Origin of the sequence: Acinetobacter stercoris (assembly GCF_900323515.1) — a bacterium.
In the GTDB taxonomy this organism is placed as follows: Bacteria; Pseudomonadota; Gammaproteobacteria; order Pseudomonadales; family Moraxellaceae; genus Acinetobacter; species Acinetobacter stercoris.
Genome location: NZ_OOGT01000006.1, coordinates 1 through 41374 on the forward strand (window position 1 = coordinate 1; position 41374 = coordinate 41374).

Below are 41374 nucleotides of genomic sequence, written 5' to 3' on the forward strand. Positions count from 1 at the left end.
GAATAGCTCTTTTGAGCTTTCATTTCATATTTTATTTGTTAGAATAATGCAAATGATAATATTTTTCATTTAAAGCATGACAGATCCCATACATCATCTATATCGAGAACATCACTCCTGGTTATACCAATGGTTAAAGCGTCGTCTAAGTAACTCAGAAGATGCAGCCGATTTGGCACAGGATACTTTCTTACGTATTTTAAAACGTAAGGAGCATTTGCACTTTGAACAGCCTCGAGCCATATTAACTACTGTTGCTAGAGGAGTTCTGGTCAATTGGTATCAGCGCCGTGAAATTGAGAAAGCTTATCTGGAAACTTTACAGATACATGCTGGTCGCTATGAGATTACCCCAGAACAAAAATTACAGGCGATAGAGTCGTTATGCTTGATCAGTCAATTGTTAAACCAGCTTTCAGACCGACAAAGACAAACGTTTATTTGGTCTCAACTGGAGGGGTTGACGCAACAGCAAATTGCTGAGCGTTTAGGTGTTTCTACACGGACTGTAATGCGAGATTTAGTCAGTGTATTGTCGCGATGTTTGAGTGTAATTGAATAAGGAATGTTGACATTGAATAAATCGGATATCTTGTCAGCAAAATAAATGAGTATATGAAAAATAATCAAATTTTTGACGAGGCAGCTGAATGGATCGTCAAAATGCAAAGTGCGCCATTGACAGATAAAGAAAGACAACATTTTGATGAGTGGCGAAAAAAAAGTGTATTACATGCTCAGGCATGGCATAAAGCTGAGTTATTTTTACAACATCTCGGCCATTTCCCAGAACAAGGCTATCATATTCTGCAAAAGAGTCATTCAGCTGCCCGAATCAATATGGCAAGCAAATTTATTTTGGCTTTTTTTATGTGCTTTGCAATGGGAGCATTATGGACATCAGACTGGAAAGACTATTATTTTTCTGATTATTCAACAAAAGTTGGAGAGTCAAAGCATATTGAGTTAGAAGATGGAACTCATATCGATATAAATACCCAAACAGCATTTGATCAAAAATATTCCGCTACACAACGTCAGCTCATTTTACATTATGGTGAAATTCAGGTGAAAACTGGTCATGAGTTTCAGCATCTTTATCGACCATTTACAGTTTCTACCTCAGATGCAGACATGCTGGCATTAGGGACAGTATTTAACGTACAGCATTTAAAAAACAAACAGAATCATACCTGTGTTGCAGTAATTGAAAGTGCAGTTAAAATTACATTAAAACAGAATCAAAAATATACAATGCTTAATCAAGGCGAACAAATTTGTTTTGATGCAGATCATTTTGAGCCCAAACAGCCATTAAACAGTAATACATATACCTGGAAAAATGGTGTCATTATGGCTGATGAACTGACACTTGAATCATTGCTGACTGAAGTTGGACGTTATCATCATGGACACGTTCACATACAATCAGAGCTAAGACAGCTTAAAGTATCAGGTTCGTACCCTGTAAATGATTTACATGCTTTAGGAAAGGCATTGGCATTGAGTTATCCTATTCAATTCGATTCTTATCTTTCCGATCGGATCGTTCATATTAAAAAAGATGAAAAGTCTGAAAGAAAAAATTAAAAAAAATGTCAGTTTTTAGGTTTTCTACTGGTAATTAAATTAAACAGTTGAAATGAGAAGACAAATGACATCCTTTGAAAACAGCTTGGCAATGCGTTTAAAGCAGGAAACAGCGGCAGATCATGAGCATATGCATCAACTGATGGCAAGAGCACAGGTTTTTGATAGCCGTCAGCAGTATGCAAAATTTATTTTGGCACAGTATCATTTTCAAAAGGATATAGAATACTTATTTGAAAATGATGACATTATCAAATTAATCTCTGATCTGGATATTCGTGGTCGTTCTGCTGCCGCAGCATTAGATTTACAAGATTTGAATGTGTGTGCTGAACATCAGGATTTAGCTACACGGCATGTAAGTTATCCGGAAGCGATTGGATGGATCTATGTTTCTGAAGGCGCAACTTTAGGTGCTGCATTTTTATTTAAGCAAGCTCAAAATGAATTAGGACTTTCCGCAGAATTTGCAGCACGAAATTTGGCAGCTTATCCTGAAGGGCGAGCAAAAGTATGGAAACGTTTTATTTCCGAAATTGATCAGGCAGATTTAAACAAAGAACAACGAGACTTAGTGATTCAAGGTGCAAAACAAGGATTCAAGCGTTTTGCTGAATTGCTTGATAAATTTGCTGCATCGGTCTGATGCGACTTAAATGAAAATCAAAGATTCAGAACAAGGCCATACAAGGGATGTCTCAGCATCCCTTTTATTTAGTCAAACTAAGTTACATACATCAGTATGGATGCGTGTTTTATTTATTACTCTTGCAATCATTTTTATTATTTTGGCTATTATCGGCATTATTTTACCAGGGATACCAACCGTTGATTTTCTGGTCTTGGCAGCATTTTGTGCCTCAAAAGGTTCCTTTAGATTACATCACTGGTTGTATTCACATCGTTTATTTTCTCCTTTATTAAAAGGATGGAGAAATATCGGGGGAGTGTCTAAATCCAGAAAAATATTCATGAGCTTGAGTATGCTGATGGCGTCATTATTCATTTATTTATCGGCATTACACCCACACTTTAAAATAGCTTTGGTTATTGTTTTATTCATCGTATTCATCTGGATTTGGACACGTTCCAAATAATTTTGCTTTTTTTGTCAGCTAATAGAAAGTAAACTGGTAATAGTAATTGAAAATGAAAATCATTTACTATTATGAGTTGCAGCTATGAATTTCAAGAAACAAACACTTACCTTTATGATCCAGGCATTATGCGTGGGAAGTGTTTTTGCAAATGTTTCTCAAACTTTTGAACGAAACAATACACACGATGAGTCAAAGTATTATCAGATCGCTGAAAGTCGGTTGGGGTATGTACTTTCAACATTTGCCGCTCAGTCAGGTGTAGTTTTAAGTTATGACCCCGTTATATTGAAAAATTTAAATAGTCAGGGGTTAAAAGGTCGTTATAGTGTTGAACAGGGTTTTAAACAGATCTTGAGAGATACCCCTTTTAATATCGGAAAAAGGGGAGAGACTTATATTCTTGTTCCAAAGGAAGTTCAGCTAAAACAATCAGACTTATCCGGGGCTAAGGACTTGATGTTACCTCCTGAATCTGAAGAAGTACCCCGACTGCAAAAAATTGTTGTAACTGCTCAGAAGAACCGGTTACAGCCCAACACCATTCAGCTGGATTCTGAACATATTCAACGTTTTCGAGGAACTGGAAATGGCGATGTTTTTTCAGATGTCACTGGTGTGCAATTAAACAGTATCCGGAATGAAGCTGGAGCTATAGATATTGGTATTCGGGGCGTACAAGGAGAGGGACGGGTACCTGTAGTGATTGATGGGAGCTTGCAATCTACTCATACTTTTCGAGGGTATCAGGGGGAAAGTGACCGTACTTATATTGACATGGATCTGGTTAGTAAAATTAGCATTGAAAAGGGTGCTTCGACCGACAAATTTGCTGTAGGTGGAATAGGGGGATTGGTAAAGGTCAGAACTATTGGTGTGGATGATGTTCTGTTGCCTGACAAACAGGCAGGTATGCTTATAAAAGGCAGTATTTATAACAACAATAAAACGCCAAAAATATCGACCCGTGCAGAAGAGCAGGAACATTATCTTCTGACTGATCGGTTAAGCCAGAGCCATTTTAATAATGGTTCAGGAACAGTTGCATTTGCCTACAAGACAGATTTATTTGATATTGTTACAGCATATAGTAAACGTTCAGTAGGCAATTATTTCGCAGGGAAAAATGGCTATGAAAGGTATAAAAAACTAGATGCTGATGTTGCTGTCGTAAATACAGGGCAAGAAGTTGTAAATACCAGTTATGAGTCTGACTCAGGAATTGTTAAATTCGGTATAAACTTGACTGATGAGCAAAGAATAGAAGCCAATTTTCGCAGACATATACAACATGCAGGCGAGGTCATGGCCGCATATTGGTATAAGCACTATCCTGATGATGGAACAGGGAGTGCTGCATGGTATGCTCCAGATGGTCGTGAAGCAATGCCTCAATGGGGGGGGGCAAAGCTGCTGTTAATTCGTATAGTACCAGTTATCATTATCATCCTAAAAATAATGCATGGGTTAATTTAGATCTGGGGTTTTGGAAGACGGATGCAAAGCTCAATCAGCGTAATGGTTTAGCAAGTGGAATGGGGAAATTTGCTGATCAATATCTGATTAGTTACCAAGATGACCGGATAGGATTTAATGTTGAAAATACCAGCAAATTCAGTATGCTGCCATTAAGTTTGCATTATGGTGCTACATATGATGAGCAGCGTGTAAAACCACAAAATTATTATAAAAATGAAGTTTCTAGAAATGGTGAACGCTCAGAAGCATCCGTGTTTTTAAACAGCTCACTTGAGTTTGCAAAATGGAACTTTAATTTAGGTGGAAAATGGCATCAAGCCAAAGTTAAAGACTATTCAGACGATTCGACCCGAAAGTTTGACGCAAAACTGGATTGGATTGCAGGTTTAAAATATAAAATCCATCCTAATATTGATGCTTACACCAAAATCTCAAATACATACCGTACCCCAAGTTTGTTTGAATCCACTATTTCAGGACAGACTTTTAGTTATGATCCTGATTTTCCTGTAAATCCAGAGAAAGCCGAAAACAAGGAGATTGGGTTTGTAGGGAACTTTGAGCATCTATTTTCTGCACAGGATCAATTCAAATTCAATTTGAATTATTTCCATAACAATACTCAAGATTATGTATCACAGGTCATGCTATATAAACCAGATCCTGAAGCTTGGTACCCTTATTCATTTACATTTGCAAACTATAATCGAGTGTTGTTAAAAGGGTTAGAACTTGATTTCTTGTATAACCATCCTTCATTTTTTGTGACTGCCGGTGGAATGTTGTATGAAAAACCAGAGATTTGCCCAGTCAAGTCTTCATCGTGTAATACAGTTGGTGACGCATGGAGTCTGATATCGACCCGTATTCCTCCACGTAAGACCTTTAATTTTACCGTCGGTAAGTATTTATTTGACCAGAATCTGACCGTAGGTGCACGCGTTAAATACCATTCATATAAGGAAAAGCCAAAAGGATGGTTAGAGGGAACAGGTGTAAGTGGTCGGGCAGTGATTAATGTGCCTTCAGAAACTTTGCTAGATATCTTTGCTAAATATAAACTTAACTCTCATGTGGATGTTTCATTGAATCTGGACAATCTTACCAATCGCTATGCTTTTGATACGGGCTCGGTTATTGCCATGCCAATTCCGGGAAGGACAATTCGGGCAGGATTTGAAATGCGCTTTTAACGCAGTTAAATTCAAAAGCCCAGGTCTTAAATAAGATTTGGGCTTTTTTACAAATCGGCATTTTTCAATTCCCTGAAAATAGCCTATATATTTTTAACCTGTGGTTGCTTATACTGTGCGGAAGTTTTCGGAACATTCTTTTTACACGTCATTCGTACTTTAATTTTTGAGAGTACATGATTGTGTACATATTTTTAGAGTAGTTTATGGCAGTTGCTAAAAAGTCTGTAAATATCAATAACATTCGTAACTTTTCGATCATTGCTCACATTGACCATGGAAAGTCGACTCTGGCTGACCGTTTTATCCAGATGTGTGGGGGCTTGCAAGACCGTGAAATGCAGGCACAAGTACTTGATTCCATGGAACTGGAGCGTGAACGTGGTATTACCATTAAGGCGGCTTCGGTAACATTGTACTACACCCATCCAAATGGGCAGGAATATCAACTGAATTTTATTGATACACCTGGGCACGTAGACTTTTCTTATGAGGTTTCCCGTTCTCTTGCTGCGTGTGAGGGTGCGTTGCTTGTGGTTGATGCTGCACAGGGTGTAGAGGCACAATCTGTAGCAAACTGTTATACAGCGATTGAGCAAGGTCTAGAAGTATTACCAGTTCTTAACAAAATTGATTTACCTCAGGCAGAACCTGAACGTGTCATTCATGAAATTGAAGAAATCATTGGAATTGAAGCCACGCACGCACCAACGTGTTCTGCAAAAACAGGATTAGGCGTTGATGGTGTACTGGAAACACTGGTAAATGTGATTCCACCACCAGAGGGTGACCGTGAGGCACCACTGCAAGCGCTTATTGTAGATTCCTGGTTTGATAACTATCTCGGTGTTGTTTCACTTGTGCGTATCAAACAAGGTCGTGTGCGCAAAGGCGATAAAATGCTTGTGAAATCTACAGGGCAAACTCACATTATCACATCGGTTGGTATCTTTAATCCAAAACATACAGAAACTGATATGTTAGAAGCTGGTGAAGTTGGTTTTGTGATCGCAGGAATTAAAGACATTTTCGGTGCGCCTGTAGGGGATACGATTACACTTGCATCAACACCAGAAGTGGCAACTTTACCAGGGTTCAAAAAGGTAAAACCTCAAGTATATGCAGGATTATTCCCGATCGATGCAAGTGACTTTGAACCATTTCGTGAAGCACTGCACAAACTACAGATTAATGATTCAGCATTATTTTTTGAACCTGAAAGCTCTGATGCTCTCGGTTTCGGTTTCCGCTGTGGCTTCTTGGGAATGCTACATATGGAAATCGTACAAGAGCGTTTAGAGCGTGAGTATGATCTCGATCTGATCAGTTCTGCACCAACTGTGATTTATGAAGCATTGATGAAAAATGGTGAAACCAAATACATCGATAGCCCATCAAAAATGCCAGATGGTTCAACGGTTGAAGATTTGCGAGAGCCAATTGCCGAGTGTCATATTCTTGTTCCTCAGGAATATCTGGGCAACGTCATGACACTTTGTATTGAGCGCCGTGGCGTACAAAAGGATATGAAATTTTTAGGTAATCAGGTTTCTTTAACCTTTGAAATTCCAATGGCTGAGGTCGTGATGGATTTCTTTGATAAGTTGAAATCATGTTCACGTGGTTTTGCATCACTTGATTATAACTTTGTACGCTTTGAAAGTTCATCATTGGTTAAAGTTGATGTGTTAATTAATGGAGAAAAGGTTGATGCGCTGGCAATGATCTGTCACCGTAATGACGCACGTCATCGAGGTATCGCACTGGTTGAAAAAATGAAAGACCTGATTCCACGTCAAATGTTTGATGTAGCAATTCAGGCAGCGATTGGTGCCCAGATTATTGCGCGTTCAACAGTGAAAGCCATGCGTAAAAATGTATTGGCAAAATGTTATGGTGGTGATGTTTCACGTAAGAAGAAATTGCTTGCGAAACAAAAAGAAGGTAAGAAACGTATGAAACAAGTGGGAAGTGTTGAGATCCCGCAAGAAGCGTTCTTGGCTGTATTGAAAGTAGAAAGATAATAAGGTAGAGGTTTCCTAGCTCATGGATTTTGATTTTAATTTGATTCTGGTACCTGTCACACTGATATTTTTTATTGTGTGGCTACTTGATAAGTTAGTGTTTAAACAACGTGTGACGAAGGGACGGAATAATGAAAATTTCTTAATCACATGGGCTTATGATTTCTGGCCAGTTTTAGCTGTTGTACTGTTCTTGCGTTCTTTCTTATTTGAACCATTTAATATCCCATCAGAGTCAATGGTGCCGACACTCAAAACAGGTGATTATATTTTGGTTAATAAATACCAGTATGGTGTTCGTTTACCAATTACCAATACCAAGTTTATTAATGTAGGTGACCCACAGCGTGGGGAAGTTGCTGTATTTCGTTATCCTGAAAATCCCAAAATCAGTTATATCAAACGTATAATTGGATTACCTGGTGATGAAATTAAATTCGAAAATGGGGTCTTGTTTATCAATGGTCAAAAACAGGAACGTACATTTGCTTCAAATACAATGATTGCTGCGAAAGCGAACTTAAATGGTCAAGAGCAGGAAATTGACTTGGCTGGTAAAAAATATAACTCTGCTTTAGGAGAGCATAAGTTTAATACTCAGGAAATCGATTCCGAGCAGTCTGATCCAGCTGCTAAAGCACTGGTACAGGGTATTGAGCGTATGTATCCACTTTCTCATAATCAAAATTGGGAAGTAAAAGTGCCGGCAGGACATTACTTTGCAATGGGCGATAACCGGGATCAGAGTTCAGATAGTCGTTTCTGGGGATTCGTTCCTGAAGAAAATTTAACAGGTCATGCAGTCTATATCTGGATGCATAAAGAACCTGGTTTGCACTTACCTTCTTTTGACCGTAATGGTAAAATTAATTAATAAAAAATTATAAACCACCTTTGGGTGATAAAAATGTGGAAGTTTCAGCAAGGCGCATCGCGCCTTACTCTTTTATTGGGGATGGTAGCCTTTATTTTAATTGTCAAATTTTTATTGGCAATATGGCCTGCCTATTGGGATGATCGTGTGATAAATACCAAGATTCAGGAGCTTTTAAAAGAAGCCCCGGAAGATATCACACCATCAACCTTTATGACTCAAATGAGTCAAGGTTTGGAAATGAACAATATCAGAGACTTAAAAGTCAATGATATTGTGAAAGTTTCAAAGGAAAAAGGTCTTAAAGTGACTAAAAACTATGAAGTAAGAAAGTATTTCTTATTTAATATAGATTTAGTCCTCACATTCGAGAAAAGTTTTGATCAAAGGTCAGTCAAAAGTAAGTGATCCTCGCTTACCTAGTCGCATCGGTTATCAGTTTAAACAACCTGAGTTATTGCAACTTGCGCTGACACACCGATCGGTGAGCCATAAATACAACTATGAGCGGCTAGAGTTCTTAGGTGACTCATTGTTGGGGATGATCATTGCAAATTATTTATATCATGCTTATCCTCATGAAAATGAAGGTCGCTTGACGCGTATGCGTGCGACCCTGGTTCGTCAGGAAGCTTTAGGCAAAATTGCAAATGATTTAAAACTCAGTCAAAGTTTAATTTTGAGTACGGGTGAACTGAAATCAGGTGGTCATCATCGTGAATCAATATTGGCAGATACTGTAGAAGCCATTATTGGTGCAGTTTATGTTGATTGTTCTGATTTGACCATTTTGCAAAAAATTGTTCTAAAATGGTATGAACCTTATTTAGAAAATATAGAACCTACTGATCAACTTAAAGATCCGAAATCCAGGTTACAGGAATATCTACAAGCTCGTAAAAAACCCTTACCACATTATGAGGTTGTAGATATTCAGGGTGATGCACCAAACCAGCATTTCAAAGTAGAATGTATAGTAGAAGACTTACCGAAAATGATGGGTGAGGGATCTAGTCGCCGTTTTGCCGAGCAGGCAGTTGCGGCGGAAATTTTAAAGTTATTGGAGCAATAACCTTCATGTCGATTCAAAATGATCAAAACAATGTTGATCAAAACACTGAAACTCATGATTCTGAAACACAAAATAATGAGCAACAGGGGAATGATCTCATTGATCAGTTTTTTAGTTCACAAGGTGTAACTATTCCTGCTGATTATAAAAGCGGGTTTGTTGCTATTGTTGGACGCCCAAATGTAGGTAAATCTACGTTAATGAATCACTTGTTGGGGCAAAAGCTATCGATTACTTCACGTAAGCCTCAAACAACCCGTCATAAAATTATTGGAATTGATACGCGTGAGAAATCTCAGGCAGTATTTGTAGATACACCTGGAATGCACAAAAAAGAAGTACGTGCGATCAATAAAATGATGAATCGTGCAGCTCATTCTGCACTTCGTGATGTCAATTTGGTGCTCTTCGTTGTTGATGGTCAGAAATGGACTCAAAACGATGATTTAGTGCTTGAAAAGCTTAAAAATGCTGAAATGCCTGTGGTTTTGGTGATCAATAAGATTGATACGCTGGAAGATAAAAAGACATTATTGCCTTTGATCAAAGAGCGTACCAAGCTTATGAATTTTGTTGAAATTGTTCCTGTTTCAGCACTTCGCGGCGCAAATCTGGATCATCTTCGTGAATCGATTGAAAAATATTTACCATTTCAACCGCCACTGTATTCAATGGATCAAATCACAGACCGCTCAGAGCGTTTTCTTGCAAGTGAAATTATTCGCGAGAAAATTATGCGTCAGTTGGGTGAAGAGTTGCCATATGATCTGACAGTACAAATTGAATCATTCAAAACCGAAGAAGAAACCATCAATGAAAAAACAGGTAAACTAAAGCCTGCATGTACTTACATTGATGCAACCATCTTTGTAGAAAGAACTGGACAAAAAGCCATTGTGATTGGTGAAAAGGGTGCCAAGCTTAAACGTATCGGTATGGATGCCCGTACGGATATGGAAAAAATGTTTGAACAGAAAATCATGTTAACACTCTGGGTGAAAGTGAAAGGTGGTTGGTCAGATGATGAACGTGCCCTGAAAAGCCTCGGATATAGTGATATTTAACCTTTAAAAAAGTGAGCTGTGATGATTAAAGTTTTAACCGTTCTTGCATGTGTCTTTATGCTACAAGGCTGTATTACGAAAATTGTTACAGTTCCAGTAAAGGCTGCCTATGGTGTGACTAAAGGTGTGGTAAAAGGAACTGCTGCAGTTGTAGATGCCGTTATCCCGGATGGTGATGATGATAAAGATAAGAATAAAGAAGATAAGGACAAAGATCAGGAATAATTTTGAAATAACATGCGTAATGAAGTCCTGCATGGTTATTTGATCCATCATCGAAAATACCGTGAACGTAGCCATATTGTGCACTTATTTACACAAGAGCATGGTCGTGTTGACGGTATCTTGAGACAAACCCCACCCCCTCAATATCAGCCTATCTGTTTGCAAGCTTCTGGTAAGGGAGAATTAAAAAACTTCTCCAAACTGGAAATTGTGAATCAGCCTATTTTTTTCTATGGAGATGCTTTTTTTTCAGGATTTTATCTGAATGAAATCATTTTAAGACTGTGTCCACTAGAAGAAAGCATGCCTGAGACCTTTGAGCAATATCATATTACGCTTGAACATTTACAGAAACTGGCTGACCACCCCGAACCCAATATTTTTTTAAGGCAGATTTTGCGACAGTTTGAGCACGCCTTAATCGAAGAGCTGGGATATCCATTGGATTATGAATATGATTCAATGCAAAATTTGATTCAACCCCAACAAAGATACCAATTTCAACTTTCAGATGGGTTTATTCCTGTTTCGCATACATCATCAGCGACACTTGTTGGCTCACAGATTCAAAGCATGCGAAATTATGAAAAGGGTAGGGATTTTAATCCGGAACAGTTACAATTGTTGGGGAAACTCTATCGTCAGATGATTTCAGCACTTTTAGGGGATCGCCCTCTAAAAAGTCGTCAACTGTGGATTCAAAATTTTCAATCAAAATCTTAATTTAGGACATCATTATGGCTGCTTTGTTGGGTGTAAATATTGACCATGTGGCGACTTTGAGACAAGCTCGTGGTACAACTTATCCTGATCCTGTAAATGCTGCGTTGATTTGTGAAGCAGCTGGTGCACAGGGGATTACATTACACTTACGCGAAGATCGCCGTCATATTCAAGATGATGATGTACGTCGTATGCGCCCAGTATTGAAAACAAAAATGAATCTGGAAATGGCTGTAACTGATGAAATGGTTGCTATTGCAAAAGAAGTAAAACCACATCATGTTTGTTTCGTACCTGAAAATCGTCAGGAGCTTACTACAGAAGGTGGTCTGGATGTTGTAGGTCATTTTGAACATGTCAAAGCCGCAACACAGGAATTGAATGCGATTGGTGTGGATGTTTCTTTATTTATTGATGCTGATTTTGCACAGATTGATGCCGCAATTGCGTGTGGTGCTCCAACAATTGAATTGCATACTGGGCGTTATGCTGACGCAACAAATGAATTAGAACAACAACAAGAATTAGAGCGCATTGTAAAAGGCGCTGAATATGCTGCAAGCAAAGGACTTGTAGTGAATGCTGGACATGGTTTAAACCTTGATAATGTTCAAGTAATCGCAGCTATTCCTCAAATTAATGAACTTAACATTGGTCATTCTATTATTGCGGATAGTATTTTTGTGGGATTGGCACAAGCTGTACGTGAAATGAAGGCCGCTATAAAAGCTGCGAGATAGTTTATGTCAAATATTGATTATGATGCTTTAATGAAGCCCGTTATAGCATTTTTGGGGTGTGAGACACCGAAAGCATGGCTTGATGAGGCTGTGAATAATCTTGAAATTTTAATGCAAGACCATGCCAACTGTGAAAAAAAAGCCGCTGGTACAGCCATGAACCTGATGTTCCGTTATAGTTTTTTTACGGATTTACAGGTCAAGCTTGCACAATTGGTACGTGAAGAAATGTTGCACTATGAGCAAGTCCTTGAGTTTATGGCAAAGCGTGGTCAGGCATGGCAAGGTCTAAGCGCGGGACGCTATGCAGGAGGATTACGTAAAGAAATACGTACCTATGAACCTGAGGCATTGATTGATGTATTGGTGATTGGTGCATTTGTAGAGGCACGTTCATGTGAGCGTTTTTACTCGCTTGCACCATTGGTAGATGATGAGCTAGGGCGTTATTATCGGTATCTGTTAAAATCTGAATCACGCCATTATGAGGATTATCTGGCACTTGCTTTAGATGTGGCTAAAACTGCGAAACTCAAAGACCCGGAAGAAGATATACAAAGTCGCATTGAGCATATCCGTGAGGTTGAAAAAAATCTGATTTTAACGCCTGACAAGACTTTCCGTTTTCATAGTGGGATACCAGAGACTGTTGCTGCTTAAATTTTAAAATCCTCTAATATAGAGGATTTTTATTTTTGGATAAGCATGGCAAGGATGGTGGGATTAAGACATTAGATGTATAAAATGGAAAATTATTCAATAACTTGAGAAAAACGGGTTATTCAGAACGGGTATGTTTTTTGATCATAAATGGATGAGTTATTGATTTGGATCATACAAAAAAACGCAGCCCCAAAATGAGAAAAAGGGCTGCGCGGTAACGATCATCCATCTGGAGATATAGATGACCGCTTGAAATAAAACATACAGCGATAATCTTATACTTATATAGGGATTATTGATGGATTTTCAATCAGTTTTCAAAACATTTTTCCATTGAAAATACTAAGCCATAGAGTGAATTCCGAAGATATTCCCTTCAGTATCAATACCTAAAACAATGTTGCCATATTCTCCAATAGAGGTTTTAGGCATGTGGATTTTTCCATTAGCCTGTTCGATTCTGGCAGCTTCAATTGCACAGTCATCACTCGTAAAATAAACAACTGTACTATTGCCACCGGCTTGTATGCCTTGCATCTGAACCAGAGTCCCTGTTGCACCATACCTTTGCATATCTGAAGAGAATACCCACATTTGCATAGATGAATCTGGTGTATCGAGCCGAGTTAATGTTGTATTAAAAACTGTTTGATAAAACTTTTTAGCTCTATCTATATCATTGACATAGATTTCAAACCAACATGCTGGATTAATCATTTTTGAGCCTTTTAAAAGCTTAAATTTTTATATTTATATATTAAATCTGAATGATGAAATTGTTTGTTATTTAATCGTTTCAATATAAAAAAAGAGAACCGAAGTCCTCTTTTTTTACTTTTTAATTAATGGCGTGCAGCTTTTCCTTCATCAACTGCTTTGACGATTGGCGCTTTAACCAATGGCTTAGGTGCTTCAACCAAAGCAAGTGGTAAAATATCATCAATACTTTTCACTGCTTTAATTTCCAGACCATCCTTCACATTTTGAGGGATTTCAGTCAAGTCACGTACGTTTTCTTGTGGAATAAATACCAGTTTTACACCACCACGATGCGCTGCTAACAGTTTTTCTTTCAAACCGCCGATACGCATTGCACGACCACTCAGACTGGTTTCACCTGTCATGGCAATGTCAGGGCGAATCGCAATGCCAGTGAAAGCGGATACAAGTGCAGTAGTCAAGGCAAGACCAGCAGATGGACCATCTTTTGGTGTTGCACCTTCTGGCAAGTGAACGTGTACATCAGTTTCTTCAAAACGAGAAGCTTCTATACCCAGTTCATCTGCACGCGTACGAACTACAGTCATGGCAGTAGTAATAGACTCTTTCATTACATCACCAAGCGAACCTGTGGTAATGAATTTGCCTTTACCTTTTACAGCCGCAACTTCAATGGTTAGCAATTCGCCACCAACTGAAGTCCAAGCCAAGCCATTGACACGACCTACTTGCGCTTCTGTTTCAGCCATACCATAGTCAAACTTATGTACGCCTAGATATTCTGGTAGGTTTTCAGCCGTTACATCCACATGCAGATTTTTAGCTTTCTTACTTACAGATTCTTTTACAACCTTACGTGCAATTTTAGAAACCTCACGTTCAAGGCTACGTACACCAGCTTCACGAGTATAACGACGAACAATGTCGCGAATCGCTTCTTCATGAACAGTCAATTCTTTGGCACGTAAACCATTGTTCTTGATTGCTTTAGGAACAAGGTAACGCTCTGCAATATTGACTTTTTCATCTTCGGTATAACCTGGTAGACGAATCACTTCCATACGGTCAAGCAAGGCTTCTGGAATGTTCATGCTGTTCGCGGTACAGATAAACATCACTTCAGACAAGTCAAGATCAAGATCAAGATAGTGATCGTTAAACTTGTTGTTTTGTGATGGATCAAGTACTTCAAGTAAAGCGGAAGCTGGATCACCACGGTAATCTTGTGCCATCTTGTCAATTTCATCGAGTAGGAACAATGGGTTCTTCACACCGACTTTTGTTAATGACTGCACAATTTTACCTGGCATCGCACCGATATACGTACGACGGTGTCCACGGATTTCTGCTTCATCACGTACACCACCTAAAGCCATGCGAACAAATTCACGACCTGTAGCTTTGGCAATGGATTCACCTAAAGAGGTTTTACCTACACCCGGAGGTCCAACCAGGCAGAGGATAGGGCCTTTAAGTTTTTTCACACGAGATTGAACAGCCAGATATTCAACAATACGTTCTTTGACCTCATCTAAACCATAATGGTCAGAATCAAGGATTTCCTGAGCTTTTGCCAAATTGATGCTGACTTTGCTCGCTTTGTTCCAAGGTGTATCTAAAATCACCTCTAAATAGTTACGAACCACAGCCGCTTCACTAGATGCAGGTTGCATCGCTTTGAGCTTACGGAATTCAGCTTCAGCTTTTTTACGTACATGTTCTGGTAAATCAGCTTCTGAAAGACGTTTTTCAATCTCAGCAACGTCGTCTTCAGCACCGCCATTCATGTCGGAAAGTTCACGCTGAATAACCTTCATTTTTTCATTCAAGAAGTATTCGCGTTGATTTTTTTCCATTTGACGTTTTACAGAATCATGTAAGGTCTGTTCAATTTGTTGCTCTTCTGACTGTTGCAACAAATAGGTCATGAGTTCTTGTAAATGTGCTTCAAACTCATCATGTTCCAGGAACTTTTGTTTAATATCAATATTTAATGGAACCCGGGTCGCAACAAAGAAAACTAATTGTAATAAATCATCAATTTTATTTGCTGCTGCGATCAATTCACGGGCATTACGTAGTTTTGCTTCTGCATATTGAGAGAACAAGGCACGTAATTCTTGCACACGTGTGTCTTTAGTATCCTTGTCTAAAGATACAGTCATAGGGCTAAGCTTGTGTTCAGCCGTCAAATATTCACCATTATCGATGATTTTTTCGAGTTTCGAACGGTGCAAGCCTTCGATAAGGACTTTTATACAGTTTTCATCATTTTCGTGATTCACAACTTGCACAATCTTCGCGACAGTACCGTATTGATAAAGGTTGTCGTGATCAATTTCTTCTGTAAGAGAATCTTTTTGTGCAACTACAAATACTAAATTGTCACTGTTACGAGCCACATCAACTGCATTGATCGATTTTTCACGACCCACAAATAACGCAATTTGCATGTGTGGATAAACCACAACATCACGTAGCGCTAATAGTGGTAATACACTTGGAACCTGAGGCTCTAAGGTTTTTTCATTCATAATAATTTCAGACATGGGCACTCCTAATGAGTGACAACGGTGTTGCCATGAAAATTATAGTGATGGGTATTTGGAAAATTACAAGGGCTTCACATCATAAAATGTTTAATTTTTCGTAAGTGTATGATTGTTAAATGTTCAAATTTTCCATTATTGACTCATTTGACGCTTAAAAATGTAGAAATGATGAGGAATCAGTAAAGCATCCAAAGCTTGATCCCATTTATTTCGAATTAAATTTTCATGCAATAACTGAAAATCATGTGCCAGCCCTAAACGGAATGGTTTAGTTAAAGCCGTTGCCAAAGTACGATCATAAAAACCGCCACCCATTCCCATTCGGGTGCCAGAGGTGTCACATGCCAGTAATGGCATGATTAATAAGTCAAGATGATTGACATTAAAGCCACGACTTGCCATAGGTTCGAGCATCCCCAATCGATGATAGGAGAAACGTTTACTACGATACTGATGTTGCGTGATTTTTACCCACACCAGTTTGTTATTCATGTTACAAATCATGGGTAAATAGACTTGTTTGTGATGGCTAAAACAATATTCAATGATTTTGTTTGTCTGTACCTCTCCAAAAGCATCGAGATATATGCCAATTTTATGAGAATGAATAAATTTTGAAGAATGGATCAGTTTTGACCAGATGATTTGTTCTGTTTGTTTTTGTTGAAAACGAGAAATATTCCTACGCTTTTTTCTGAGTTGTTTACGTAATTCATGACTTTGTTTGGAAATTTTCATATCAAAGCTTTCTATAAATGGATGTTAAATACAGATTGTTCCTATTTTATTGTTTGAGTGCTTTTAAAATCGGGCAGCAGGTATCTGTAGTGGTTTTGCATTCATCAATCCATGTACTTAAACGAACTTTTAAAGATTGTAATTCACGAATACGTTGATCAATTTTTTCCAGACGTTGTTCGATGACATGACGTACTTTTTCACGATCATCCAGCTCTAAATGAAGCAGTTCCTGAATTTCGCTGAGTTGTAATCCGGCATCTTTGGCTTTTTGGATAAAGCTCAATGTTTCAATATCTTGATCGTTGTAATAGCGGTAATTTGCTGTTGTTTCCGGAATTCGCATTAAGCCGATCCGTTGATAATAACGAATGGTTTCCACATTGAGATGGCATTGTTTGGCAAGTTTTCCAATGGTTAGCATATAAACCTCACAAAAAGACTTGACTCTGTACTCAGGTACAGACTTTATCCTATCATAATTGAATAAGAAAATAGGGGAATCTCATGAGTGGGCAACAAAAAACTTCTTGCTGTTCTGGGCATGGTTCTACATTAACATTGGTGAAAAATGATCCGGTGTGCGGTATGAGCGTGTCTGAAGATTCGACACATTTTTCAGAATATAAAGAAAAGAAATACCTTTTTTGCTGTCAGGGTTGTAAGCAGAAATTTGAACAAAATCCACAATCCTTCTTACAGGAAAAGACTCAAATTTCAGAGGGATGTGGCTGTTCCAAACATAAAGAAAGCCCAAAGGATTCCGGTTCAGCCCAGGATTTACATCATTTTAAAAAAGATGAGAAAGCGCATTGTTGCGGTGGGAAAAACACCGGTCATCATTCTCATAAATATTTAAATGATGCGGCTATATTTATGCCAGTGACCACCAATTCTAAAGCAAATACAGTGGAAACAGTGACTGATCCTGTTTGTGGTATGCAGGTTAAAACGGATTCCCAATATCACAGTGTTTATCAGGATAAAAACTATTATTTTTGTTCTGAAAATTGTCAAAATAAATTTAACACCAATCCAGCTCAATATATCAAAACAGAAGTTAAGTCTTCATGTTGTGGTAGTGACAAAAAAGTTGAAGTCAAAACTTCAGGTTGTTGTGGAGGACATGAACACAGCCACCATGACCATTCACAACATGCGCATCATCAGACACATACAGCAATAGACCCTGTTTGTGGGATGTCAGTTGATACCAGTACAGATTTAAAAACCGATTATGAGGGGAAAACCTATTATTTTTGTAATCCATCATGTTTGTACAAGTTTCAAAATGACCCAGAGCCATACCTGATTCCACATGATCAGCGGGCTGTACCTGAGGGGATGGATGATGTTTTGTTTACCTGTCCGATGGATCCCGAAATCGTGCAAAAAGGTCCAGGGACATGTCCGATCTGTGGTATGGCTTTAGAGCCGATGCAACCGAGTTTAGATGAGGGACCAAACCCGGAATTGGTCGATTTTTCAAATCGTTTTTGGAAAACCCTACCGCTGACTTTGATTGTTTTTGTTTTAGCTATGGGCTCTCATATTCATGCCTTTATTTCTCCACATATTCAACCATGGATTGAACTGGTCTTATCTATTCCTGTTGTACTTTGGGCGGGTCTGCCTTTTTTACAACGTTGCTGGATTTCGTATAAAACCTGGCATCTGAATATGTGGAGCCTGATTGGTGTCGGGATACTGGCTGCATTTATTTATAGTGTTGTTGCAACAGTATTTCCATCCCTAGTTCCTGTTCAAGCTAAAACAGGACATGGTGTTGCAGTGTATTTTGAAGCGGCATGTATGATCGTATCTTTGAGTTTGCTTGGTCAAATCATGGAATTGAAAGCACGCTCGAAAACGGCAGATTCATTACGTGCACTTTTAAAATTGCAACCAAACACGGCAAAACGAATTGAAGATGGTCAAGTTGTAGAAGTTGAAATTAGTGATGTTAAAGAGGGAGAGATATTACAGATTTCATCAGGTGAGCAAATCCCTTTAGATGGTATTGTCATTGAGGGGAAAACCTATGTCGATGAATCCATGATGACTGGAGAACCTGCAGCAGTTAAAAAAGAGGTGAATGATAAAGTCATCGGAGGAACAGTCAACCAGCAAGGTTCAATTCGTATCCAGACCACTGCTGTAGGCACAAATACAACTTTGGCAAAAATGATACAGGTCGTTGCTGATGCCCAACGTTCAAAAGCGCCTTTACAAAAAATGGCTGATGTCGTGGCTAAATACTTTGTCATGATTGTATTGGGGATTAGTGTAATCACTTTTATTGCCTGGATGTTCTTTGGAGCGAGTTTTGATTTGGCATTAATGTGTGCTGTTTCCGTCCTGATTATTGCCTGTCCATGTGCACTAGGTTTGGCGACACCTATGTCTGTTATGGCAACGACGGGTAGAGCAGCACAAAAAGGTGTGTTGTTTAAAGATGCAGAGGCGATAGAAGCATTAAGTAAGGTGGATGTGGTTGTCGTCGATAAAACGGGTACTTTGACAGAAGGTAAACCAGGTGTATCCAAAATCGAGGTCTTATCTTCAAATCTGGATCAAAGCCACGCTGAACTATGGATTGCATCTGTTGAGCAATATTCAACCCATCCGATTGCGGAAACATTAACAAGATTAGTATCTCCAGAACAATTATTGGCGGCTCAGGATTTTGAAGATGTAACTGGCTTTGGCGTTAAAGGACGTCTTCAAAATCAAATGCTTTATGTGGGGAGCCAAAAGTTATTGGATAATTTGGGACTGAAAATAGATGCAGATCACTCACACAAAATTGATCAGTTACGCTCACAGGGAAATGCGCTTAGTTTTCTGGCAAATGAGCATGAAGTCCTTGCTTATATTGCGATTAAAGATGCAATTAAAGCCAATGCCAGGCAAGTAATTGATCAGCTACATGCTGATGGTATAGAAGTCGTTATGGCAACAGGTGATCATGAGCAAAATGCTCAACTGGTTGCTGACGAGCTTGGAATTCAGCAGGTATATGGTAATTGTGATCCGACTGAAAAGCTAAGTATTGTTCAGAAATATCAAGCTCAGGGCAAAGTTGTAGCGATGGCAGGTGACGGGATCAATGATGCACCAGCACTCGCTCAGGCTAATGTGGGGATTGCTATGGGTACAGGTACAGATATTGCTAAACAGACAGCACAGGTTACTTTGGTCAAAGGTGATATTCGTGGTGTAGCTGATGCTTTACATATGGCAAGACAGGGTGTGAAAAACATGAAACAGAATTTAGGTTTTTCATTTATCTATAATGGATTAGGTGTACCAGTGGCAGCAGGTATTTTTTATCCTGTTTTAGGTATTCTGCTCACACCGATGTTTGCTGCGGTGGCGATGTCTTTAAGTTCATTATCCGTAGTACTTAATGCACTCCGTTTGAATCGTTCCTGATGTGGTAAATGCTTAATTGCTACTAATTCTCAGGCTATGGCAGATGTTTATTGATAAAATCTGCCATAGTTATAAGATTGACATTAAGTACATAGAGAGTGTCGAGAAAGATCAAACAGATGCAAAGAAAAATCTCATTAATAGAATCAAGATTCAGTTTATTTAAAAGTCTGGTTTTCATTATATCCTCTCTTCAAAAGACTGTTTATTACAAGCACCCTGAATCATCGATAGCTGTAGTTGTTGGCTTTATAAAAATCAAGATTTATTCAGATAAAAATAAGACGAATATTTAATTTATTGTTCCATTAAAATTAGTGTGGCACTTTGATTGTTTTTTGGTTATCTTTATTGCATGCAACATGCTATAACGTGAATGTAATATTTCATTGATGAATTGAATAGAAATAAAACTTATCTAAATAAGATATCGATTTAGGTATTTTCACCACCTGAATCATAGACAAGGAGCGACGAAGAGAAGATGGATTACTGTTTATCGCCTTTGGAACATTTTCAGAAAATCAATTTTCTGGTTCCTGAAGGAGCATGTGACACTCATGCGCATGTAGTTGCTGAAGATATTGAACAATATCCCATGGTCGATACGAGAAGTTATACCCCACGTCCTGCGACCGAACAAGATTATTTCAAAATGCTGAAACAGACAGGAATGTCACGTGGAGTGCTGGTTCAAATCAGTGTTTATGGCACGGATAACCGGTATATGCTTGAAGTGCTATCACGCCATCCAGACCAGCTTAGAGGTATAGCTGTAGTTGATGCCGATATTTCAGAAAATGAACTGGAACGGATGCACCAATTAGGGGTAAGAGGGCTTCGAATTAATGTGTTATTTGGTGGTGGCATTGGTTTTGCAGCGATGGAACGATTGGCAGATAAAATCAAAAGTTTTGGCTGGCATATGCAGTTTTTAATGGATGCGGCTGATATTCCAGAACTTATGCCCAGATTACAAAAATTACCTGTCATCGGGGTGGTTGATCATATGGGACATACCCCTGTCTCCTCAGGACTTGAAAGTCCTGCAATGAAAGGTTTGACACACTTGATGGAAGAGCATGGCTGGTGGGTCAAACTGTCAGGTGCTTATCGTATCGGTGATAATTTTCCAAATTTTATGGATGTCAATCAATGGGCAAGAAAGTTGTATCAGACAGCACCTGAACAATGTGTATGGGGGAGTGACTGGCCACATGTCGCACTTACTCAAATGCCGGATACGGGGGCTCTATTAAATCAGTTAGAACTTTGGCTACCAACGGAACAAGACCGTAAAAAGGTACTCGTTGATAATCCACAAAAGCTTTATGGATTTCCAGCAATGACCTAAGAATAGGGAGAAGGAAAATGCTTTGGTTTAGGGAATTGAACAAAACTGAAAAAAAAACATTTATTGGTGCATTTGGTGGATGGGCAATAGATGCTTTGGATTTCATGGTATTTACATTTGTTATTTCAACGTTGATCACACTGTGGGGCATAGATAAAAGTCAGGCAGGAATGCTTGGTACAGTAACGTTATTATTTTCTGCAATTGGTGGCTGGGGAGCAGGCATTCTGGCGGATAAATACGGCAGGGTAAAAATACTCCAATACACTATTTTATGGTTTTCGGTTTGTACAGTACTGATTGGTTTTGCACAGAATTTTGAACAGATTTTTATCTTGCGAGCATTACAGGGATTAGGTTTTGGTGGTGAATGGGCTGTTGGTTCAGTTCTGATGGGAGAAATTGTCCGTTCACAGCATCGTGGTAAAGCCGTGGGTACTGTACAAAGTGGTTGGGCTATAGGGTGGGGGGTAGCTGCCATTTTGTATACCATTGCTTTTACTGTTTTTCCACCTGAAATTGCATGGCGTACATTGTTCTGGATCGGTGTATTTCCTGCATTACTGATTTTATTTATACGTAAGCATGTTCCTGAACCAGAGGTTTTTAAACAGACTAAACAGGCAGCTGGCACTACAAAAGTCAGTTTTTGGGAAATCTTTTCACCTCGATTGGTAAAAAACACCCTGTTAACTGCTATTTTGTGTACAGGTGTCCAAGGTGGTTATTATGCAATCACGACATGGTTACCGACTTATCTCAAGACTGAAAGAGGTCTTTCTGTATTGAATACAGGAGGTTATCTTGGGGTAATTATTTTTGGGTCATTCGTTGGGTATATCACAGGCGCATATATGACCGATAAGTTCGGGCGCAAAGCAAATCTGCTTATCTTTTCTGTTTTATCCTGTTTAAGTGTTTATTTTTATACCCAGTTTCAACTGACCAATGAATTAATGTTGTTACTTGGATTTCCACTTGGTTTTGCGGCATCAGGAATATTTAGTGGTTTAGGTGCATACTTAACTGAATTATTTCCAAATGAGCTACGCGCAAATGGGCAGGGTTTTGCCTATAATTTTGGTCGTGGTATTGGTGCATTATTCCCGACACTTGTTGGATTTTTAGCACAAAATAATGGTTTGGGCTGGGCAATTGGTGTGTTTGCTGGTGGAGCATATTTTGTGGTGATTGTGATTACGCTGTTTTTACCTGAAACCAAAGGGCGTGATTTGTTCCAAAATCAATCGTAAAATATTAAGGGCTGCTGACATATTATAACTATATTGTGTTGCCTGCTAAATTGAACGGACTGGTTGCGAAATGTAGAGAATGGCGAGGTCATTTTTCAAGTTTCGTAACCAATTTGAAATATCAACAGATCCTGATAGATAAGTCGTATCAAGCTATGGACGTACAATTTCCATGATCGAACGACTATTTATTTTGAGTAATAATATCGGTAATTTTTTCAAAAAAAGATTCAACAATCATATTACGCTTTTTCCCTTTGCTGGTCACCAGACATATGCGTGTATCATAATGAAAAGACTCAATAAATAATGGTTTCATATCGCTGTTTTCAACCCATTTCTTTGCATAATGATCTGGTAAAAAACCGATAAAATTCCCTGTCAGAATTAAAAATGCAATGCCTTCACGGTCACTTGCAGTCGCAGTACAGTTTAAGTTTTGATAAAGCTGTAGTGCTTTGGGACTCAAGGTATAACTTGGCATAACAGCATTCCATTCATGCAGATCTGAATGCGATAACTCGAGTTCTTTTTCAAATAAAGGATGATCTTTACCACAATATAAAAATGATTGCTCCGCATATAAATCAAAATAGTCTAGACCGGAAAGAGGGGTCACTAAGGGGATTGCACCCAAATGTAAGCGACCATCCATGACTTTACATTCGATATCGGCAAGGGTGCTCATACTAATATTAACTTGTACCTCTGAGCTTTCCTGTGTGAGCTGTTTTAACGTATGTGTGATGTAAGATTTAGGCATAGTGACCAGATTATTGATGATGCCTATATTTAGATCACCTTTTAGTTTTTTATGAATCTGATTGACTTTTAAACGAAAATCTTCAATAGAAGCGATCAAGGTATCTGTATAGTTTAAAATTTCCTGCCCTTCATGCGTGAGTGAAAAACCTGCACGACCACGTTGACACAGACGTACACCTAGACGTTTTTCCAGATCGCTCATGTGTAGGCTGATTGCTGATCGGCTAATACCTAATAAACTCTCGGCAGCGGTGAAACTTCCTGTTTCAGATACTGTTTTGAATATTTTTAATAATTTAATATCAAAATCAGTCACTTGATTCAATTTTTTTGTTTTCATTTAGGTGAGTTTTTTTAAATCTAAAGATAAGTTAATTTGAATTTATCAAACCTAAAGTTGTTTTGTAAACTCCTGAACAGAATAAGGAGATCGGTATGATAAATACACAAGGAATAGATCATTTAAATTTGCAGGCACACTGGATGCCATTTTCCTCCAATCGGAATTTCCATAAAGATCCAAGAATGATTGTTTCTGCAAAAGATCAGTGGCTGGTCGATGCAGATGGGCGACAGGTGTATGATTCCTTATCAGGGTTATGGACCTGTGGGCTTGGGCATTGCCTACCTGAAATACAATCAAGTGTTGCAAAACAATTGGAAAAACTCGATTACTCTCCTGCTTTCCAGTTTGCCCATCCACTCTCTTTTCAACTGGCTGAAAAAATTATTCAACATATGCCAGCAGGATTGAATCATGTTTTTTTTACTGATTCCGGTTCGGAAGCTGCGGATACAGCTTTAAAAATGGCAAAGGCATATTGGCGCATTAAAGGTCAACCGACAAAAACAAAATTGATTGGTAGAGCACGTGCTTATCATGGCGTCAATATTGGTGGCACAAGTTTAGGCGGAATAGGTGGCAATCGTAAAATGTACGGCGACTTGATGAATGTTGATCATTTGCCACATACCTTACAAAAAGATCAAGTGTTTACTAAAGGGATGGCCGAGACAGGTGGCGTAGCGCTTGCTGATGAAATGTTAAAGCTGATCGAACTACATGATGCCTCTAATATTGCAGCGGTCATTGTAGAGCCTGTTTCTGGTTCGGCAGGGGCAATTGTACCGCCAAAAGGTTATCTCAAACGACTACGTGAAATCTGTGATCAACATAATATCCTGTTGATTTTTGATGAAGTGATTACGGCATTTGGCCGGATGGGGACATGGACAGCTTCAGAGTATTTTGATGTGAAACCAGACCTTTTAAATTTTGCAAAACAGGTCACCAATGGCGCTATTCCTCTGGGAGGGGTAGTTGCAAGCGAGGAAATTTACCAGACTTTTATGCAGCAGGATATTGCTGAACATCTGGTTGAATTTACGCACGGCTATACTTATTCGGCGCATCCTGTCGCATGCGCTGCAGGTCTGGCTACGCTGAATGTACTTGAACAGAGAGATGTTATGGGGCAAGTTCAGGCGTTGATTCCCCAGTTTGAAGACAAGATACACCAGTTGAAAGGAATACCTCATATTCTGGATATTCGCAATTGTGGCTTGATCGGAGCGATACAACTGGCTGCAAGAGATGGAGATACATCCATTCGTGCTTTTGAAACGGGGATGAAACTATGGAAAGCAGGTTTTTATGTACGTTTTGGTGCTGATACATTGCAGTTTGGGCCAATGTTTAATGCCAGTGCACAAGATCTGGATCGCTTAATGAACGCAGTAGGAGAACATTTATATCAACTGGATTAAGGTATTGATGCTGATTTATATCAATAGCCTCTATTGAAAATGAATGGCAAAACATAAAACAAGGCGAACTTCACTTCATATACATCAGTTGATATTTATAACTTAAAAAAGAATAGTGAATATCTGATGAACTATTCTTTTTATAGAACTGTTTTAAATGTTCAAATTTAAAACATCAATGAAGTAAGTACTGAACCATGAATGAATTCGTGTTGTAAAATTTCGGGCATTTTAATGTCTGGATTAAAAGCCAAGTTTTATGTTTACACATTTCAAAGCAAAATCTTTATTTGTTTTATAGTGAAATTATGAGTTTTATCATGATTTTATTTTATCTTGCTAAAAATTTTAGATACTAATGAGTCTAAGGATTAGATCTCTGTCTATGGGTTTATTTTTAGCATTTATAAATAATCGGTTAGGGATAGATCAATGAATAATCATAATAATGGTACACAAAAACTTGGTGAGGGACTCAGCAATCGCCAAATCATGATGATCAGCATTGGTGGTGTAATCGGTGCTGGACTATTTATCGGATCATCAGCAGCAATCGCAAAAGCAGGGCCAGCTGTCATTATTTCCTATGCATTAACCAGTTTACTGGTATTTCTGGTTATGCGAATGTTAGGTGAAATGGCGGTATTGCAGCCTGATACAGGTTCATTTTCTACATACGCTACTCGTGCAATTGGTCCTTGGGCAGGGTTTACCATTGGCTGGTTATATTGGTGGTTCTGGGTCTTGGTCATTCCTGTTGAAGCCATTGCAGGGGCAGAAATTTTGCATACATGGTTCCCCAGTGTACCTGGCTGGTTTTATGCATTTGCACTGGTTGTATTATTGACGATTTCAAATTTATTCAATGTCAAAAGCTTCGGTGAGTTCGAGTTTTGGTTTTCACTGATTAAAGTCATTGCGATTATTATCTTTATCGTGATTGCTTCACTGGCAGTATTTGGTTTCTGGCCATTAGCCAATGTCAGTGGTGTGGGGAATTTATTTTCTCACGGTGGGTTTATGCCAAATGGATTGGGTGGTGTATTAGGTGGTATCCTCATTACAGCATTTTCATTTTTTGGTGTTGAAATCTTATCTATCGCAGCAGCAGAAGCAAAAAATCCTCAGGAAAAAATCCGTAAAGCGACCAATATGGTGATTTATAGAATTGTCTTATTTTACGTACTTTCTATTTTCCTTGCTGTTTCGCTGGTGAACTGGAATTCCACGGGTTTTAAGGAAATGGGAACTTTTCAGTATGTACTGATGACATTGAATGTACCTTATACAAAGCTGATTATGGATGCAGTGGTTTTTGTTGCTGTTGCCAGTTGTCTTAATGCGGCATTGTATACATCTTCACGTATGTTATTTTCTCTGGGAACACGACAAGATGCACCTCAGGCAGTCACACGAATCAGTAAATCCAGCGTACCACAAGTGGCTGTTGTTGGTTCAAGTATTGTGGGCATCGGAGGGTGTATCGCCAATTATCTGTATCCAGGGCAAGTTTTAACTTTTTTACTTTCAACGACAGGTGCAATTGCTTTGCTGGTCTATCTGGTCATTGCAGTATCACAATTACGATTACGTAAAGATTTGGAGAAACAAGGAGTAAAAATTGATTTTAAAATGTGGTGTTTCCCGTGGTTAACATGGATTGTTATTTTTATCATTCTTGCTGTGCTCGGTTATATGTTTATATCTCCCGATTATAGCTATGAAACCAGTTTATCTTTATCTGTCACTTTCATTGTATTATTTTTTAGTGTGGTTGTAAGCTATCGCAAAAAACATGCGATACGCCGTAGTCGAGTATATGAAAGATAAATTGAGACTTGGTTGGTTATTTTAATTTACTCTGATCTTAAAATATATTCTTAATATCGGCCACCTTAGATAATATGTGAACTAAGGTGGCTTTTATATTGATTAAAATCCTATTTAAATGATGTAGATAATTTAAATAAAACCATTATTTACAATTATGACAGTGAGTTTTAAGAACCAGTCAATTTAATTTGCATATTTATAAATTAGCTTATTTATATTGCATGTTTTGTGCAAAAGCAAAATAAAAACTAAAGGATAACAAGATGATCAGGGAACATAAAAAGCGACCAATACCAGATTTGGCGTTTATTCATCATTCAATTTTAGCGATTACAACTTGTGCTTGCATGACATTTTCAGCAATGACCTATGCTGCACCTGCAAATACACCAAAGCTTGATTTAACGCTCTCCGCGTATTCGACAAATAAAATCAAAAAATTATTGAATGATCCCAAGACTTGGCAGAAAATTCCGCAAAAAGTCACTTTATGTGTGTATTCACCCAATGGTCCTAACGGTGAAGCATTTGAGCAAGCGACAAGTTATATTAGTGAATTACCTCGTATTTCACAGGTTGCCAAAGACTTTGGGGTCAATATGAATGTGATCCGTCCATCTAAATCACAAATCAATATTGATATTGATTATCCAAAACTTAAGCAAAAGGCATCCACCCAGGTCAGTTTAAAAGTTTATACAGATGAACGGGTATTGACTGAGGATTTTAGAGCACAAAAGTGTGATGGAGCGGGTATCAGTAATATTCGTGCACGTCAGTTCAACTCCTTTGTAGGCAGTATAGATGCTATTGGTGCAGTACAAAACTACAAACAGCTTTCGTCGGTTATTCAGTTGCTGGCTCGTCCAGAATTTGACAATAAAATGGTCAATAAAGATTATGAGGTTGTTGGTGTTGTTCCCTTGGGTGCAGCTTATATCATGGTGACGGACAGACGCATTGATAGTCTGGCAAAGGCTGCTGGTAAAAAAGTTGCAGTGATGAATTTTGATGGAACGCAAAAAAAATTAGTGCAAAACGTTGGTGCACAACCTGTAACAGTTGATTTAACTTCTGTTGGCGGCAAGTTTAATAATAAAGAAATTGATGTTATGGCAGGTCCTGCATTGTTGTTCGATCCATTGGAACTACACAAGGGTATGCAGGACAAATCTGGAAATGTTGTCGGAGGAATCATTCGATTTCCAATTGTACAATTGACAGGGGTGTTGATTATGCACAGGGGGAAATTTCCTGTGGGTATGGGATCAGTCGCTCGTGAGATTATTTCCAAACAATTGTCACCAGCATTTCAGTTTGTAGATAAGCTTGAAAAACAAATTCCTGCAAAATATTGGATGGATATCCGCGAGGCAGATAAACCCGGATATATCCGAATTATGCGTGAAGCACGTATTCAAATGACCAAAGAAGGTTACTACAACCCCGAAATGATGAAAATTTTAAAGAAAATTCGCTGTGCGCAGAATCCAGGTAATTTTGAATGTTCTCTTGCTGATGAATGATCTAAATATTCTTTTCACTGGAAGCAGTCCTAGATTAATACCCCTCAATATTTAAATATTGAGGGGTATTTTTGATGGTGTAATAGCTTAAACCATCTATGCGATGGTGAACCGGAAATGGCGTTATTGTTATTTAACGAATATCTTCTAAACCATCTATGCGATGGTGAACCATGAAACATACATGTTGTTTACATCGATGAGCTTCTAAACCATCTATGCGATGGTGAACAAAATCCAGCAATCCCTGTTTCAGGTATTAACCTTCTAAACCATCTATGCGATGGTGAACGGTACGTTCCGCCAGCGCGACGAACTTCCACACTTCTAAACCATCTATGCGATGGTGAACAACGATGTACTTTTAGAATTTTAACAGCTTGACTTCTAAACCATCTATGCGATGGTGAACAATCTTGAAACCAACGCGCATCAGTACGGACACTTCTAAACCATCTATGCGATGGTGAACTCTGCCATTTGTGTATCAAACAGATTTTGAGACTTCTAAACCATCTATGCGATGGTGAACCACGTTAAACGTGACTGCGAAGTGATGTTCAACTTCTAAACCATCTATGCGATGGTGAACTATTTAAGAATAACTCCAGTAAAACTTATGTTCTTCTAAACCATCTATGCGATGGTGAACAGGTCTTACACATTCGAACAGATGATGTGTTACTTCTAAACCATCTATGCGATGGTGAACGCGACATGCGAGCTGTGAGAGTTTTGAATAACCTTCTAAACCATCTATGCGATGGTGAACTACCACTAATGCCGATGGTTCGTTGGATGTGACTTCTAAACCATCTATGCGATGGTGAACCAATAAATATCAGGCGCATTTCTTAGCAAATCCTTCTAAACCATCTATGCGATGGTGAACAACATGGTTTATTCCGGCGTTAAAATTCCCGACTTCTAAACCATCTATGCGATGGTGAACTTAGACGAAGCAGTTGTGAAGTCAGCCATAGCCTTCTAAACCATCTATGCGATGGTGAACACAGCTGAGGCAACGGCTAAGTTAAAGGAGCACTTCTAAACCATCTATGCGATGGTGAACACAGAGTACCTAGACCGCACAAAAGCTTCAAACTTCTAAACCATCTATGCGATGGTGAACGACCCCGTCACCGGTGAAGCGAACCGCCGACCCTTCTAAACCATCTATGCGATGGTGAACTGCAGCGCCCCGGATTGGGCGCTATCGGGTGACTTCTAAACCATCTATGCGATGGTGAACGCCCCTATTACAGGGGCATTGTTTTAGGAATACTTCTAAACCATCTATGCGATGGTGAACTAAATGTGATCTTGTTCACGGTTTTTCCCCAACTTCTAAACCATCTATGCGATGGTGAACTTCGCGATCTTTGCCACCGCTTCGACTAAATCCTTCTAAACCATCTATGCGATGGTGAACCTTTTGCTGAGCTCGGAGCAGCGTATTTGGTCCTTCTAAACCATCTATGCGATGGTGAACGCTCTAAATGCCCGACGCAAAAGAGGGCTTGACTTCTAAACCATCTATGCGATGGTGAACATTTGGTAGTGAAGTTGGGTTCATTCCAACAACTTCTAAACCATCTATGCGATGGTGAACAAAATAAAGATGATCAGAATGTAAAACTGACACTTCTAAACCATCTATGCGATGGTGAACTAGGGGCTTCATGCTAAATCAACCCAGAGGAACTTCTAAACCATCTATGCGATGGTGAACGATACAGGCACAAGGTTAAGCATGACGATGTGCTTCTAAACCATCTATGCGATGGTGAACTGGTACAGATGTATATAGATTCACATCAACAACTTCTAAACCATCTATGCGATGGTGAACCATGAATGTTTCCAAGATACGCGCCTAATGCTCTTCTAAACCATCTATGCGATGGTGAACAGTTTTTGCCATAAAAGGAACTGGACAGGCTGCTTCTAAACCATCTATGCGATGGTGAACAGTAAATAAGGCTGTAGATGACTGGGTATTGTCTTCTAAACCATCTATGCGATGGTGAACAATTCACACTAAAGATGATGTGTTTTTTGCTTCTTCTAAACCATCTATGCGATGGTGAACTTGAATATGGGGTCGACTTCAAAAGGGTAAGTCTTCTAAACCATCTATGCGATGGTGAACACATACCAAGTAAAGCTGGTTACACGCGAATGCTTCTAAACCATCTATGCGATGGTGAACATTGTCGAATGTAATTGGGCGGATCAGCGTGTCTTCTAAACCATCTATGCGATGGTGAACGTATCATCCACAGCACGAAACATCGTGAAATCCTTCTAAACCATCTATGCGATGGTGAACTCCCATTGGTCATCATGCTCATGTGACATGCTCTTCTAAACCATCTATGCGATGGTGAACGCCCTGATTCCAGCTGTTGTAGATCTGCACAACTTCTAAACCATCTATGCGATGGTGAACTGTCATATTCACCGGTAGCATTCATGCCCGCACTTCTAAACCATCTATGCGATGGTGAACTATTCTCAACGAGTTTCTGAAATCCTAGGCATCTTCTAAACCATCTATGCGATGGTGAACTTGCAAATGTCCTGCATTCCATTTTTGTTAGTCTTCTAAACCATCTATGCGATGGTGAACTTCTGCAATCAGTCCAATTCTCCCATGTTCCTCTTCTAAACCATCTATGCGATGGTGAACAGGTGGGTTTTTCAAAGATGAGCATACTTGGTCTTCTAAACCATCTATGCGATGGTGAACGTAGAGCAAGGATCATTTGCTTCATACAACAACTTCTAAACCATCTATGCGATGGTGAACATTTGGCCCAAACTTTTTAGAAATTTCTTTTACTTCTAAACCATCTATGCGATGGTGAACAAAAAGAAATGGCATGACTGACGAGCAATACACTTCTAAACCATCTATGCGATGGTGAACATTTTCAATCTCCTTTTCCTTCCCACATTTACCTTCTAAACCATCTATGCGATGGTGAACGTGTTGTTGATGCTTTAGAATCTGCAACGGTTCTTCTAAACCATCTATGCGATGGTGAACTGACAACTCAACTTTAAGACGATGCAAATTAGCTTCTAAACCATCTATGCGATGGTGAACAGCTGGGTTACTCAAAAGGAGCTTGTCCTAGTCTTCTAAACCATCTATGCGATGGTGAACAATAGCGCAACGATACCATATTACAATCAAGGCTTCTAAACCATCTATGCGATGGTGAACAACATGCTATTTATGATGCGCCATTTTGGTATCTTCTAAACCATCTATGCGATGGTGAACATAACACTCTCCCAAAATAAAGCCCCACGTATCTTCTAAACCATCTATGCGATGGTGAACTCCAAGGCATCAATACATTCAACCTTACCATTCTTCTAAACCATCTATGCGATGGTGAACAATTCTTTAAACCTGGTTTTATATTTCTTGATCTTCTAAACCATCTATGCGATGGTGAACAGACGAAAGCGATGCTAGAAAGGCAGCTTCGACTTCTAAACCATCTATGCGATGGTGAACTGGAGTATTTTATAAAAAATACTCCAGATAATAAACTGTTAAGCTATTAAAGAGTGAAAATACATCAAAAAACAAGTATTTTATAAATATTTGAATTATTTAATCTTATTACAAAGATCAGAAATGAAGCTAAACATATAGTCTAGTACATCCTGATCTTGACAGGTTTCTATCAACTGCATGCGAAACTCTTTTTGATTATGACCAAACTTGGCAGAAGCAAATGCTTGGGGCATAACAAAGGCATCTTTAACCAAATCAGCAATATCAAATACCAGTCCACCACGTCTGGTTTTACCGTGCAAAATTGGCAGAGCAAAACTGATCCCCATACCATTTAAAGTCACTGCAGCATATCCATAAGCGATATAGTTGCCATGATCTAGATAACTGTTTGCTGTATCAGCCATCGAATCATGTGAAGATTTACCTTCTTCTCGATTAAATTCAAAATCAAACCCTTGAGCCAATTGGCGATATAATGCCTTAGCCCAACGACCTTCGGCAGCCAAGAGTTCAGTTTGATTGTCAGCCTCATCAATATCTTTTTGAAAACGTTGCGATGCTATTTGATCTAGATAAATACCATGTTGAATAAGGGCAGGGTTTTTCTTCCAAATACTTTGCACAATCGCAATACGCTCAGACAATAATACCTTTGCCATAAGCAAACGAGCATCGTCATCTAGCCAGGCTTTCATCCAGGTTTGCATATATTCTGTTGGACGATACTCACTTTGTGGTGCTAAAAAGGTCAAATCAAGACTGGAAAATAAAGGAGAGCCACCAGACCCACAAAATCCGACCATGACATTGGATTCTGCTAGACGTCTGGCAGCTGCATCAGTGAGAGAGCTACCTTTCCCCAAAAGTAAAAAAGCAGTATTTTTTTCTGGAATATTAAAATAATGCTCAATAGGTTGCAGATTCTCCGTCAAATACACAATCCGATCATCTTTTAAAATGACACGAACCCGTTCCAGATAAAATACACAGGCACGTTTCGATAACATCAATGCCCGACTGCGTTGTTGACGAAGATCACTCATTTTTAAATCACCTCAAATACAGGCAGGGCAAAGGGCTGCGTTTTACGTGCCAGACCATAGCTATCTGGTAAACTATTTCCAGCGTCATTTGCATTGGAAACTTCTACATCTTTTATATCTACAGGAACTGTAAATACTTGACCTGTACTTTGACTTGATACTTTAAAATAAGGCAGTTTTCGAGCTTCCAGCAAACGTCGTTCATGCAGTGTTTTTTTGTTTGGGTTAGTTAACAGATTTCGTTCCATTTTGACAGTTGGAATACGGAAACGGTTATAACTTTTCCATCCGGTGATTTTGGCAGTCGGAACAGCTAAAGCTGCTGGGCTAAGTACGGCATAATCCTGAATTTTCCAGTGACCTTTTATATGATCAATCAATTGTTCCAGATCATCTTGCTTTTCTGAAAATATACGTAAGACATCATAATTTCCTGATGTTTTACGTCCATATTTTAGCTCATTTGCCTGCATCTTACGTTGCTGACGAGGAGATATTTCCAGAGCCAAGGCAAACCGTTCAGGCATTTGTCGAAATGCTGCATGCACGATGCTGTAAATCTGATTGCGCAGATGAGGCAGGGCAAGCTCTCCATCATCGGCACTATCCACGATTCGTATATCAATGTAAAAATTGGCCTGCATATTACTCTCCTTCAGAGTACACACCGCCACGAATCAAGCAGGCAAGTAAAAACATGCCACGTTCGCTATCTGGGTCAAGCGTCTGGATTTCTTTTAAAATATCAAATGCCGATACTTTTTCTTTACCAACACGGAAGAACAGTTGTGCATCCAGACTTGCACCGTTTGGTTCTACAGGGATTGGTTTGGAGTCATTTTCTACAAATGCGGGATACCAAGTGTCGATGGTGCGTAGCGCATTACCAATTTTTTGATCACGAATCGCGGCTTGTCCCAAGTACTGGTTATCATTAGACTGGCGTACAGGTGGTTTCGGGTCAATCTGATAAAGCGAGCGTGAGAAACCTTTCGGTTTATCTTCCAGATAGTTTTGTGATGGAAATACTTCTATTCCGCTTGCACCAAAGTCAACAATCGCTTCAATATGTAAATTGGCTCTGTTATCACCACACATCCCCCGCACGATGATGTCTGCAATTTTTTGTTCGTTTTCCGAGACATTTTCAAATGATTTTAAGCCGTACTCTAGTGCGTTAAACTCTAACGTATTTACATATTTTTTAGCTGAATTGCTATTGTCCTGATATTCGATTTCACTGACTTTGATGGTGATGTTTTCAGCAATGGTACGGTTGCGCCATAACCAGCGGGCATTGACAATATTCCGCACATAACGACGGGCGATTTCTTTTAAGCCTTCGCTATTTTTGGCTTTATCGGTAAATTCTTTAAAAGCTCTCCGGAAGTTTTGTTCATCTTCTTTATCTGCACCTGCTTTGGTCGCACAGGCAAATAAAATATGATCGAGATCAATAAAACGCAGATCCCATTTTACTAAAAGTTTTGCATTTGGTAGGAGTTTCGCTGATTCTGTCATTTGAATATTTGAAACTTCACGTGCTAGTGAGTTACCAGTAGCAGAGCCTTTTTCTTTATTTCCTGCCACGTTCTGTGTGCCACGGATTCCGTGATACATCACATGGAGTGGTTCAGATTCGCCATTTTCAAATAGATGATAAAACGCCCCATCACTGACAATCGTGCCACGTTGTAAAGAAAGGCTACCCGGTAATTTTTTAAAAATTTCTGTTTTTGACATGAGTGATTTCCTAAGTTTTAAAAATTAAATTAATTAGAGTTTTGTTGCAGTAAAAAAATATCTTGCTGTTGCCAGTGATAAGACCATTTCAGTTCATCCAGATTATTCCAGTGTAAAGGTCTCTCTGATGCATAATCATCAAGAACCTGATTCAAGGAAATATACTGAATCAAACCTGTTAAAGGTTCTGCGTAGGCATGTGCTGTTTGCTCTTGATCATCTGCATGACGAATCCCGGTACGATCAAATGTTTCAGGTTCAAGCAGGGCATAACCCATCGTGGTTGCAGATAGCCAGGCCAAACTTTCATCAGGTAAAAGTTCCAGCGCAGGCGGGGCGTCTTTTGCCGTAGGCCGATGGGCCAAAAGTTGAGTAAATGCTTGCAGACGATTGACCTGATAGGCTAGTTGATATTTTTCAAGCAGGTCATGACGATCTTGGACTAAAAAACCTGAACTGATGTGTTTTAAGGCTTCATCAGCCTCATTAAACTCTTTTAGCTGACCAAATTCGGTGATTTGTCCACCTGCAAACTTGCTACGTTTCAGGATTTGAACAAAAGTATCGAGATCGAAACGTTTTTCGTTAAACTCAATCACTAAACTGACCAGTAAATGGCAACTTGCGGTTGGTTGTAGTGAAAGGGCATATTTATTTTTGGATGAATAGTCATTCTTGCCAATAAAAACTGCACCGCGCCGTTGTGCAGGGGTAAAACGTCCATACGCCAAACCACCCAGGCGCTGCATATCATGGTGGATATAATAAAAGCCTTCTATATCTGCGTCGATCTGTCTTGCCAGATTATGACTAAACATTGCAGTTGCCATGAGCGGTGCACCACCCATGAGTAAACCGTTACTTTGGAAGTTGGCAGCTTGAACTTTTAAATAAGGGATAACTAAAAAACTCATTTTAAAAGCTCCAGGATACGACGTTTTAAAAAGCCTTTAGAATTTTCTTTGTCGATTAAGATGTCAATTTTCTGATCTGTTTGTGCTGCCCATTTCTTTTGGATTTCAACTTCTTTTTGCCAGTAGGCATGTTGAGTAATTTTCTTGGCAAGATGTTCGGCAAAGAGTTCTTTCCAGTCATCAAATTGCTGTAACTCTGGATTGATTAAACCTTGAGTTAGAATTTTGACATCAGGGTGGCTCCAAAAGGATTTTCTTTCGAGGACTTTCTGACTAGGAAGTTGATCTTTTATGCTTTTTAAAATCTCTAAAATTTCATCGCCTTGAGCAAGAATATTGGCAACGACCTTTTCAATTGTAGAAAATTCCTTTTCACGTTCTTTTAAATTAGAAAATGGCGCATAAATTCCCTGTTCATGTAAGTCGAGATTATGTGTCAGGCTCGATTGTCTTTCAAATTGGTATGCATAAATAGTCAATTCGACATACATGTCGCGGTTGATAAATGCATTTGAAAGTTTGTAGTCAAAGCCTTTATAAAAATATTGAAATGCCAAACGCGCTTGGTGATTTAAAGTCGGTGAACCCAAAACGATAGGTCGTTGCATAGAACGAACTAAACTACCGACGTTCTGGGGATTTGCTCCACCTATGCCAAAAACAGCAGTTTGAATATTTTTAAGTTTAGAATCTTTTCCTTCGTTTTTTCGTTGTTCTTTGAGTGTATCAACTTCAATATTAAGATAATGATTTACCCCGGCAGCACTGATCGGGCTAATGGAAATATAACCATCGTTTTTAGGAATCAGAAGTTGACGCATACGAACATCAATATGCTCTAAACCTGAGCTATAAAATTCAGAAAATGTATCTTTTAGTTTGGATTTTATATCTGCCACATTCCGCTTAAATTCATCGTCAGCTTCGCTTAGATCTTCGTCTAACTGAGCTGCTTTTATAACTTTAAAATAAGTTGCGGTTTTCCCAGCATTGGCTTGATAGTCTGTTGGAATCAGAAAATCATCTACTAACAATGTACGTGCAGAAATATAAGGCAAGTCTAGTTTTTGGTCTTTAGTTAAGCGAATACCTCCTTTTTCAATGTTTGAGTTTATGGTTTTCACACTAAAATGGACAGATTCAGCAAGAGCTTGCTGGTAGATGTCTTCATTTATCATTTTCGAAGTCACTTTTACCCCCTAATTGGTAAAAATCGTTATATTTAGGATTGGTAGTACTAATCCAATAAAATATGGGTGTTATAAAGCATTGGTATATTNATCTTTCTTTAACTTTGTAACACAAAAAAAGAAAAGTTAAAGATTAATATTTAGTCTATACGACACCAAATGTCGTATAGCTTGATCTAGGACGTTATTTACATTTTGATTTTGAGAATTGTTTTAACTTGCTGTATTGCCGATTCCAAATAACGGATACGAGCGATTAAATCGGGTATTGAAATTTCTTCTATTGATGAAGTATCAAATGTTGAATCATCACTGTTAGAAGTAGAAACTTCATCTTCAAAGAGATTGAGTTGTTGTGGTAGCATAGCTAGATTCCTTATTTATTGGCTTAGGTATGGAATAAAGGCAGATATTGAGCGACCAAACTTTATATCTGCCTTTTTTGTCTGTTATTTAGACTATATCTGATGTTATAAATGAGTCAAGAATAATTTAAAAGTTTTATCAAAATAAGATTGGAAGTATCGCGGCAATAAAAAAATAAGAATATATAAAATATATTCTTATTTAAGTGCTTCTAAACCATCTACACGATGGTAAACATATTTACTCATGATCAAAATGAGCTGCGAAGAATCGCTTTCTAAACCATCTTGATGATGGTGAACCTAAAAGGTCAATGAATATTACCATTATTTAAAACTAACTTTTATTTGTTTTGTTAATCATTGAACGTTTATTGCGCCACCTTTTTTTCATAAGCTTTACACATGTTATATAGATAACTACATTTATAACGTCAAATAATGTCGTTATGTTCTTCCAAATTTTCAAAAATATGCTAAATATAATAGCTATAAAAATTTTAGAATATTGATTATGCATGTAATTTTTATTTCTGCATGTGAAAAAAGAGCCATTAAAAAAACACGTGCTATTCTTGATAGCTATGCTATCCGTACAGGCCAAAGCTCATGGCAAGCTCCCATGACTATGGAAGGGCTTAAAGAAATTCGAACAGCTTTGAAACGGACAGCGACCCGCCAAACTGCAGTAGCCGCCTACGTGAATTACGGTATGCGCCGAATGAAACTGGTCTGGATCGTGGGTTCAAAAACTAAATTTGGGGCTGATGGTGCGTATCCAGTTGCTTCAACCCGAAAACAGCAAAAACAGTTACAAATACAGCCGTGGGTCAGAGTTGCAAGCTTACTCGCAGGTGCAGCAGGAGATGTACATGATATTGGCAAAGCATCCATCCATTTTCAAAACAAATTAAAAAGTTCTGAAATCATTAAAGATGAAGTTCGCCATGAATGGCTATCCATGAAACTTTTGCAAAATATGCGAAAAAATAACTGGCATTGGCAGGATGCATGGAACGGTATTGAAAATAATATTTCAGAATTGTCATTAGGTGATCGAACAAAGCTGGATAAACAATCCATCCTCAATGAACTCGAAGCCGTCGATTTTCTGGTGGTCAGTCATCATGGATTATTGGGAGCTTCAAACTTAAATCCAAACGCAAGTTTACATGTACGTACCCAGACATCTATTTCAAACCCACAGATTACCTGTGCTGGGGATATTGACCAGCGCATTTTTAAAAGTCATCAGGCACGTATGACTCGGGTGCAAAAGCTGATCATATCAGATACGGCCAAAAGCCAAACCTACTGGAAAGCATTAACGTTACACGCCAGAGCAGCACTCATTTTTGCTGATCATACGGTTTCAGCTCGAGAATACTCAAACCATACATCTGAAAATGTCGGTTTATTTGCCAATAGCAAACTTAAAAAACATGAAAATGGTGATTTAAAAAGATCACTAGATCAGCCTTTAGACTGGCATTTACAAAATGTAGGAGATCGTGCCAGTTATCTTGCTGTCAAAATGATGACGGATTTAAATCTCACCGGACTCAGTGAACAAAGCGTTGAATATATTTGTCAGCCTGCCAGAAATGAACGATTTAACTGGCAAAATAAAGTTGCCAATGCCCTGCAAAAACAGATGACAAAACATCCTGATATTCCGAGTTTAATTTTTAATATTGCAGGGACGGGCAGTGGTAAAACACGTATGAATCTGCGCGCTGCATGCATTTTACGTCCAAATGATCCACGCATTGCTATTGCTCTGAATTTACGTTCACTTACTTTACAAACAGGTGAAGCACTCAAATCATCCATGAATTTATCTGAAGATGAAATTGCGGTGATTATCGGAGATAAAGTTACCCAGCAGCTGTTTAATCAACGCAGTAAAAATGATGAAGGTATTGATGATGATGAAAATCTCGCTGAACCAATATTTGATTCAAAATGGGGTGAGGGCAATACATTGCCAGAGTGGCTGAATCCACTTTATCAGAAAACATCAAAAGGCAGGACAGGTTTAGACCGGCAGGCACAAACTGTTTTGGCATCGCCACTTTTAGTTTCTACCATTGATTATCTGATTGCGGCGGGTGAACCACACCGTCAGGGGCATCATGTCAAAGCTTTGTTGCGCCTAATGAGTAGTGATCTGATTTTGGATGAAATTGACGGTTATGAACCCAAATCTCTAATCGCAGTGCTACGGCTGGTACAACTGTCGGCAATGTATGGTCGCAATGTGATTTGTTCATCAGCAACACTGTCTGAAACGGTTGCCAAAACCATTTATCGTGCTTATGAGTCAGGCATTGAAATGCGTGAAGCATTAAATGCACAGCCAGAACAGAACAACTGTCAGAAATTCCTCGTGGCAATCACTGATAATGAACTCAACCCTAAAATATGGGTTCAGGATATCCAGCAACATGCTGATTTTGATAGGCAATATCAACAGCATTTAAATGATCTACAAACGGTTTTAACTGAAAAAGCCAGGACGCCTTACCGTATTGCAAAATTGGCAACGATTGAACATCCAAACGTAGACAATTGGAAAAAAACCATTCTTGAAAGTGTGCAGAGCCTACATACATCACATGGCTGGAATTTTAAAAATACGGATAAAAAGCTTTCCTTTGGCTTGGTTCGGGTTGCCAATATTAAACATGCGATCGCTTTAGCCAAATATCTCTCTGTGCATTTATCACATGCCAGAATTGCCTGTTACCATGCCAATGACTGGCTGATTTCTCGGTTTTATAAAGAACAGCGTCTGGACTTTTTACTCACCCGTCATCCCAATAAACAAAAGCGATTATCGGGCAATGAACATATCCTGCAAGATGAAGAAATTAACACGATTTTAAAAAATAGTGAGTCTGATGATGTGCCATTTATCGTGATTGCAACACCTGTTGAAGAGGTTGGACGAGATCATGATTTTGATTGGGCGGTGATTGATGCTTCAAGTATTCAATCTATTGTACAGACAGCAGGACGAGTAAATCGTCATCGTTTAAATCTGATTGATACACCAAATATTGTTATTCCGCAGTTTAATTATCGCTATTGTGAAAATAATGATCAGCCGAAAAAGCAGAAAAAGGCAGTATTTAAATGGCCGGGCTATGAAGCCTATGGCAGTTCAAGTAAAGAGCATATTTATAAAATTCAGGATATTGAAAAACTGATCCCATGGAATACACAGCATGAAGTCGTGATCAATGCCTGTCTTCGTTTCGATCAGAATAGCTGTAAATTTGCCGAATATGATGATGCCCAGATTCAGAAGTTCTGTGAGGATTATTTCTATCCGTCAAAGTTCCAATATTTTGCAAATTCCAAAGTCCCTGCATTTTTGTTAGCTGAAGAAATCTATGACGAAACAGCATTACGCGATATTCAAAAGCAGGAAGTTTATATCTTTGATGTGGAAGATGATGATTTAAAAATTAAACATACGGATTTACATCATGTACAGTTTGATCCAGAGACAGGAAAATATATTCCTTCAATAAAAACAGTGTCTTTTATTGTGGAAGAAGCACCTCAAAATGCATGGTTAGCGAACTCCCCTGCCGGGTTAGTGCAACTGTGTAGAGAGCAAAATATTCAGGTAGAAGAGGGGTGTAAAGTATCTTTAGCTGTTTATCCAAATCAGGTGCCAGAATGGATTTATCATTATGGTTTTGGGATATATAGTGAGTAAGTGAAAGTGATTTAAATTTATATGAAATAACTCAACCTGTTATAGATGAAAATTAGGAAATAATCATCAAATAGATAGCATTAGATGCTCTATAGTAATTTTTTTTAAGATAGGTTTTATAATATATTGATATTATTTTAATTCGGTTTTTCATTAATATTTTG

At 38.7% G+C, this 41374-nt stretch carries 33 protein-coding genes and 1 CRISPR repeat array; of the genes, 22 read left to right on the forward strand and 11 right to left on the reverse strand.

The genetic code is table 11. The annotated features are described in order from the left end of the window. The first annotated feature begins 76 nt into the window (after nucleotides 1–76). From KPC_RS01080 to miaE, 15 genes are all read left to right on the forward strand, one after another. Entirely contained in the window at nucleotides 77–562 is a 486-nt protein-coding gene (locus KPC_RS01080) for a sigma-70 family RNA polymerase sigma factor (protein ID WP_121972610.1), read from the forward strand. A gap of 53 nt (nucleotides 563–615) precedes the next feature. After that, entirely contained in the window at nucleotides 616–1590 is a 975-nt protein-coding gene (locus KPC_RS01085) for a FecR domain-containing protein (protein WP_121972611.1), read from the forward strand. A 64-nt stretch (nucleotides 1591–1654) separates the two neighbouring features. Then, nucleotides 1655–2236: a biliverdin-producing heme oxygenase gene (locus KPC_RS01090; protein ID WP_121972612.1), complete on the forward strand. Its 582-nt coding sequence runs from the start codon at nucleotides 1655–1657 to the stop codon at nucleotides 2234–2236. A 10-nt stretch (nucleotides 2237–2246) separates the two neighbouring features. Then, the gene (locus KPC_RS01095; RefSeq protein WP_121972613.1) at nucleotides 2247–2687 is read left to right on the forward strand and encodes a YbaN family protein; all 441 of its coding nucleotides are present in this window, start codon (nucleotides 2247–2249) and stop codon (nucleotides 2685–2687) included. Between the two features lie 84 nt (nucleotides 2688–2771). Beyond that, nucleotides 2772–4163, forward strand: coding sequence for a TonB-dependent receptor (locus tag KPC_RS20690; protein WP_228212108.1), 1392 nt, complete (start codon nucleotides 2772–2774; stop codon nucleotides 4161–4163). Next, nucleotides 4082–5359 (forward strand): TonB-dependent receptor domain-containing protein, encoded by a 1278-nt coding sequence (locus tag KPC_RS20695; protein WP_228212110.1) that lies wholly within the window; start codon nucleotides 4082–4084, stop codon nucleotides 5357–5359. Before KPC_RS20690 ends, KPC_RS20695 begins: the two co-directional genes overlap by 82 nt. A 206-nt stretch (nucleotides 5360–5565) precedes the next feature. Beyond that, nucleotides 5566–7383 carry a translation elongation factor 4 gene (lepA, locus tag KPC_RS01105; RefSeq protein ID WP_121972614.1) on the forward strand — a complete coding sequence of 606 codons (1818 nt, stop codon included), beginning with the start codon at nucleotides 5566–5568 and terminating at the stop codon, nucleotides 7381–7383. A 22-nt stretch (nucleotides 7384–7405) separates the two neighbouring features. Next, nucleotides 7406–8257 (forward strand): signal peptidase I, encoded by an 852-nt coding sequence (lepB, locus tag KPC_RS01110; protein WP_121972615.1) that lies wholly within the window; start codon nucleotides 7406–7408, stop codon nucleotides 8255–8257. 33 nt (nucleotides 8258–8290) lie between these two features. Then, complete coding sequence (locus KPC_RS01115) at nucleotides 8291–8665, forward strand: DUF4845 domain-containing protein (RefSeq protein WP_121972616.1); 375 nt, start codon at nucleotides 8291–8293, stop codon at nucleotides 8663–8665. Further along, a complete protein-coding gene (rnc, locus tag KPC_RS01120; RefSeq protein WP_121972617.1) occupies nucleotides 8637–9329 on the forward strand; it encodes a ribonuclease III in 693 nt (230 codons plus the stop codon). The genes KPC_RS01115 and rnc overlap by 29 nt, the downstream gene beginning before the upstream one ends. An 11-nt stretch (nucleotides 9330–9340) precedes the next feature. Then, complete coding sequence (gene era / locus KPC_RS01125) at nucleotides 9341–10393, forward strand: GTPase Era (protein WP_407641965.1); 1053 nt, start codon at nucleotides 9341–9343, stop codon at nucleotides 10391–10393. A gap of 21 nt (nucleotides 10394–10414) precedes the next feature. Further along, nucleotides 10415–10618 carry an NF038104 family lipoprotein gene (locus KPC_RS01130; RefSeq protein ID WP_121972619.1) on the forward strand — a complete coding sequence of 68 codons (204 nt, stop codon included), beginning with the start codon at nucleotides 10415–10417 and terminating at the stop codon, nucleotides 10616–10618. A 12-nt stretch (nucleotides 10619–10630) separates the two neighbouring features. Further along, complete coding sequence (gene recO, locus KPC_RS01135) at nucleotides 10631–11341, forward strand: DNA repair protein RecO (RefSeq protein WP_121972620.1); 711 nt, start codon at nucleotides 10631–10633, stop codon at nucleotides 11339–11341. Between the two features lie 14 nt (nucleotides 11342–11355). Continuing rightward, nucleotides 11356–12081 (forward strand): pyridoxine 5'-phosphate synthase, encoded by a 726-nt coding sequence (pdxJ, locus tag KPC_RS01140; RefSeq protein WP_121972621.1) that lies wholly within the window; start codon nucleotides 11356–11358, stop codon nucleotides 12079–12081. Nucleotides 12082–12084: 3 nt separating this feature from the next. Next, nucleotides 12085–12741 carry a tRNA-(ms[2]io[6]A)-hydroxylase gene (miaE, locus tag KPC_RS01145; RefSeq protein ID WP_121972622.1) on the forward strand — a complete coding sequence of 219 codons (657 nt, stop codon included), beginning with the start codon at nucleotides 12085–12087 and terminating at the stop codon, nucleotides 12739–12741. A 345-nt stretch (nucleotides 12742–13086) separates the two neighbouring features. On the opposite strand, the gene KPC_RS01150 is transcribed toward miaE, so the two are convergent. The 4 genes from KPC_RS01150 to KPC_RS01165 form a co-directional block, all read right to left on the reverse strand. Then, nucleotides 13087–13461 carry a VOC family protein gene (locus KPC_RS01150; protein WP_121972623.1) on the reverse strand — a complete coding sequence of 125 codons (375 nt, stop codon included), beginning with the start codon at nucleotides 13459–13461 and terminating at the stop codon, nucleotides 13087–13089. A gap of 125 nt (nucleotides 13462–13586) precedes the next feature. Beyond that, nucleotides 13587–16013, reverse strand: a complete 2427-nt coding sequence (gene lon, locus KPC_RS01155) for an endopeptidase La (protein WP_121972624.1) — start codon at nucleotides 16011–16013, stop codon at nucleotides 13587–13589. A 135-nt stretch (nucleotides 16014–16148) separates the two neighbouring features. Beyond that, a complete protein-coding gene (locus tag KPC_RS01160) occupies nucleotides 16149–16754 on the reverse strand; it encodes a 5-formyltetrahydrofolate cyclo-ligase (RefSeq protein WP_121972625.1) in 606 nt (201 codons plus the stop codon). 46 nt (nucleotides 16755–16800) lie between these two features. Beyond that, nucleotides 16801–17178, reverse strand: a complete 378-nt coding sequence (locus tag KPC_RS01165) for a MerR family transcriptional regulator (protein ID WP_121972626.1) — start codon at nucleotides 17176–17178, stop codon at nucleotides 16801–16803. An 83-nt stretch (nucleotides 17179–17261) separates the two neighbouring features. Here KPC_RS01165 and KPC_RS01170 point away from each other — a divergent pair, with 83 nt between their 5' ends. The 3 genes from KPC_RS01170 to KPC_RS01180 all read left to right on the forward strand — a co-directional run bounded on the left by KPC_RS01170 (nucleotide 17262) and on the right by KPC_RS01180 (nucleotide 22796). Beyond that, complete coding sequence (locus KPC_RS01170; RefSeq protein WP_121972627.1) at nucleotides 17262–20189, forward strand: heavy metal translocating P-type ATPase; 2928 nt, start codon at nucleotides 17262–17264, stop codon at nucleotides 20187–20189. A 484-nt stretch (nucleotides 20190–20673) separates the two neighbouring features. Then, nucleotides 20674–21543, forward strand: coding sequence for an amidohydrolase family protein (locus KPC_RS01175; protein WP_121972628.1), 870 nt, complete (start codon nucleotides 20674–20676; stop codon nucleotides 21541–21543). 17 nt (nucleotides 21544–21560) lie between these two features. After that, complete coding sequence (locus KPC_RS01180) at nucleotides 21561–22796, forward strand: MFS transporter (protein WP_121972629.1); 1236 nt, start codon at nucleotides 21561–21563, stop codon at nucleotides 22794–22796. 184 nt (nucleotides 22797–22980) lie between these two features. Here the strand turns inward: KPC_RS01180 and KPC_RS01185 are convergent, their stop codons facing one another. Next, nucleotides 22981–23901, reverse strand: a complete 921-nt coding sequence (locus KPC_RS01185) for a LysR family transcriptional regulator (protein ID WP_121972630.1) — start codon at nucleotides 23899–23901, stop codon at nucleotides 22981–22983. A gap of 95 nt (nucleotides 23902–23996) precedes the next feature. Between KPC_RS01185 and KPC_RS01190 the strand changes: the two genes are divergently transcribed. The 3 genes from KPC_RS01190 to KPC_RS01200 all read left to right on the forward strand — a co-directional run bounded on the left by KPC_RS01190 (nucleotide 23997) and on the right by KPC_RS01200 (nucleotide 28687). Beyond that, on the forward strand, nucleotides 23997–25328 hold the full coding sequence (locus tag KPC_RS01190; RefSeq protein WP_121972631.1) for an aspartate aminotransferase family protein: 1332 nt from the start codon (nucleotides 23997–23999) through the stop codon (nucleotides 25326–25328). Nucleotides 25329–25760: 432 nt separating this feature from the next. Then, nucleotides 25761–27158 carry an amino acid permease gene (locus KPC_RS01195; RefSeq protein WP_121972632.1) on the forward strand — a complete coding sequence of 466 codons (1398 nt, stop codon included), beginning with the start codon at nucleotides 25761–25763 and terminating at the stop codon, nucleotides 27156–27158. Between the two features lie 350 nt (nucleotides 27159–27508). After that, entirely contained in the window at nucleotides 27509–28687 is a 1179-nt protein-coding gene (locus KPC_RS01200) for a putative solute-binding protein (protein WP_407641966.1), read from the forward strand. 84 nt (nucleotides 28688–28771) lie between these two features. Continuing rightward, nucleotides 28772–32219: direct repeats of the CRISPR family, unit length 28 nt; unit sequence CTTCTAAACCATCTATGCGATGGTGAAC. Nucleotides 32220–32314: 95 nt separating this feature from the next. Here KPC_RS01200 and cas1f read toward each other — a convergent pair. The 6 genes from cas1f to KPC_RS20300 all read right to left on the reverse strand — a co-directional run bounded on the left by cas1f (nucleotide 32315) and on the right by KPC_RS20300 (nucleotide 37480). Beyond that, entirely contained in the window at nucleotides 32315–33268 is a 954-nt protein-coding gene (cas1f, locus tag KPC_RS01205; RefSeq protein ID WP_121972634.1) for a type I-F CRISPR-associated endonuclease Cas1f, read from the reverse strand. Between the two features lie 2 nt (nucleotides 33269–33270). Next, nucleotides 33271–33912 carry a type I-F CRISPR-associated endoribonuclease Cas6/Csy4 gene (locus KPC_RS01210; RefSeq protein WP_121972635.1) on the reverse strand — a complete coding sequence of 214 codons (642 nt, stop codon included), beginning with the start codon at nucleotides 33910–33912 and terminating at the stop codon, nucleotides 33271–33273. 1 nt (nucleotide 33913) lies between these two features. Continuing rightward, nucleotides 33914–35011, reverse strand: a complete 1098-nt coding sequence (csy3, locus tag KPC_RS01215) for a type I-F CRISPR-associated protein Csy3 (protein ID WP_121972636.1) — start codon at nucleotides 35009–35011, stop codon at nucleotides 33914–33916. 29 nt (nucleotides 35012–35040) lie between these two features. After that, entirely contained in the window at nucleotides 35041–35925 is an 885-nt protein-coding gene (gene csy2, locus KPC_RS01220; RefSeq protein ID WP_121972637.1) for a type I-F CRISPR-associated protein Csy2, read from the reverse strand. Beyond that, nucleotides 35922–37115: a type I-F CRISPR-associated protein Csy1 gene (locus tag KPC_RS01225; protein WP_121972638.1), complete on the reverse strand. Its 1194-nt coding sequence runs from the start codon at nucleotides 37113–37115 to the stop codon at nucleotides 35922–35924. The genes csy2 and KPC_RS01225 overlap by 4 nt, the downstream gene beginning before the upstream one ends. Nucleotides 37116–37303: 188 nt before the next feature. Then, nucleotides 37304–37480 (reverse strand): hypothetical protein, encoded by a 177-nt coding sequence (locus tag KPC_RS20300; protein WP_171334400.1) that lies wholly within the window; start codon nucleotides 37478–37480, stop codon nucleotides 37304–37306. 514 nt (nucleotides 37481–37994) lie between these two features. On the opposite strand from KPC_RS20300, the gene cas3f reads away from it, so the two are divergent. Further along, a complete protein-coding gene (gene cas3f / locus KPC_RS01230) occupies nucleotides 37995–41210 on the forward strand; it encodes a type I-F CRISPR-associated helicase Cas3f (protein WP_121972639.1) in 3216 nt (1071 codons plus the stop codon). Nucleotides 41211–41374 lie beyond the last annotated feature (164 nt).

What these genes read in the sequence shown, in the direction of transcription:
- KPC_RS01080 (WP_121972610.1), top strand. Translation starts at nt 77, where the DNA reads ATGACAGATCCCATACATCATCTATATCGAGAACATCACTCCTGGTTA.
- KPC_RS01085 (WP_121972611.1), top strand. Translation starts at nt 616, where the DNA reads ATGAAAAATAATCAAATTTTTGACGAGGCAGCTGAATGGATCGTCAAA.
- KPC_RS01090 (WP_121972612.1), top strand. Translation starts at nt 1,655, where the DNA reads ATGACATCCTTTGAAAACAGCTTGGCAATGCGTTTAAAGCAGGAAACA.
- KPC_RS01095 (WP_121972613.1), top strand. Translation starts at nt 2,247, where the DNA reads ATGAAAATCAAAGATTCAGAACAAGGCCATACAAGGGATGTCTCAGCA.
- KPC_RS20690 (WP_228212108.1), top strand. Translation starts at nt 2,772, where the DNA reads ATGAATTTCAAGAAACAAACACTTACCTTTATGATCCAGGCATTATGC.
- KPC_RS20695 (WP_228212110.1), top strand. Translation starts at nt 4,082, where the DNA reads ATGGGGGGGGGCAAAGCTGCTGTTAATTCGTATAGTACCAGTTATCAT.
- lepA (WP_121972614.1), top strand. Translation starts at nt 5,566, where the DNA reads ATGGCAGTTGCTAAAAAGTCTGTAAATATCAATAACATTCGTAACTTT.
- lepB (WP_121972615.1), top strand. Translation starts at nt 7,406, where the DNA reads ATGGATTTTGATTTTAATTTGATTCTGGTACCTGTCACACTGATATTT.
- KPC_RS01115 (WP_121972616.1), top strand. Translation starts at nt 8,291, where the DNA reads ATGTGGAAGTTTCAGCAAGGCGCATCGCGCCTTACTCTTTTATTGGGG.
- KPC_RS01130 (WP_121972619.1), top strand. Translation starts at nt 10,415, where the DNA reads ATGATTAAAGTTTTAACCGTTCTTGCATGTGTCTTTATGCTACAAGGC.
- recO (WP_121972620.1), top strand. Translation starts at nt 10,631, where the DNA reads ATGCGTAATGAAGTCCTGCATGGTTATTTGATCCATCATCGAAAATAC.
- pdxJ (WP_121972621.1), top strand. Translation starts at nt 11,356, where the DNA reads ATGGCTGCTTTGTTGGGTGTAAATATTGACCATGTGGCGACTTTGAGA.
- miaE (WP_121972622.1), top strand. Translation starts at nt 12,085, where the DNA reads ATGTCAAATATTGATTATGATGCTTTAATGAAGCCCGTTATAGCATTT.
- KPC_RS01150 (WP_121972623.1), bottom strand. Translation starts at nt 13,461, where the DNA reads ATGATTAATCCAGCATGTTGGTTTGAAATCTATGTCAATGATATAGAT.
- lon (WP_121972624.1), bottom strand. Translation starts at nt 16,013, where the DNA reads ATGTCTGAAATTATTATGAATGAAAAAACCTTAGAGCCTCAGGTTCCA.
- KPC_RS01160 (WP_121972625.1), bottom strand. Translation starts at nt 16,754, where the DNA reads ATGAAAATTTCCAAACAAAGTCATGAATTACGTAAACAACTCAGAAAA.
- KPC_RS01165 (WP_121972626.1), bottom strand. Translation starts at nt 17,178, where the DNA reads ATGCTAACCATTGGAAAACTTGCCAAACAATGCCATCTCAATGTGGAA.
- KPC_RS01170 (WP_121972627.1), top strand. Translation starts at nt 17,262, where the DNA reads ATGAGTGGGCAACAAAAAACTTCTTGCTGTTCTGGGCATGGTTCTACA.
- KPC_RS01175 (WP_121972628.1), top strand. Translation starts at nt 20,674, where the DNA reads ATGGATTACTGTTTATCGCCTTTGGAACATTTTCAGAAAATCAATTTT.
- KPC_RS01180 (WP_121972629.1), top strand. Translation starts at nt 21,561, where the DNA reads ATGCTTTGGTTTAGGGAATTGAACAAAACTGAAAAAAAAACATTTATT.
- KPC_RS01185 (WP_121972630.1), bottom strand. Translation starts at nt 23,901, where the DNA reads ATGAAAACAAAAAAATTGAATCAAGTGACTGATTTTGATATTAAATTA.
- KPC_RS01190 (WP_121972631.1), top strand. Translation starts at nt 23,997, where the DNA reads ATGATAAATACACAAGGAATAGATCATTTAAATTTGCAGGCACACTGG.
- KPC_RS01195 (WP_121972632.1), top strand. Translation starts at nt 25,761, where the DNA reads ATGAATAATCATAATAATGGTACACAAAAACTTGGTGAGGGACTCAGC.
- KPC_RS01200 (WP_407641966.1), top strand. Translation starts at nt 27,509, where the DNA reads ATGACATTTTCAGCAATGACCTATGCTGCACCTGCAAATACACCAAAG.
- cas1f (WP_121972634.1), bottom strand. Translation starts at nt 33,268, where the DNA reads ATGAGTGATCTTCGTCAACAACGCAGTCGGGCATTGATGTTATCGAAA.
- KPC_RS01210 (WP_121972635.1), bottom strand. Translation starts at nt 33,912, where the DNA reads ATGCAGGCCAATTTTTACATTGATATACGAATCGTGGATAGTGCCGAT.
- csy3 (WP_121972636.1), bottom strand. Translation starts at nt 35,011, where the DNA reads ATGTCAAAAACAGAAATTTTTAAAAAATTACCGGGTAGCCTTTCTTTA.
- csy2 (WP_121972637.1), bottom strand. Translation starts at nt 35,925, where the DNA reads ATGAGTTTTTTAGTTATCCCTTATTTAAAAGTTCAAGCTGCCAACTTC.
- KPC_RS20300 (WP_171334400.1), bottom strand. Translation starts at nt 37,480, where the DNA reads ATGCTACCACAACAACTCAATCTCTTTGAAGATGAAGTTTCTACTTCT.
- cas3f (WP_121972639.1), top strand. Translation starts at nt 37,995, where the DNA reads ATGCATGTAATTTTTATTTCTGCATGTGAAAAAAGAGCCATTAAAAAA.